Here is a 56332-nt window from a genome sequence, read left to right on the forward strand (position 1 = left end):
GCTTGGCCAGGCCTCATCGAAGCTTGCGCTGCCGCCATCGAAGCCATTAACCCCAGCAAGAAGACGCCGCCCGCGCTGAGCCGCTGCACCACCTCGCCGTCGACGCCGGCGTGGGCTCGCGGCAGCCGCAGCCCGGACATCGCGTCGGCCAGGCGTTCCACGGCCGCACACTGGGCGCGCAGCGCGGCCGGGTCCGAGGCCGGGTTGGCGATCTTGAGGACGTAGTCCCCCGTCCCCGTACGCACGCGGTAGTTGCGGTCCTGCTGACTGCCCAGGTCCTGGACGGTTCCCGTCACCCCGAACCGCTGCGCGAGCACCGCCGACACCTCGGCTTCGTCGAGAGGACCGATCGGCCGTACCAGCCAGTCGGCGGACGGAATGCCCATGGGGTCGCTCGCTTCTGTTCGGCACGCCGCACGCGCGCGGAGGCCCGGCGCAAGGGGTGCCGGAACGTTCCGGCAACCGTAGGTTCGCCCGCTGAGCTGTGTCAACGATGCCGTGGGCGATCCCACAGCCGCCACGTAGCCGCATCCATAGCCGCTCCGTAGCCGAGCCTGCGCACAACGGCCGGGATGCGTACCCCGGCCGATACCAGGACAATTCGGTCTCGAATAGTCACCCCCGGCCGGGGTTGCCCCGGACCCGCTGTCAGGAGCCGGCCAGCAGCACCTCCAATGCCAGCGCCGTAGTGGGGTGAAGACCGAGCAGCGCCGCCCCGGACGGGCCGGGGGCCGCCGTCCGCCACGTACCGTCACAGCCCAGCAGGCTCGCCACCGCGTCGCACGTCGCGGGGTGGGCGGCGAGCAGCACGACACCGGGGCCGTCGTCCGCGCCGCGCGCCGAGGTCTGGGTCTCCGGCACCGACTGCGCCCGCCACGGCGGCACCCACGCGTCCAGCGCCGCCAGCCGGCCGGGGAAGGTCCGTCCGGCCTCCCGGATCAGCAGCGGGGCCAGCTCGGTGCCGCTCGAGCGCAGGGTGGTGATCAGGGTGGGCAGCCACGGCAGGAGCACCGGGTCCGGCAGCCGTCCGAACGCGTTCGACACCGCTTCCACGACGAAGTCGGTGAGGGCCGGGACGGGCTCCAGGGCGTGTACGAAGCCGCTGAGGTAGCGCGGATAGGCGGGCACCACCAGAGGGTTGCCGAGCAGCTCGTCGCACCTTGTCCGAAGGTCCGCGCGGGAGAGGTTCCCGAGCTGTGTCTGCGCCGCCCACAGCAGCGCCGTCTTCGAGGGGTCCGCCGGATGCGACTGGCCGACGGCCAGTTCCAGTTGGGTACGGTCGCAGCCCAGCGACAGCGCCAGGTTCTCCATGCTGAACAGGAAGCCCAGCATCGCCGCCACGTGGCGGACGGTGGCGTCCTCGTCGGTGAACGCCGTGGGCAGCAGGGTGCAGTAGTGCGCGTACCCGGTCTTGACGAAGGACTCGATCCATGGGGGCAGCGTCGGCTCGCTGGTGCGGTAGTACGCCAGCAGCCGGCGCACCCGGCGCAGCACCTCAGGCGCGCCGTCGACGCTCCGTTCGGTCGCCAGTACCTCCAGGGCGCGGGTGCCCAGTTCGTCCGCTAGGCGGCGGCTGCGCAGGTACAGCGTCGCGTCCTCGACGGTCCCCAGAACGGTCGCCGTGGTGGCCTGCGGACCGTACGCCGTCCGGCGCAGACGCTGTTCAAGGACCTGTTCGATGCTGACGCCCTCGTAGCCGAGCTCGATGAGCGCACGCTGGTGGGTGCCCAGCGCCAGGTCCCACGACTCCTGGATCGACCGCTCCCCGAGCTTCCGCTCGCCCATGATCGGCCGCACGGCGCCCTGAGGCATCAGATGGCGGAGCATCCACAGCACGTCGGAGCAGCGATCCAGTTCCGGCTGGGCGGCAATGTTCAGCAACGCCCTCTGCACGCCGCGCTGTTGGAGCTTCAGGTTCAGCGGCGCGAGCCGGTCGTGCACGTCGCGCGCCAGCGGCGGCAGCGCGTCGTAGCCGACCTGGCCGACCCGGTCGCCGCCCATCATGATCTCCACGAGCCGGCGCACATCGCGCCGGCCCGGCACGGTGTCCTTCTCGATGCAGGTGACGGCCGCGTCCTGGAAGTCGTACGGCGTCGGCCTGGCCCGGTCGCGCATCCCGGCCAGCAGGATCGACGTCTCGAACACGGCGATGGCGTCGGCCGTGGAGGCGAGGTAGCCGTTGCGGCGCGCCGCCCGCACGATCTCCACGGACCAGCCGAGCAGTTCGTCCTCGTCCAGCCGGTCGAGGACGGGCGGTCGCCGCAGGAAACCGGTCAGCTTGTCCGCGGGCGGGAGCGCCGGTGCCGGAGCCGCCGCGGTCACGGTCTTCTTCGCCCTCGACTTCTTCGCGCCCGCCTGCCCCTCCAGGCGGTAGGGCTTCACACGTGTGCGGCTGACGTTCTTCGCCCAGACGGTCGCGGCGATCGACACCGAACCGGCGGCGAGGCCGAACTGCGCCTCGATCGCCGCGTGGCTGGACGGGATCAGGCCGTGCTGCCACTTGGTCGCGCTGCGCGGGGCGATCTCGAACGTGTCGGTGCCGTGGACGCCGAACTCCTCGACCCGGCTGGCCGCGTGGAAGGCTCCGCAGACATAGAGGCAGTCGTCGGGATCGGTGCCGGTCGCGGTCAGGTGCTCGCGCATCCTGGTCCACATGTAACGCTCGCGGTCCTCGTCCACCCGCACCCGGTGCGGGTCGCCGGGTGCGAGGCGTCGGAAGAGGCTGCCGATCAGGAGCATCACCTGGCGGTAGGTGTCGTGGTCGCTGTCGCCGAGCGGCAGTTCGACGTACTGGTGCCACCATTCCGACCAGTGCCGCACCCTGCCGTGCCGCAGCAGGTGTTCCTCCAGTTCGGCGAAGCGCGGGCGCAGGTCGCCGATCTCCACACCGACCGCATCGCCGTGCAGCGCGGCCTCCTCCTCGACGGGCGGGGCGTCGGGGTCGGCGGGCTCGCCGGCGTGCGTCCCGCGTGCGTCCCATTGGAAGACGTGATCCGAGGAACGGTCGACGAGGACCAGTTCGACGCCGGGCGTGTCCAGTGCGTAGGCGATCGCCTGGTACTCGGCGGAGGCCTCGGTGATCGGTGCGACCACCGACAGCGGTGACCACTCGGCCGGGAAGCCGTCGATCTCGGTCGCGAAGGCCTGGACCGCCACCGGGAGTCTGCAGTTGCGCAGTTCGGTCAGCAGCGGCGCCATGTCCTCGCACAGCTCCAGGTACACGACCTTCGGCTGTTTCTCCCGCAGGCGGCGTGCCATGGCCAGCGCCGAGGCGGGCGAGTGGTGGCAGACGGGGAAGATCTCCAGGGGCTCGCGCACCGCGCGGCCGACGTCCTCGACGATGCCGAGGAGGATGCCCTCCAGGGCGTCGGGCCCGTCGGCCAGCGTCGCGGCGGCCCCCTGCAACTGCGCGCGCAGCGCTTCGAAGGTGCCCTCGTGCGTGCTCTTGCGCGTGCCGCTCGTGGTCCCGTGCTGGGTGCTCTCGTGCGTGCCGCTCAAGGTCCCGTCCTGGGTGCTCTCGTGCATGCCGCTCAAGGTCCCGTCCTGGGTGCTCTCGTGCATGCCGCTCAAGGTCCCGTCCTGGGTGCTCTCGTGCGTGCCGCTCATGACAGGGTGGCGATCGCGTCGCGGCCGCCCTCCAGGAACTCCGGCCAGGATCCGCCCTCTTCCTTGCTGCGCGGCTCGACCACGCCGTGCAGGTACTTGTTGAGGATGGCCAGGTCCTCGGGCTCTCGCCGGGCCAGTGACCCGACGAGCGAGGAGGCCAGGGTGCGGGCGGTCAGTGCGCGTTCGCCGAAGAAATTGCTGTGCAGGATCGCGTCCTCGAGCACGCCGATCTGCTCGGCGGTGGACAGCGCGGACTCCAGCTTCTCGTCGTCGCTGCCGGCCGCGGCCGCGGAGGCGCGCAGATCGGCGAAGCTCTGCAGCAGCACGTCGAGCAGGGTCGGCGGTACGTCCAGCTCGATCTGGTGACGGCCCAGCAGTTCCTCGGTGCGGAAGCGGACGATCTCCGCCTCGCTCTTCTTGTTCGTCACCACGGGGATGCGTACGAAGTTGAAGCGGCGCTTGAGCGCCGAGGACAGGTCGTTGACCCCCCGGTCACGGCTGTTGGCGGTGGCGATGATCGAGAAGCCGGGCTGGGCGAAGACGATGTTGTCGCTGTCCAGTTCCGGGACCGAGATGTACTTCTCGGACAGGATCGAGATCAGCGCGTCCTGAACGTCGCTGGTGGAGCGGGTGAGTTCCTCGAAACGGCCGATCGCGCCGGTCTCCATCGCGGTCATGATCGGCGAGGGGATCATCGACTCCCGCGACTGCCCCTTGGCGATGACCATGGACACGTTCCAGGAGTACTTGATGTGGTCCTCGGTGGTGCCGGCCGTACCCTGCACCACCAGCGTGGAGTTGCGGGAGATCGCGGCGGACAGCAGCTCGGCCAGCCAGCTCTTGCCGGTGCCGGGGTCGCCGATGAGCAGCAGACCGCGGTCGGAGGCCAGCGTGACGATGGAGCGCTCGACGAAACTGCGGTCGCCGAACCACTTCTGCGAGATCTCCCGGTCCAGGCCGTCGGAACGCTCGGAGCCCAGGATGAACAGACGGACCATCTTCGGGGACAGCCGCCAGGAGAAGGGCTTGGGGTTGTCGTCGATGGACTCCAGCCAGTCCAGTTCCTCGGCGAACTTGATCTCGGCGGGGGCGCGCAACAAGTCGGACATCACAGGGCCTTTCTGAACGGAAGTCAAATGAGTGAGCAGTGTCTGAGCGGGCGAGACGCCTACGCCAGGAATGTCTTGAGCTCGTGGACCAGCTTGCGGATGTGGCCGGAGAGCACAGGCGTGCCGAGGTCCTTGAAGCGCTCGCGGAACCACGGGTTGACGCTGCCGCGGCCGGCGCTGGTCACCGAGCCGACCGGGATGAACTTGGCTCCCGAGCGGTGGATGGCGGCCATGCTGTCGAACAGCGGCTCGGACCGCCATTCGTAGAAGTCGGAGATCCACACCACGACGGTGTTGCGGGGCTCGGCGATCTTCGGCTGGGCCAGGGCCATGGCGACCGTGCCGTCGGTGCCGCCCCCGAGGTTGGTGCGCAGCAGGGTCTCGAAGGGGTCGTGCACCCATGGTGTGAGGTCGAGCGCCTGGGTGTCGTACGCGATCAGGTGCACGTCCACCTTCGGGAGCCCGGCGAATATGGATGCCAGGATGGTGCAGTTCACCATGGAGTCGACCATCGAGCCCGACTGGTCCACGACGACGATCAGCCGTTGGGGCGTCGTCTTGCGCGCGGTGTGCCGGTAGTAGAGGCGGTCGACGTACAGCCGCTCCTCCTCCGGGCTCCAGTTGGTGAGGTTCTTCCAGATCGTGCGGTCGAGGTCGAGGTTGCGGAACACCCGCTTGGGCGGGACGGAGCGGTCCAGCGCGCTCACGGTGGTCTTCTCCACCTGGGTGCGCAGCACTTGGGCGACCTCGTCGACGAATCGGCGGATCAGGGACTTGGCGTTGGCCAGGGCCACGCCCGAGAGGTTGTTCTTGTCCCGCAGCAGCTGCTCGATCAGCGACATGCTCGGGGTCAGCTGTGCGGCGAGCTTGGGGTCGGCCAGCACCTCGCGCAGGCGCATCCGCTTGACGAGGTCGGCCTCGATCGCGCCGAGTTCCGGGCCGATCGCCGGAATCAGCCGGCTGAGGTCGGGTGTCGTGCCCGAGCCGCCGGTGCCGGTCGGGCTGACCCCGGGTCCCGCGGCGCCTGCCCCGGCTCCCGCCCCTGCGCGGCCGCCGCGCAGTTCGCCCGGCTTGCAGCCGAGTGCGCGCTCCAGCCAGTCCGCGTCGGACTGCCAGCGCGCCAGCTGTCCGGCGGTGACCGTGCCGGAGCCGGCGGCGAAGACGTTGAGCAGCACCTTCGACACCAGTGCCGCGCGCCGTACTTCGGCGGCCCGGTCCCGGGCCTCGTCGTCAGCCTCGGGGACCATCAGGCCGTCGAACTCGGCGGCCAGTTCCGGATGGCGCTGCACGATCGAGTCGACGGAGGCTCCCGGGTCCAGCAGTGCGGACGGCAGACCGATGTCCTCGACGACGGCCAGGCTCGCCGACTCCAGCGTGGCCTGCTCCTCGGGGTCGAAGAGTCGGGCGAGGAGCCGCCAGTACAGGACCTGACGGCGGTTGTCGTGGGGGGGCCGCTTCGGGGTGGGATGAGGTCGTCGCGTCGGTCATTTCCGCAGCAGCCTTCCGGCGCGCTCCCGCAGCACGGCCACGGCGTCGGTGGCGGCCTTCTCGGCCTTGACGCCGACCTTGTCGGCCGTGCCCCCGGCCCATGCCCCGGCGTGGAGCGCGACGGGCTTCTTCCGTACGGTCGTCTCGACGGCCAGGGGCTGGACGCGATACGTCCCCGCGTCCCACCGGAGCAGCCCTATGCAGGCGTTCGACGTCGCGACGGCCTCGGGGGTGAGCGGGCCGGCGCCCGGAACGCGGTCGGTGTCGACGGCGAGAGCGTGTCCGGCGACCGTGAACGTCATCGTCTCCTCGTCCTTTCGGACGGCGTAGCCCTCCAGGAACACGGGGACGGTGATGCGCGTCGGGTGCCGGTCGAGCGGTGTGGTCACCGGGTCGGTGGCGGTGGGCAGGGCGACGCGGGCGGTGGTGAAGGCGTCGGCGGGCTCGCTCGGGCGGGCGTGCTCGTCGCTCCAGATCAAGTCGCCCGCGGCGGTGACCGGCATGTCGGTGAGCTCCATCGAGCGGCCCTCGCCGACGGCTGCAAGGAGCGACATGTGCGGGCGCAGCAGCTGCCAGAGGCCGGCTCCGACGACCGTGTCGGGCTTCGGCACCGACACGCTGGCGCGCACCAGGCCGGGCGCCGAGCCGTCGGCGGGTTCGAACACCGCGTGGACCTGGGCCTGTGCCGCGGTCGCGTGTTCCTGCAGGTCGATACCCAGGGGCAGCAGACGGCCGGTGGCGGTACCCTGCACGGGCGTTTCGGCGGCACCGGGCAGCGTCAGCAGCATCCCACGTGACCAGAGGTCGCCCCAACGGCGTGCCGGGATCTTCTCCAGGGCGGAGCCCGGGCAGGACGCGGCGAGTTCCGCGGCGAAACCGTCGATGAGCGTCGCCGGCCGGCGCAGGGACGGGTCCGGAAGCATCGCGGAGACGACCTGCGCCGCCCCGGAGACCACCTCGTGGTCGATGCCCTGCCATCCGGTACGTGCGAGATCGCAGAGCCAGGCGCGGGCGGCGGCGAGCAGGTTCACCGCCTGCTGCCCACCGGTCACCGGTACGGCCTCCTCGCCGCGGGGGCGACCGGTGGCCTCCATGACGCGGGTCATCAGTGCGTCGTGGACGGACCCGAGCAGTGCGGTACGGGCGGCGGCGAGGGCGACGAAGTGGTCTTCGCCCGCTGCTCCGGCCGCCGCCTTCGCCGCCGCCTCGGAGACCCGGACGGCCAGGGGTGTCCCCGCGACGGCGTGCGCGAGCTCGGTCAGACCGGCGGCCTGGGCGGGTTGCGGACGCAGCAGGCCCGCGACGAGAGCCTGGTCGAAGGCGTCGACGGCCGCCAGCGCTTCGTCGAGCCCGGCGATGGTGTCGGAGAGGAGGTCCGCGCGCATCACGCCACCGCCCTGGTCGGCGGGAACCACTGCATCTCCGGCAACGGCGCGGTGGTCGGGGCGAGTTCGAGGTAGGCCAGGTGGCGCAGGAACCGGCTGAAGACGGGCGCGGCGGACTTGGTGTCTCCCTGCGCCGGCCGTGTGTTGTCCATGACGTGGGCGATGGTCTGTCCGCTCGGCTCGCCGTCCGCGAGGTCGACCCTCAGATAGCGGGCGACGCGCTCGGCGCCGTACTGCAGTACCGCCTCGTTGATCAGGGCCCGGATGTGATTGCAGAACATGCCTCGCGCGCCGCCGCAGGGCCGGTTGTTGTTGGTGCTGCAGGCGAACGCGTAAGTGCCGGCCGCGACCGACGAGACGTAGACCCGCTCGATGTCCGAGCCGCTGGACACCACGCCCTGGAGGCGTCCGTCGGCCAGCTCGACGAAGGGCACCTTGGCGAGCTTCCGCGGCCGCGCGGGCGCTGTCACCCGTGCCGTGCTCGACCTCTCCCAATCCGACAACGCACCATCTCCTATGCATCAGAGGGGACTTCCGCGCCACTTCGGCGGGACACGACTGAACATAGCGGCGACCACTGACAACGCCGTTTCGAGGACGACCGCCGAGGTGGGCAAGGTCGGTGCGCGACGCCTGCTCATCGACGGGACCGCGACGTAAGGTGCCGGTCAAGGTGAAAAGCAGATGCCGCGTCACCGCGCGTGCACGCAGCATGCCGGCATGTCCACCGACGTCAGCGGCATGATCGAGTGTCGACCAGGTGCCCGCCTCTGGGGTCCCGACGACGAGGACTCCGCGTGGCACGCCGCCATCGACCTCTTCCTGCCCAACAACGGCAACGCCTACGGCGCCCTCGCCTGCCTCTTCGGTTACCGCAATTCCTTCGGCTTCCGCCCTCTGGCCGAAGGCCGCGGCTTTCCGAGCGACGCGTCCGAGGGGCTGAGGACCGAGTACGCCGCCTACGGTGGCTCAGCCGACGTACCTGGCACAACGCAGATCACCTGAGCGGCAACGAACCGGGGCTGCTGACGAGTCTTCTGGGCGGGTGGGGCGCCCGGGCCGCGCCGGCGCTGCCCGGCTGTACGAGGCGCTCACACACTTCCCGGGCCAGGTCGCCCCGGCCATCGCGGCCATCGCCGTTGACATCTCGCCCGGCGAACGCGCCGAGGCGGTCGCGGTGTTGCGGGCGGCGGCCGGGAAGGGCTCGCTCCAGACGTCGAAGGCCTCGTACGACCTCGTCGGCGAGCACGAGCCCGTGGTGCAGTGCCTCGACCTGGAGCTCCAAAGCGGTGGCCACCGACTCAGGGAGGCCGTGGGGACGGCCGGCGCGCTCGGTCGCCGGGCGGCGGCTCTGGCCCCGGCCCTGCGCGAGGCGCTCAGCGGCCCGGACGGCGAAACGGTCACGCCCGCGCTGGACGCGGACACTGTGCCAGCCGAGGCTCTGTGGCGTGTCACGCAGGACGCCGCCGCGGTGGTCGCTGCCCTGGACTCGGTCCTGGTCCGGGCCGGACAGAACTCCTGGTCCCAGTGGTCGGCGGTGCGGGCCGCTCGTACGACGGCCCTCCTCGGCCCGGCGGGGCGGCCGCTCACCTCCCGCCCGCAGACCCTTCTCGACGATCCCGTGCAGGCGCCGGCCTCGGTGCTGGCCCTCACGGCCGTGGCGGAACCCGCCTCGCTGGACCGCACGGCGCTCGCCGCGGCCGTCCTGCGGTCCGCCGAACAGGAATCCGACCCGGCAGGTGCCTGCGACGCCCTGGAGGCCCTCGGCGTCGCCGCCTTGACCGCCGACCACCTGCGCCGGCTGTCCGTCCTCGCCGACGGCGACGCGCGGATCATCCGCTCGGGAGTGGAAGACCGCATCATTCGCCAGAACGAAGCCTTCCCGAACCGCGCCCGGGCACTCGTCACCGCCTTCACGGCCTCCACAGCCCCCGCTGCCCCCTGACGGAAGCAGGCAGTGGCGCGATCCCGAGACCGTAGCGCCTGGCCAAGGGCCGCATCGAGACCGGCACGAGGAAGCGTCAAGACCGGTGGATCAAGTCATTTGGGCTCGTCACAGTGCCGTAGCTGACGGCTCGCCGCGTTTCGAACGCGGCGGGTTCGTCCACGTTCGGCCAGCAGCCCGAGGGCCTCCGGTGAGGCCACGATCTGCATGGTGGCGGCCATGCGCTGAAACCAGTCGGATGCGCTGGTGAGGTCCTCGGCGGCCCACGGCTTGCCCAGGGCGATGGTTCTGAGCAGGGTCCACTCGCGCAGACGGCGGGCAAGGAAGTCGCGATCCGCGACCACCTCGGTCATCGTCCGGGCCCAGGCCGTGAACGGAGGGTCGGTCAGCAGGTCGGCAGCCCGGCGATCCAGATGGCGGCCCACTGCGCTGTCCGCCATCGTCACGTCCTGGTCGCGCAGGACGGCGGCCACCAGGTCGGCCTCGTCCGCCTCGGCGATGGCCTCCAGGGCCTGCCGGTAGCAGGCGAAGCGCCAGTGCTCGGCGGGCTCCTCGTCGGTATGGAGGCCGGTCATGCCGCGATTCCTTCCGGCCGCTCGACGAGCTGGCCGCGCTCAAAGCGCGCACCGGCCCGGACCAGGGAAACCAGGCGGGGTGTGTTCACCGCGTCCCAGCGGATCCGCGCGGATCGGCAAGTAGCCGTCAAAGCCGGACCAGGGGCCCGGAACGCGCGCTCCGGGCCCCTGGTGTACGTCCTGCCTTCAGGGTCAGGCGGGCGTGATGTTCTCCGCCTGCGGGCCCTTCTGGCCCTGGGTGACGTCGAAGGTGACCGCCTGGCCTTCCTGGAGCTCGCGGAAACCGCTGGCGTTGATGTTGGAGTAGTGCGCGAACACGTCCGGTCCGCCACCGTCCTGAGAGATGAAGCCGAAGCCCTTTTCTGCGTTGAACCACTTGACGGTTCCGCTGGCCATGCTGGTGCCTTCCAGTCGATATCGGGTTCCGCACCGCGCGGACCCGGAGGTGGTCGTCCTGGTCCGGCACTGCACAGCAAAGCGCCCGCGCCGGAGCGCGGGCAGGTACTGCGAACCACGACATCTGACAGCGACGCTACACGGCGAAACTGCCCACCGCCAGAGAGCAACAGCCATGATCCGCACAGGTCGGGCGGGCCCCTGCCGCGGACCCCCGCCACCGGCCCGCGCAGGCTACGAGGCGAGTGGCTGACGCAGGTCCAGAAAGCAGCGGCTGCCATACGCCCTGCCGACCCGCATCCCGGCCCTACCCGATCCGGCACCCCCGACCCGGCACTACGCCCCGAACGCCGCAGGGACACCGAAGCCTGTCTCAACCTGACCGCTCCCCGACTCGACGATCTGCGGTCCCTTCACGAAGCAGGGCACCCCGCGCAGCTACCCCCTTCCGGGGAGTGGCTGCGCGTGCGTTGCGATGCGTCCGCTAGCAGGACTCATCGAACTTGACTGCGGTAAACGCGACCGGCTGCCCCCTGAGCGCGGTACCGGCAGACGGCGACTGCGTGCACACCTTCCAGTTGCTCTCGATCAGCACCAGCCGATCCGAAGCAGACGCGTCCTTCACCGTGATCGACGTGCTCGGGTCGAGAGCGGCCCGCGCCGCCTTCACCGACTTCCCCTCGAAGTCCGGCATCGTTCCACCGGCTGCAGACGGGGCCGACTCATCCTTCGCCGGGCACTTCTCCGCGAGCTTCACCGCCCCGAAGTTGATCGTCGTGTCCGTAGCCTGCGATGTGCCGGCCTTCACGTTCTGGGAGCAGACTTTCCAGTCGCGGTCGAGGATCTGCATGCGGTCCCGGCCGAGCGAGTCGTGCGACTTCAGCGAGTAGAAGCCCTGCTCCTGCGCTGTGTCCTGCGCGGACTGGAGGCCCATGCCAACGAAGTTGGGCACCGCCTTGTGCCCGGCCGCGGCGGCCTTGTCGTCCTTCGACGCTGCCGTGGTGACGCCCGGCGCCGGGGTGCCGGTGGTCTTGCTGCCGTCGGTCGGCTGGCAGGCGACGACACCGCCGACCGCAGCGGCGAGCAGGATGGCGCTGATGATGCGGGTACGCACAGATTCCCCCAGGGTTGAGCTAGCCGGGACACCGTAGGGCAGACAGGGCGGAAGAGGGAAAGGGATTGCGAAGCTATGACACGGCCACGCCCCACCCTCGTGGAGGGCGGGGCGCTCTGCTGTTCTTACTGCTGCACGCGGGCAGCGTCAGCGAGGCCGCTCGTTCGTCAAATCCCCGAGCTCCGAGGGCGGATCACGGCAGATCTTGATCCACTTCTGAATCGAGGCTCAGCAGATCTCGCTCGCCAGCAGCCCCATCGTGAACATGTCGTACCACTTGCCGTCGCGGCGGAAGACCTGGCGAAGACGGCCCTCCTCAACGAAGCCGACCTTCTCGTAGACCCTGCGCGCGGCGTGGTTCTCGGTAACCACGGTCAGCGTCACCTTGTGCAGGCGCATGTCCTCGAAGCCGTAGCGACAGATCGTCCGCACCGCATCGGTGGCGTATCCGCGGCCCCAATACGCCTTCTCACCCAGGTAGATATCGAGTTTCGCGATGCCCTTCTCCGGTTCCGCGTCATGCAACATGACCAGGCCGACGAGCTGACCGTCGGCAAGCGCCTCAATGCCGAGGAGCAAGTCGCCATAGGTGTTGCGGGGGCGCTCCTCCAGCCACTTGCGGACGCGCTCCACCGGCTGGGCATATGTGTCGTCCATCCACCGCATGACCAGGGGGTCGTGGTTCCAGCGCCACAGTGCCTCGGCGTCCGCGGGACCCATCGCCCGCAGCTTCACCAGCTCTCCAAGCGCCACGCTCACCGACCCCTTGTACGTCTCGTGATCATCTTACGAATCACGAAGTGGTACCACGGTCGGGACCGCACGCTCAATCGGATTCTGCGGTGCCGAAACCGGAGCCAGGACATGCTCGGGCGGAAGCGGCAGAAGCCTCCAGAAGCCGAAAGGGACCTCGGTGCCGTCCGTTGCGGCATCGAAGAGCCGGCCCGTCATCGGCATCAGCGGCAGTCCATGGCCGAGAAAGGCCATCCGAGCGGCAGGCGAGCCCCCGTAGGGCGCCGCGGAGCACCTCGTCTTCGGCGATGACTGCGTGCCGTTCATAACCCGTACCAACGCCCCTCCACCGATCGAAGGCCCCGTCTTGTCGCACTCGCTGACGTCACTCGGTGGGGCAGGTGGACGGAAGCCGGGCGCATCCTGACGCCATCGGTGGAGCCACGGAAGGCTCACCGGATGGACTATGCGTTCGGCGCTCCGCCCGCTCACCGGGAACTTCTTGACTTCGCTGTGCGCCTGATCAGCCGTGCCGGGCAGGTGTCGGTGAAGGGCTTCTTCGGTGACTGGCACAGCCGCCGTAAGGAGGACGGCAGTGAGGTCACCGAAGTCGATGAAGCGGTTGAGGAGCTGATCGGAGCCGAGTTGGGCCGCCGCGTCCCGGAGGACGGGGTCTTCGGCGAGGAGGGAGGTGCGACCAGCGGGACATCCGGACGCCGATGGGTCGTCGACCCCATCAACGGCACCACGTCCTTCACCCGCCGGTGGCCGCTGTTCTCGAACGATCTCGCTCAGGTCCAGACGGGGCAGCAGTCCAGTCGCTCCTTCGCCGGTCGAGCCGCCTGAGCTCCCTTCGCGATCTCCTCGGCCCGGTACCACAACTTGGCGCACTGCCTGGTGAAGGCTGCTGCCCGATCGTCCTGGCCAGGGCCCTCAGGTCATGGGCGGATGCGGTCAAGGTGGCCCTGGATGACAGGGCCGACCGCGTACGTGGGGCCGTGCTCCTGAGAATGAACCGGGCTCAGTACCGGTTGAGGACACGCTTCGCTGATCCGCCGTCCACATCCCCTGATTCTTGATCTCCCGGACACCCCCCAGCCACGCGCACGCGCCCTCGCCCGGATACCAGGCTCCCGAACGGCGTCCCGAGCGGCGTCGCGCCCGATACGATCACTGATCGTGTCGTATCAGGTGATCGGGCTCGGGAGTAGTGGTGGATGAGGTGATCCGGCAGCAGAAGCTTGACGTGGAGGTCGGGCAGCCGGACCGGGGGCGGGACACAGCGGACGGGCGATCTCGGCGGACGGGCGACGAGCACTCACACCCCGTGCAACGACCGCCGACGCCACTCGCCACAAAAGCATCCCTGACTACCAACTATCCGGATCGGATGCCCTCTAAGGGCCACCGGGTATCCCGTGACGTCCTCGATGTCCGCCGGGCGTCGAGAGTTTCAAGGCCATTCCCGAGGCGCCGGACCGTCGAGAGCAGGATCGACTGGCCTTCGCACCACTGGTGACCGGCGAAACCCACCCGCACCGCTCCGCTAGCATGCTCGAACTCACGACGAGTGCCCTGATCGCCCGCCCTTCGGCGGAAAAACATGCTGTCCGGCACAAAGAGTGACCCATATAACCAACATCTAACAAATCGGCCAAACCATTGATACCTAGAGCGTCGCGGGCGTTTTCGCGAATACGCTGCAGAATTACGTTCGCCGCATGGCGTCAACCGCGGGCGATTCTGTGGGCCACGGCGAGTGTGGCGGCCCTCGGATTCCTCGTCGCGTTGGAGATCGCCGCGCGCCATTATGGCCTGCCGGGGCCGATCACCAATCAGGCGCAAGAGGTGATATTCGCCCCTAAATCGGGTTTCCTGTTGTACGCCGGTATGGCGTTGATGATGGTGGTGCTCACCTGGCGGCAACGGTTCATCGCGGCTGGTGCCGCGATCGGCATCGACGTCGTCATCTTCCTGGTGCGGTGGGCAGTAGACGCCAAGGTGACCGAAGGCCACCCCTTCGGCAACGGCGCATTGTGGGTGATTTTGGGCTATGCGGTCATCGCCATCACGCGTCGCACCGGCCAGGAGCGTGTCCTGCTGCTGAAGGGTGTCGGGCTGGGCCTGCTACTGGTTGCCGGCCGCAAGACTGGCGATACTTGGCTGCTCATCACCTCTAAGACCCGGCCGGCCGTGCTCGACCAGTACGTGGCAACCGCCGATCACGCGCTGGGCAACCCGTCGTGGGTGGTAGGTCGGATTGTCACGGCCACCGGCCCGATCGGCGCACATGTTCTCGACTACGTCTACGTTCAGCTTGCGATAGCCGCGGTCATCGTCGCGCTGTACCAGCTGCGTAACGTGGCGGTCGAGCGCCGCTTCCCTGGCCATCATCTGGTGCGTACGTTCCTGGTCATCGGCCTCGTCGGTCCGGCGATCTACATGATCTTCCCGGTGGTCGGACCGATCTTTGCCTACGGCGCCGACGGCGGCCACTGGGCGACGGCCGACCTGTGGCCGAACACGCCGCCGCCGATCGGCACCCCGCACCAGATGCCATTCGACGAGATCACCCCACGCAACTGCATGCCCAGCCTGCACACAGCGTGGGCTACCGCAATTTTCATTCACTCCCGCAAGGGCCCACGGATTCTGCGATTTGCAGGCGCGTTCTGGCTGATTGCCACGCTCGGCGCAACGCTGGGCTTCGGATACCACTACGGCGCGGATCTCGTTGCCGGCGTGGTGTTTGCGTTCACGATCGAGGCAGCGCTGCGCTCGCTCGAACGTGGCTGGGACCGGTCAGGAATCCGGCTGGTCACCTACAGTGCAACGGTCTTCGCCGCGCTCTTGGTTTCATATCGCTATCTGCCGATAAAGATGGCCGAACATCCGTGGGTGTTTGGACCACTTCTCATTCTGGCGATGGCCTCAGTGGTCCAATGCTACGTGCAGACCATCAAGCTGTGGGAACCGAAGGCCGCACCGGCGCAGCAACCGGAACCGCAACCCGAACTACTGGAGTTGAACCCGTAATGCCGGTCAGGGAGCCCTGCTGAGCCCTGCTGGCTGACCTGCGATCCGGAGCATTCCACCCTGGCGGCGACGAGGCCACGAAGTGCTGCACGACGACGAACGGCAGCGATTGAGTCTCGTCGAAGGAGACGACCGGCGGCTTCTCGTCATCCGGGGCATATACGACCACGCTCAACACTGCTGGCCCCGGAGCCAGGGGAGAAGGCACAGACACGGTCCCTGGCCGGGAAGTCGACAGGGACCGAGCGCCACTTGACGCCGTTGTCCACGACGTAGCACACGGCGTCGAGCAGCTGCCGGTGCCAGAGGCTCCCCGCCCCGCCCGATTAGCCAGAAGTCTCCACCTGGCGACTCGCTGCGTGTCACAGTTGATCCTTCCGAACATGCACGTAAGTGCGCTCACCGTAAGCATCCGTGATGTCGATGGTGATGCTCTCCCACTCTTCGCCAGACTCCTCGGGTACCTCCCCTGCCCGATATTCGGCCGCCATCAGCACTTTCTCAGTCACCCGGACGCCTGTTAGGCGCTCAGTCAGCGCGAACACTGCTGCCTTACCATCGACATCAGGAGCTTCTTCATCCGTGAGGTCGAAACCGACCTCCCGCATCACAGCGTTGAGCTCGTCTGGGGTGCTGCCGCTTCTGACCGTGGGCCATTCGAACGTGGTGCGCAACTCACCGTTCTCGTGCCAGTGGAAGAAGTGCATGGGCTTCCCCCCGTTACTCGAATGAGAGACAGCACGGCTCCCGGCGGAGAGGGTTTCCATGAAGCCAGGCGATCCCAGATCTCCGCCGAGCGCCAGGGCGAGGGTCCAATCCCCTTGCTCACTCTGAACAGTGCACGCTCCCGCGAGGACGCACTCGTCCCGGTCATCGGATTCGTCGATGAGCTCCTGGTGTTGCTCGATCAGCTCGCCGAGGCCTACACACACACCCCGCGGCTCGGCCCCCGCCAAGGTGAGCAGCTCCGCGGGAGAGACGCCCCGCACCAGAGCCAGGGTGTACCCGATCTCCAGCGCGTACCTGAACGGTGATGATGAGGATCGTATCCAGCCGTAGTCGGCTGCGGTGGCTGAAGTCACGCAGTGCATCTTGCCAGCGGCCACTGACACAGGGAGGCGCTGCTCCTGGCCGCTGCGCCGGCAGCGCGCTCATCGCTGCCGGCCGGTGACAGGAAGGTGCCCCGGAAGTCCTGGTAGCGCTGGACGCCGGATACGACGCACCTCGCATTGCCCATCTGCTGGACGGACTGCCGATGCAGATCCTCGATCGGCTCCGATCCGACCGCGTGATGCGACGGCCGACACCACCGCGGGTCTACACCCCCTAGGGCGGCTGATCACCCAGGCAGGGCGGCGAGTTCGCCTGCGGGGACCCGAGCACCTGGGACACCGAAGTCGAAGGCGCCGTCGTCCGCCTGGTCGTGGAAAGGCTGCCCAGCGGCGGGGTCGACAAGCCGGTATGGCTGTGGTGGTCAGGCACCGGCGCCACCAAGGCGGACGTCGACCGCTGCCGGCAGTCCTTCCTCCGCCGCGTCGACATCGAGCACACCGCCCCGAGACCGGACATGACATGACATGAGCAAAGTCCTTGCCACCGGCTTGGCGGTCAGCCGTCCCGCCCACCACGAGGTCGGTCGAAGAGCGAGGATTGCGAAAGCGTTCGTGGAACGGTCACGGTGACCGTTCCACGAACGGAAGTCATGGAGCGGGTGAGACACCTGAGCAAGAGGTGACGGTCACCGTGGTGACCTCGGCCGGCGGCTCATGGGGTCTGCTCGTCTTCGATGAACGCGGTGATCAGGCTGTGGGGTGCGTTGTCGCCGAAGAGGAACTCGTGGAGTCGGGTGCCGTCGGTGGCGGCTTCGGTGCCGCGGGGGAACATGGCCTGCTCGTACTCGGAGAGGGCGACTTCGATGTCGTCGGGGTGGGCGGCGATGGCTTTGCCGAGTTCGGCGCCGTCGTACATGGCCAGGTTGGCGCCTTCGCCGTTCGGAGCCGAGAGGTGGGCGGCGTCGCCGAGCAGGGTCACCCCCGGCACGCGGTCCCACCGGTGCCCGATGGGCAGGGCATAGAGGGAGCGCAGGATCGGCGCGGTGTCACTGGCGGTGATCAGCGCGGTGAGCTCCGGTGCCCAGCCGCTGAATTCCTTCGCGATCCGGGCGGTGGCCGCGGGGGCATCGGTGAAATCGATGGCGGCGAACCAGTCCTGCGGTTCGGTGAGCGCGACGTAGGTGTGGAGGGTCCCGCCGCTCTCCCGGTGAGCCTGGATCCCCTTCCCCGGCGCGAGCGCGAAGAGCGACCCGCCGCCGACGGCCTTCGCGGCGGCAGGGTGCCGGGTGTCGCTGTCGAACAGGTAGGTCTCGATGAACGACCTGCCGGTGTACTCGGGTGTGGCGTCGCAGAGCAGCGGCCGGATTCGTGACCAGGCGCCGTCCGCGCCGACCAGAAGGCTCGTGACAACGGTGGCGCCGTCGGCGAAGGTCACCTCGTGGCAGCCCTCGCCGAGGGAACGAACGCCGCTGACCTTGTGGCCCCACCGGACGGTGCCGACCGGGAGCGAGTCGAGCAGGATCCGTCGCAGCTCACCGCGCAGCACCTCGGGGCGTCCACCCGTGCCGTCGTCGGCTTTGTCGAACAGGACGGTCCCGTCCCGGTCGAGGATCCGTATCGCCTCGCGGCCCTCCAGGATGAGGCTACGGAACTCGTCGGTCAGGCCCGCCGCCTGCAAAGCCAGTTGGCCGTTGTAGTCGTGGATGTCGAGCATCCCGCCCTGCGTACGCGCCGTCGGTGAGGCCTCCGCCTCATAGACCGTGGCCGAGACGCCGTGGACGTGGAGGACGCGGGCGAGGGTCAGTCCTCCGAGCCCAGCGCCGATGATCGTGACGTCAGTGGTCATGGTGATTCCTTGCCTGTCGCATGCCTGCCGGATGGGCACCCGGCAGGATCTCTGGAAAGGTTCCAGACCCCGCCGACAAACCGCTGACATCGGACCGACAACCCCCGATATGCGACCGACACCGCGGCTCAGCCACCCTTCTGCACCGCGTACGTGGACTGTGGACCGGCCCCCACCGCGATCTCCCGCACGGGACCTTCACCGCCCCGCGCGCCGCCGGTGTCCGACAGGCCCTGCCGACGTCCCGGCCGGGGACACGGTCGAACAGCGAGTCGACGCGGACGGGGAGCCCGCAAGGATCGATCCGGCGAACAGCACGGACGACGACGCGGAGGCGACACGGAGGCGACACGGAGACTTGAACACATGCCGCCCCCTCACGGGCAGGCAACGGCCGAGCAGATGTCGCCCGGCAGGTGACACCAGCGCCCCGGGCGGGGCCGCGCGAAGAAGCACGCAGGTGACACCAGCGCCCCGGGCGGGGCCGCGCGAAGAAGCACGACAGGATGCCGGATGCACGACCGGGCGTTCAAGGGCGGTCGGTCAGTCCTCCGCACGAGGGGTGCGAAGCGGCCTACGCATCGGCCGGGTGGGCCCCAACTCGTTGAGATCCGGCGGCCGCAGGAGTGCGGCAAGGTCTGCTCGTTCGATGGGCAGGAGCCGCGGGGAGTCATCCGCCGGGGGCATGCTGCTGGTGGTGCTCGGGCCGGTGCCGAGTCGGCGTCGTTCGGTGCTCATGACGGGAGTCTGGACTCTGCTCCGGGGCAGTCCGTGGGCACCCCCCTGTCTGCTCCAGCCGTTTGATCACGGGTGTGGACGTCAACGTGCCACATGGGTGCTTGCAGTGCGACGCCGACCGCCGCTCTCGAGCAACGGGGGGCTGCCGGCGGCAAGAGCCGACTTGAGAGAATCAGGACGTGACCGCTCCGAAAGAGATCTCCCGCGATTCCCTGCTCCGCCAGGGCTTCGTCCTGGAATACACCACGCTGGCCTGGAACTCCATCGGCATCGTGGTGCTTGCCGTCGCGGCGGTCTCCGCCCGCTCGGTGGCTCTGGCCGGGTTCGGACTGGACTCCCTGATCGAGATCGGCGCCTCGACAGTAGTGATCTGGGAGCTGTCGGGCACCGGTGAAGCACGTCAGCATCGCGCGCTACGGCTGATCGGCGTCGGATTCGGGGCGCTCGCGGTCTACCTGCTGGTGCAGTCCACTTGGGTGCTGGCCGCCGGCTACCACCCGCGCCATTCGCCGCTGGGCATCGGATGGACCGCGGTCACCGCCGTCGTGATGTTCGCCCTCGCCGCGGGCAAGGCCCGCACCGGCACCGCCCTGGACAACCCGGTACTCAAGACCGAGGGCCGCGTCACGCTGATCGATGGTCTGCTGGCCGCCGCGGTCCTGCTCGGCCTGGCCCTGAACACCGCCGTCGGCTGGTGGTGGGCCGACCCGGCGGCCGGCTACGTGCTGGTCTACTACGCAGTCCGCGAGGTCCGCGAGATCTTCACCGGCAGCCACTGAACGGACAGCCACACCGGGTCCTTCCTCGCTGGGTGGTGATCCGGCGTACGAGCGGTTCCCGGCCCTGATGGCGGCGAAAGCGAGGAGCGTTCGGCCGTGCGTCATGGTCAGATACCGTGCGCGACCATGGGTGAACTGATATTGATCAGACACGGTCAGACCGAATGGAGCCTGTCGGGCCAGCACGCCGGCCGTACAGACGTTCCGCTGACTGACGCGGGTGAGGTCACGGCGAAGGCGCTCGCTCCGAGGCTGGCCCGGCGCCCTCTGGTTGCCGTGTTCAGCAGCCCGCTGAGCCGCGCCATGCGGACGGCCGAGCTGGCGGGCCTGACTGGCGTCAGGCCCGATCCGGACCTGATGGAGTGGGACTACGGCGGCTATGAGGGCCTGACCGCGGCGCAGATCCGGGAGATGCGGCCGGGTTGGGACTTGTGGCGGGACGGCGTCATTCCCGGCGATGCCGACCATCCTGGCGAGCAGATCCAGCAGGTGGCCGCGCGTACGGACGCGGTGCTGGACCGGATCCGGCCGCTGTTGGGCGACGGCGATGTCGCCGTCGTCGCGCACGGTCATCTGGCGCGCGTGCTCACCGTGCGCTGGCTCGGCCTCGACGCGTCCGCCAGCCGCCTGCTCGGCCATCCACATCCAGGCACGCTCAGCTTCCTGGCCACCGAGGACGAGCAGCCGTTCATCGCCGCCTGGAACATCCCGTAACGGCAGCCCGCTGCCTCACGCCTGCCGTAAGAGGCGCCGGAAGCAAACGAGCGCCGCGGCGATCCCGGCGAAGGCCAGGAAAAGTGCACTCGGACGGCGAACTCACCTCGGAGCAGCCGGCAGCCGGTGCGCGTGCGGTAGGGGCGTGGCAGTCCCCGCGTTGTGTGCCGCATCCGTACGCGTCCGCCGACCGTAGACGTCGATGCCGGCGGCCTGTCTTCCCTGCCGGGGCGGCGGTCCGCCGGCCTCACACGGCTACACGCCGGTTCCGAGGCACTGCTGCCGGTCCTCTGCCAGACGTGCCCGGCCGTAAGAGACTCGAAGCCGCACGGAGGAATTCTCCAGTCGACACTCACCCGACATACCCAATTCATCATCTTATGCACACATTCCGCAACAGCCTTGGGGTGTGCCGGACATCCACAAAGACCTCAAACACACGAAGGACCACGAATGGGCCCCCACCATGAGCGGCGGCAAGGCCCGCGTCGGCATCACCGACCACGCCCAAAGGGGGCTCGGCGACCTCGTCCATGTGGAACAACCCGACATCGGCGCGGAGTTCGAGGCATACGAGCCGTTCGCTTCCACGGAATCGGTGAACGCTGTCACCGAGCCCCACATTCCGGCCGCCGGCCAGGTGACCGCACGCAACGACCGGCTGAACGACGAGCCCTAGCTGGTCAACACAGACCCGTACGGCGACGGATGGCTGATCGAGATCAGCCTCAAGGACCCGAGCTCCGACGGCCTCCTGAGCGCGAAGAAGTACGACCCCTACCTCAACTCCGAGGATTGGCCCTCCCACGTGTGGCGGGGGCCCAGCCAGACCCCGCCACATTCCTCACAGCCATGGGCAGTGGCCGGACGGCGAGGACGGGCCACTGCGGTCGGATTCCGGCCATAACCCTGTCGCCTGGCCGAATCCAGTGCCATGCTGTGACGGCGGTGATCCTCTCGCCCTCAGGCGGAGGCCCCCGCCCTTGGGCCCGTCCGTGTGCTGTCACCTTGGCGGGCCGCGCCGTCCCTCCCGGCCTCCCCACGGGAGGGCCGACGGCTGCGCGGACATGTCTGTGCGGCACGGACTACGGCCAGTAGGACGGGCGGACGGACGGGCAGGCGGACCCGAAAACGGTTGGTGCGTGACCGCTGCCCTCGACGCCCCTCCAGTACCCCTACCAGCGCCGACCGGTCCGGGAACCAGCGCCAGCATGACGCAGGTCGCCGCCTCACCCTTCTCTGCAGCCCTCAGGCCACAAACAGGCAACCCTGCCCTCGACAGGACCGCCACCAGGTCCACCTACGAAGTCCCGCCTACCGTCCAGGCGAAGGACGACGAGCTGTTCGAGTCTTCCCAAGCGGTGCACGCCCAGAATGGCTCCACGAGTCAATCACCAGCAGGCAAGGACGCGGGCTTGCGCAGCAGCCACTGTCCCAGCGTCCGACGTGGGGACCGCACCACGACGCGGCCGAAGCTCTTCTTGCCGACCAGCTCCACTCGCAGCGCGATCTGCGCACCAGGGGCCGGAGCCTGACGGATCTTGACCCTGCTGTGTTCCAGGGTCAGGGCATCGGCATCGACCACGATGCCCGGCTTGGTGATCAGCGTCAGGGTCTTGCCTTGCATGTCTACGTCGATCCGCAAGGTGTCCTGCGTAATCACCGCCTGAGTGAAGTCGAGTGTCACCTCGCACCACTCCACTGCAAGCTCCAGCCTCCGCGGCACCACCCAGCGCCCCACACGTTCGACCGCACTGAACCTCCGGTCGATCCGGAGCACATCCTTGACCTCTGCTACAGCCGCGCCGGTCGAGGTCGACAGGGGCGGCAGGTCAGCGGTGAGCGGCGTCAGTTCGCTGACAGTGCGCGCCGACAGAGCAGCCTCCAGACGCTCGTCCAACTCGGCCGCGGTCAGCAGGCCGTCCCCCGCCGCGACACGCAGCACGTCCACCACCCGGTCCCGGTCCGCATGAGAGGCCCGTAACTCGGGCGACGAGCCGGGGCCGGAGTGCTTCCCGGTGGGCGAGATCTCCTGCGACATGCTTCCGTCCTGGTCCTGTCGAAGGTCTTCGCGTGATGCAACTAGCGGCACGACGAGAGGACTAACGCTATATCGCGACATGAGTCCCGGCCAACCCCTGTCAAGAAGGAGAAGCGATCGTCAGCGTAGATCCGCATGCCCCAACAACAACAGCGCCGCCTCGGCGGCGCCCGCCGTTGATATGTCCCTGCTGTTCCCGGTCGGCCTGGCACTGGAGGAGCCTGGCACTGGAGGACTACGCCCAACGGCCTGATCAGGCGCCACCGTAGCTCCTGCGGCGGACCCCCTCGATCGTCATCGTGGGCGACGACGTCGATCCCGCCCGCCGCCTAGCGTGCTGCACATGATCGGGATCGTCCGGCGACAGGCTGGCGTTCCGCTCACCTCCTCCTTCGCACCGATCCAGGGTTTGTCATGCCCAAAACAATATCCGCCGCGGTCGGTCCGGCAGCCCTCACCCTTCTCCTTGGCCTGTGGGGGATCAGACGCGAGAACAGCATGTGGCGCGACGAGGCGGCGACGTGGCAGGTGGCCCACAGGACCGTTCCCGAGATCTGGCACCTGCTGGACCGGATCGATGTCGTCCACGGCCTCTACTACCTGTTCATGCACGGCGTTTTCGCCGTCTTCGGAGACAGTCTCCTCGCCCTGCGACTGCCCTCCGTTCTGGCCATGGCCGGCGCCGCCGCCCTGGTCACCCTCCTGGGTACCCGACTGGCCGACCGGTGCACGGGGCTGGCCGCGGGCCTGGCTTTCACCCCGATCCCCGCGGTCCAGCAGTATGCGCAGGAGGGACGTCCGTATTCTCTGGTCGCGGCCTGTGTGGCACTGGCCTGCTGGCTGCTGGTCGCGGCGGTCGACAGCCCGGACGCCGGCCACTGGGTCGCGTACAGCATGGCTGTGCTGACGGGTGCACTGCTCAACTGGTTCTCGCTCCTGGCGCTGTTCACACACGCAGTGACGATTGCCCTCGCACGCCTGCCCCGCGGGACCGTCCTGCGATGGGCAGTCGCCTCGTCTGCCGCCGTGATCGGCACGATGCCCCTCGTCTCGGCCAGCAAGGCACAGTCGGCACAGGTCGCCTGGATCCCCCCGCTCAACCGGAGCACACTGCTCGGCCTCCTACTGACACTGCTCGCGGGCGCGCTCTGCGCATGGCTCGCGCGCACGAGGGGGGACCACCGCACGCCTCGCGGCACCCGGCTCCCGCTCACCACGGTTGCCCTGCCACTGCTGGTCCTTCCTCCACTCTTACTGCTCGCTGTCTCTCTGGCCCATCCCGTCTACCTGACCCGCTACGTCCTGTTCAGCCACCTCGGGCTCGCCCTCCTCATCGGCGCGGCGTGCCGCGCACTCGCGTTCCGAGTCCGCACGCCACCTCGCCGACTGATCGTCGTGGTGATGGCTCTCGCCTTTCTCGGGCTGCTTCCCGTCGAGTTGTCACTGCGCAGTGCGGCCGGTCGAGCAGACGACGTGCTGTCCACGGCCGAGAACGTCGCTGCGGTCCGTGAGGCTGGGGACGTGGTGCTGTACATCCCCGCGGCACGCCGTGACACCTCCCTTGTCTCGCCCGCCGAATTCACCGGCATCAGAGATCTGGCGCTGGTCCGCGGCCCGCTGGAATCCGGCACCTTGAACGGTGTGGAGGGCACCCCGGAACAGATAGCGCACGCCATGCTGGCCGTACATCGCATCGTCGTCGTCAGCGACGAGAGCGCGCCATCCGCCATGACAGATCGCGACCGGGCCAAACAACGTGTCCTGCAGGCACGCTTCGTCCGCTGCTCCGAAACCAGCGAACGCGGCCGCCGCGTCACGGTGTACCAGCGCCGCCCCAGTCGGCGCGATGAACTGGGGCCGCCCGGCACGTCGAGGTTCTCGTGCCTGAGGGGAGACGGCCGGGTGATGTCTTCGTCCCGGAACTCGTGAGCCTCAGACAGGAGTTGGTTGGGCGACGACGACGGCGTCGACGTGCCGCGTCGGGGTCGAACCCGCAGCCATGCGTCGGGCACACCGGATTGGCGAACGGCTTCCCGGTCAGGCTGCTGCCAGAATCCGCGAACCCGTGCGCTTCCGCGTTCGATCTGCTGCGGCCGTCCGGGACCGACACGACCGCTTGGCCGCACCGGTCGCCGGCGCTCCCAGTTCGCTGCTCTGGTGAAGGCGAAGGAGACCGCACCGGCCTGAGCTCCCGCCGCCCGTGGGGGTGATGACAGCCGTATCGCGGTCGTCTTTTTGCGAGCTCGTGCCAATTGGTACGAGCTCCAAGGGCGATGACCCCGTCCAGCCCCTCGTCGTCATTGCCGGTGATCGTGACGCGACTGCCGGCGCGGAAAGACCTGACATCCCATTCCGACTGGGGCCAGGTGGTGTTCGCCGCCCGGTGTTCCTCCCGGTCGGGCAGGGGCATCTTCTTGACCTTGTCCCGGCAGGCGCGACGCGCGGCCTCGTCGGCCGGTTCGACGCGTACATGCGCCCACGGGGCCCCGTGCTCGGCCGGGCGTGAGGCTCCGGCACTGGTCAGCGTGACCGGGTAGGTGCCGGGCCGGGCGTCGCAGGCGATGGTGACGGCGGCCGTCGGCCGGGGGCCGTCATCCGCATCCGCCCCGCCTTCAGCAATACCGGGGAGGTAATGGTGTCGCCGTTCACGGCCTGTCCGCTCGCTGCGGTGACGGCCAGCGTGTCGCCGGGATGCACGGACCGGACACTGCCGAACGGCGGCGGTGCCGGTCCGGCGGCGGAGGCGGGTCCGGCGGCGGAGGCGGGTCCGGCGGCCAGGAGGAGCGGCAGTGCCACCACTGCCGCGATGCCGAATCGGTCCAAGGCCTCGCCTGTCTGTGTTGTGACGCCGCGTCAAGCTGCAGATGACGCTAAGCTGCTCACCGCCATGTCGAACACATGTCCTATTATACGAGATCGGTATTGCCCGCCGTTCGGCTTTCTCCAAGACGGAAAGACACCTCGTTGAGTTCCAGTTCCAGATGGATTCCGGCCCTAGCGCTCGGCCTGTGCGCGGGCATACTCGGTACGGGCCAGGCGCTTGCCGCTACCGGTAAACCGGTGCCGCCGGTCCCCGGTGCAGCGGTGGCCCGTCCGACGGGGCCCGAGGCGGCGGCAGTGTCGCCTGCCCCCTCGGCGACGCCGACTCCCGCCCAGCCCAGCCGCCCGTCTGTCTCCCCGACCTCCTCCGGCGGCCCAAGCCTGAGCGAGGAGGAGAAGTACTGGACTGCCGGCCGCATGGACAACGCGGTCCCGCTAGACAGCCCACCCGGCCGGGCTCCCGCAGCGTCGGCGCCCCACATCGGCGCGCGCAGCACGCCACCGACCGGCACGCCCCATCCCGAGCACTTCGGCGGCCACCCGATGGTGGGCACGTTCTTCTACGACGGCAAGCCCTTGGGCGGCAAGAGCACGTACTGCACGGGCAGCGTGGTGCACACGGCCGCCCATGACATCGTGCTGACCGCCGGGCACTGCGGCCGCGGTCTGGAGAGGGCCACCCACCGCATCTTCGTGCCGCAGTACCGCGACGGGCTGTCCGCCGCGAACCAGCCGCGCGGCGTCTTCCCGGTGTCACAGACGTACATCGATCCGCGCTACGCGGCGAACACCAAGAAGCCCACCTCCGACCTCGACCTGGCCTTCGCGCAGGTCGATCGCAACAGCCGCGGCAAAGTGGAGGACGTGACGGGCGCTCTGACGTTCACGCCCACCACCAACTACACCCACAACGTCACGGTCATCGGGTACCCCAGCTCCGAACGCGTCAATTCGAAGCACCAGGCGATCCGATGCCACGTCACCACCTCGCGCCTGCCCGGTTACCGGCAGGTGCGCATGACCTGCACCGGCTTCTACGGAGGGGTCTCCGGCGGCCCGTGGATCGAGAACTACAACCGCACCACCGGCACCGGCAAGGTCATCGGCAACACCGGCGGGTACAACGGAGGTGGCAACGACACCAACGACGACTGGGTGACGTACGCGCCCATCTATGGCAAGGACGCCCAGAGCCTGTTCAACGACGCCGCCGCCCATCGCACGGTGGGCGCGAGACCGCCCTACCAGCCGTCGACCGGCAGCCCGGTCCTGCCCGGCTCGGCGGGCACCTGGCAGCACGCGAGGCTCCTGGCCTCCGGGAACATCCGCCACAGCGGGTACTTCGACCCCACGCGGCAACTGCTGGCCTCCAACAGCAGCTGGGCACACGCGCAAACCATCACGGCAGGCGACTACACCGGAAACGGGTCCACCGACGACCTCGTCATCCGCAGGTCCGACGACAAGACCACCATGTACACCGACAACGGCACCACGACCACGCACCACCATGGGGAGACGGCGCCTGAGGCACCCGCGATCAGCAGCCCCACGCACCCCACACCTGAGGCACCCGCCACGAACAGCTCCAGCCATCCGTTCGCGCGGAGCCGGTACAGCAGGCTCGGGGGCTTCGTCCTCATGCTCACTCCGTCAGTGCGGGACCGGTGTGTCCGGCCGAGCCTCGGCGCAGCGCACTCGGTCCGGGCCCGACACCCACGACCCTACGGAGCCTGAGAGACCAGGGGCATCAGGGGAACTACGTAGCAGGACACCTAAGACCTGTCTGCGACTCCGGCGGACAACCGGGACCCGAGCCATTTGCCGACGCCGCGTCTCTCCCCCTCGTCCTGCACGGGACTTCGTCCTACACCGCCGAAGGCCCTCGGTCCCGGCACCAGTAGCGGGCTGCCGGGGCCGAGCTTCATCCGTGCCGAGTCACTTCACGAAGCGGTACTTCAGGTGGGTGGCGAGGGGCGTGTCGACCACCCTGACCGGCTCGAGGTTCCGCCGCCCGGCGCCCAGTCCCCCGAAGAGCCGCAGTCCCTCTCCGAGCAGCGCGGGCACCACGTGCAGCTGCAGCTCGTCGACGAGTCCCTCCCTGAGGTACTGCTGCACCGTTCTCGCCCCGCCCGCGATGTCGACGTTCTTGTCCCCGGCCGCGGCCTTCGCCTGGTCGAGGGCGCTGTGGATGCCGTCGGTGACAAAGGTGAAGGTGGTGCCGCCCTCCTTGACCAGCGCCGGCCGGGGACGGTGGGTGAGCACGAACACCGGAGCCCTGAACGGCGGGTTGTCACCCCAGAACTCCTCCCCCGTGTCGTACATCATCCGCCCCATGACCACCGCTCCGGTGGCATCGAACCACTCCTGCATCAGCACCGAGTCGCGGTTCTCCTCCCCGCCGGTCATGCCCTGACGCTCCCGCCAGCTCGCCAGGTTGTGGATCCACTCGAAGAGCGGCTCGGCACCGTCGCCTCCCGGGTTGTCGATGGCGACATTGGTGCCGGCGATGCAGCCGTCGAGGGAGATGGCCATATCCGCGGTTACGGTCACGATGGGGTTGCTCCTGACGTCCTGGGATTACTTCCTTTGCTCTCACGTCGATCGGGAGCCCTCCTATTCGACACTCCCTGCGACACCCGACAGCCCCACCCGTCAGAGGGTGCCTACCCGGCGGTTGAACGCCAGGTCGGATTCCCGCCAGCTTCCGGCACTGGTACCGGCAATGCTCGACGTCATGAACCGACTTGAAGGAAACGCGGCCTTGATCACGGGCGGAAGCCGGGGTATCGGTGCCGCTGTGGCGTTACGACTGGCCGAAGAAGGCGCCGACCTCGTCCTGACCTATGAGAACAGCGCGGAACGCGCCGACGAGGTCGTGGAGCAGATCAAGGCCAGGGGGCGCCGGGCCCTTGCCATCCAAGCCGACAGCGCGGTCCCTGAGGCACTCACCGCCGCGGTGGACGAGGCCGCCGCGATGCTCGGCAGACTCGACATCCTGGTCAATAACGCCGGCGTCTTCCTCGTCGGCCCACTTGAAGACCTGGGGTCGGAAGAGATCGACCGCACTCTGGCGGTGAACGTCCGGGCACCGTTCGCAGCGTCCCAGGCGGCAGTGCGTCATATGGATCAGGGCGGCCGCATCATCAGCATCGGCAGCAATGTCGCCGAGCGTGCGGTCTTCCCCGGACTGGCGTTGTACTCGATGAGCAAGACGGCTCTGGCCGGGATGACGAAGGGCCTGGCCCGAGAACTCGGCCCGCGTGGAATCACCGTCAATCTGGTGCACCCCGGCCCGACCGACACGGACGCCAACCCCGCCGACGGGCCGAACGCCGAGATGATCGCCGGCTTCACCGCTGTCGGCCGCTATGCGGAACCGGCCGAGATCGCGGCCACCGTCGCCCACCTGGCAAGTGCGGACGGCGCGTACATCACCGGAGCCTCGATCCACGTCGACGGCGGCTTCACCGCCTGACACGCGAGCTCGACGTCGCAACCGAGCTGAGGGCCCAGCCCACAAGAGGGACGGCCGCCGCGTGGTCATCGGGGCTTGTGGGCTCCTGGAGATCCTGCGGTGGCCGCGGGCCATGGCGCAGACCCTTTCCACTGGCCTGCCGCCTCATCACCCACCGACAACTCGGCTCATTGCGTCAGCCGTTGTAAGGGCTCACAGAGGAACAACATGCGAGCGAGTGACGCGCTGACCTGCGAGGTCAAGTCTCAAAACCCACAAGTTGATTCCCTCCGAGCCCTGCGCTGCCAGGGTTCCGTTACGTACCCTTCTGCCCATTGGTCCTCATCGATCACCGCCTCTTCGATATAGAAGCAGTCGGGCTCGTCGGCAAAACCGGGAAGACTCCGGGCCCGTTCGATGCGTTTCTGCGCGACCTCGCGGCTTGAACAGGTGCCGAGGTGTTTGACATCGTTTCACCGGCTTCTTCGTCGGACCAGAAGTCATCGGGATCTGTGAAATGCCGAATCGCTCCGACTTCTTCGACCTGGTGGTGTACGTGCCACAGCAGGTAAACCTTGGCAGGTCCGCTCATGCTGTTTCGCCTTCCCTTTTTCCTTCGATGAAGCGGGCCCGGGCCCCACGACCGTCTGTGCGCGGTGAACGCGCGCCGATCGCGGAACCCGGGTCGGCGGGCAGCCTGCCTGACAGGCCGGCCGGTGCAGCTGGTCGCGGGGCAGATACTTCCTCTCCTCGCCATGGATCGAGCCGGGACCCTCAGTTGACGCCCGTCGGGCACCACGGGACGCCGGTGGGCGCTACCGGGCATCCCGTGTCGTATTCACGCGTCGAGTGTCTTCTTCAGCGCGGCCAGACCCTCGGCATAGATGCCGTGGAACAGGGCGACCGCTTCTTCATCGCTTGTCCCTGCCGGTGTGAAGGTGCCGGACCACTCCACACGGGCCTGCCCGCCGGGCACCTCGTGCACGGTGAGGGTGGAGCGGTAGCCGGTGACAGGGAACGGGGCCTGGAGGATGGAGTAGCTGTACGTGCGCGCCTGGTTGTCGAACGCTTCGAGGCGTTCGACGATGACGCCGCCTTCCTCGTTCGTGAGGCTACGCACGCGACCGCCCTCGCTGACCGTGCTCTTGGGAATGTAGGGCAGCCAGTCAGGCAGGGAGTCGAACCCGCCGATGAGCTGCCAGACGCGCGCGGCGGGCGCGGGGATGTCGATGGTCGCGGCCGTAGTCGCCATGGTCGTCTCCTGAACAGGTGAGGTAGAGGTCAGGCGCTGGGTACGGGGGCGTCCTGAGCGATCAGCCCCTCCGTGCGCAGAGCCGTCCAGAAAGCCGGCGGGACCTTCTCGCCGAGTGCGGCGACGTCCTCTGCGATGCGGCTCGGCCGGGAGGCGCCGGGGATGGCCGCGACGACCGCGGGATGAGCAAGGGAGAACTGCAGCGCTGCCGCTTTGATGCCGACGCCATGCTGCCCTGCGAGTGCCTTGATGCGCTCCACCTTGGTGATGACAGGGGCGGGGGCCTTCTGGTACTCGAAGTGCCGCCCGCCGGCCAGGACGCCGGAGCTGTACGGTCCGCCGACGACGATGTCGACGTTCTGGGCTTTCGCCGCCGGCAGCAGCCGCTGCAGGGCCCGCTCGTGGTCAAGCAGCGTGTAGCGGCCGGCGAGAAGGAACGCATCCGGCTTCGGCTCGTCGAGGTCCAGCGTCAGCTCCAGGGGCTCGACCCGGTTGACCCCGAGGCCCCAGGCCCGGATGACACCTTCGTCGCGCAGCTTCTGCAGCACCCGGAACGCGCCGGTACGGGCGGTCTCGTATGCGGCGAGCCACTCGTCGCCGTAGAAGTCCTGCGCGACGTCGTGCACCCACACGATGTCGAGGCGGTCCGTCTTCAGCCGCTTGAGGCTGTCGTCGATGGAGCGCAGCGTGGCGTCGGCCGAGTAGTCGTTGACGATCTTGTTGGGGCGCCCATGTTCGAATAGTCCGCCCTTCTCGCCCAGGTCGCGGGCGGAGGGGTCCTCGATCTCGTCGAGGATGACGCGGCCGACCTTCGTGCTCAGGACGAACTCGTCGCGGGGGCGGTCGGCCAGGGCTTCACCGAGCCGGATCTCGGACAGGCCCGCTCCGTAGAAGGGCGCGGTGTCGAAGTAGCGGATGCCGTTGCCCCAGGCGGCGTCCACGGTGGCAGCGGCCTCCTCGTCGGGTATGGCCCGGAACATGTTGCCCAGCGGTGCGGTGCCGAAGCCCAGGCGGCCGGGCAGGAAGGACTTGATGGACATGGTGCGGATCCTTGCTGTGCGAGTGGCGACGGATGTGCTTTCTGCGCCGTTTGCGCGGTCCGTCGGTCTGGCACGTTCGAGGCTAGGATCTAGACTTGAGACTGTCCAAGACTTACTTGGACACACTTGAGTCCCTAGAGGTCTGACATGCTTGACCTGCGGCAACTCCGCTACTTCGTCGCCGTCGCCGAGACCGAACACGTCGGCCGGGCCGCCGAGCGGCTGCACATCTCCCAGTCACCGCTCAGCCGGCAGATCGCACAACTCGAGCAGAACCTGGGCCTTGCCCTGTTCGAACGCGGCCAGCAGAGAATCCGGCTCACCCGGGACGGCCAGGTCTTCCTGGCCGAAGCCCGCGCGCTACTGCGGCATGCGGATCGTCTGGAGAACCTGGGCCGTCGGCTGGGCCGCGGAGAAGAGGGCGGACTGTGCATCGGCTACGTCGCAGACGCCATGCACACCGGCATCCTGCCCGGGGCACTGCGCGCTCTGCACAACGAACGCCCCGGCATCCACATCGCCCTGTACAACCTTCCGCCGACCGAGCAGTTCGAAGGTCTGCGGCAGCGCAGCCTCGACATCGCGCTCGTCCATGAACCTCCGACCGCGGATGACCCCGACCTGCTGGCCGCACCTCTGCTCGAGGACCCGCTGCTACTCGCCCTGCCCGCAGGACATCCGCTCGCCAGCCAGGAGAAAGTGACTCCCGGAGACCTCGACGGTCAGCCGTGGATCGCAGTCGGGAATGCCCAGGACCCCGCCTGGCGCGACACGTTCGTCGCCGCCTGCACGGCAGCCGGCTTCACGCCCGACATCCGCCTCGACGCCGCCGAGCCGCTGACCGCGCTCGGCCTGGTCGCCTCCGGGCTCGGACTCGCATTCGTGCAAAAGAGCATGGTGCGCGCCACTACTGAGGATGTCGCGGTGCGCGAGCTTCCCTGGCACGACACATGCATCCAGCTGTGGGCCGCATGGCACCGAGTCGACCTGCGGCCCCTCGTGGCATCGTTCCGCGCCACAGTCCTGCGCACGGGCAGCACCGCGTAGGGCCTGTCCGACAGGTCCACATAATGGGCAGCGGGGTGCGCAGATGCTCGCGTCCATCGTTGATACCGGGCAGCGGCCTGGGCGCCCGGCGAGTCCGCATGCCTGCGGCGCCTGTCATGGACTCGGCTTCTCTGCTTCACCATCTGCGCGATGATCTCAACGCCTTCCGCGCATGCCTCGACGGCGACCTGTCCGTACCGAAGAGCACTGCGGCGAGTGGACGCTGCATGACCTGGCAGGGTGCCTGGGCAGTTCGAAGGTGCGGGTGGCAGCCGCCGAGACCGAACAGCACCGTGACCACAAACCCCAGTCGGCTCCGCGCGATCCGGCGGTGCTGAGGCGGTAAGGGGTGGCGGAGGTCTTCGACACGATGGCGCCAAGGCAGACGGCACGCGGCCGAGCACATCCGCCCCAGCACACGCTGCGGCCAGAGGCCACGGACACCGGTGCCTCAAGGACCCACGGTCCCAAAACTCCCGTAGCCACGTTGTCCGTGCCTACGGAGCGGCTCTCGCTCCTGTTGTGGGGCCGGACGTCCAGCACAAGCGAGGCATTCTGCTGGACCGGCGACCGGCGGGCTGGCCGGACCTCCCTTGGTTCCTACGGCGCTGCACCTTCTGGTCGAAGCCGACGGGCCGACCGCCCTCGCTGCCACGGCGCCGACGTTTGGCCTTCTGGTGACCGGCTCGCTATCAGCACCCCCGGCGCACTCGGCCGCGCGACTGGGTTCGCTGAGACCCAAGCCCGAACGATTCGGTTCGTCAAACGACGCTGACCCGCAGGTTTCCCGATCCGAGGGTGCGCGTGTCCCCTGTCGGTGTCGTCGGATTCCCTGGATCGCGGATTCAGATACTGCCGGGGCGGACCAGGCCGGTCCGCTTGACGGTGGTCAGGATGGGGGTGACCTCGATGCCGGTGATGTGCTCGAGAGTGCCGATCGAGACGGTGAGGAAGGTGTAGAGAGCGTTGAGATCGGCTGCGGCGGCGGCCACCAGGAGGTTGCTTGACCCGGTGGTGGCAGCGGTGAAGCGGACCTGGGGGTGACGGCCGAGTTCCTGTCCGGCCTGTTCGAGGCCGCCGGGTGCGACGGTGATCCACAGCAGTGCTTCCGCTTGAACGCCGAGCAGGGCAAGGTCGATCTCGGTTGCGAGCCTGAGGACTTGGCACCGGCTCCCCCAATGGGGAGGGCCTGACCTCCTGGCAGTCGTACGCCGCTGGATCGAACTCCCAGGTCCTGCACTTCGGCTGACGCGAGCGCAGAGCGGCCACAGCACGCCCACGGCTCCGGACCGACCCGACGCGCATGTTGCGACCTTCACCGGTTCGATCAGCACCGTTCGATCATGCGGTATCCCGCTGCACACTCGCACCCGCGTACCCGCGTACCCGGCTGTGCACGCTGTACCGGGCCGCGCAGGGTCCATAGCCACAAAGCTGTTGAGTGACCCACACCACGACAGTGTGGGACCTGCGGGAGGCACTTCGGGCCGCGAGGCTCCGAAGCGCCTGTACGTGGAGGTCGGAACAGTACATTCCATGTCAGCAGTCCCGCCCTCGGGGCCGTGGGGGCGCGCCCGTGGCCGAGCCTGCGGTCCGTCCGGCCGCAGTCAAGGCCCGTGAAGTGAGCGACAGGAATCTCACCGCCCGCCACCGTCACCTTTGAAGGAGTCCCGCCGATGAAAACCGTCACCCACTGGATCGGTGGCAAGCCCTTCGGAGGCGCTTCAGGCGCCTCCGGCGCCTGGGGCCCCGTGACCGACCCCGCGACAGGAGAGGTCACCACGCAGGTCGCGATGGCCGGCGCCGACGAGGTCGACGCCGCGGTCGCCGCGGCGAAGGAGGCCTACGCCACCTGGCGCACGTCCTCGCTCGCGCAGCGGATCGCGATCCTCTTCCGCTACCGCGCGCTGCTGGACGCGCGCCGCGACGACATCGCCGCGCTGATCACCGCTGAACAGGGCAAGGTCCACTCGGACGCGCTGGGCGAGGTGGCCCGGGGCCTGGAAATCGTCGAACTGGCCTGCGGGCTCGGCATGGCGCTCAAGGGTGACACGTCCACCGAGGTGTCGAGCCACATCGACGTGGCGTCGATACGCCAGCCGCTCGGCGTGGTCGTCGGAATCTCGCCGTTCAACTTCCCCGCGATGATCGGCATGTGGATGTTCCCCATGGCGATCGCCTGCGGGAACACCTTCGTCCTCAAGCCGAGCGAGAAGGCCCCGTCCGCGTCCATGCTCCTCGCCGAACTCGCGGCCGAGGCCGGCGTGCCCGACGGTGTGCTCAACATCCTGCACGGCGACAAGGTCGCGGTGGACGCGCTGCTCGACCACCCGGACGTGGCGGCCGTGTCGTTCGTCGGCTCCACGCCGGTCGCCCGCCACGTCCACAGCAGGGCGGCCGCCGGCGGCAAGCGCGTCCAGGCCCTCGGCGGCGCGAAGAACCACATGCTGGTGCTGCCCGACGCAGACCTCGACGCTGCGGCCAACGCCGCCGTGTCCGCCGCCTACGGGTCCGCGGGCGAGCGCTGCATGGCCATCTCCGTGGTGGTCGCGGTCGGCTCGGCGGGCGACGCGCTGGTGTCCCGGATCGCCGAGCGCGCCGCGAAGGTCAGGATCGGCCCGGGCAACGACCCGACGTCCGAGATGGGCCCGCTCATCACCAAGGCGCACCGCGACAAAGTCGCGGACTATGTCGCGGGCGCGGCGGCTCAGGGAGCCGAAGTGGTGCTCGACGGCAGGGACTTCACCGTCGAGGGCCTCGAGAACGGCCACTGGATGGGCATCTCGCTTCTCGACAAGGTCAGCACGGACTCGGACGCCTACCGGAACGAGATCTTCGGGCCGGTCCTGTGCGTGCTCCGCGCGGAGACCTACGAGGAGGCCATGCACATCATCAACGGCTCCCCGTACGGAAACGGCACCGCGATCTTCACCCGCGACGGCGGCGCGGCCCGCCGGTTCCAGTTGGAGGTGGAGGCGGGCATGGTCGGCGTGAACGTGCCGATCCCGGTGCCGGTGGGCTACCACTCCTTCGGTGGCTGGAAGGACTCGGCGTTCGGCGACCACCGCATGTACGGCAGCGAAGCCGTGCACTTCTACACGCGCGGCAAGGTCATCACGAGCCGCTGGCCGGACCCGGCCGAGACGGTGGCCGGCCCGGACCTGGGTTTCCCCGCATCCCTCTGACCGCCACAGGCCCGCACACGCGGCCGCGTCGGCGCAGTTCGGAACCTCCGGGATCGCAGAGGTACGGGAGCTTGCGCCCGCGCTGCGAGGACATCGTCCAAGGCTCGGCGCCGGATTGTGTGCTGCCGTACTTCCATTCAGCAGGTGATGCCCGATGACGCCGGCTCGAAGCGGTGGGACTCACTGACGCACTCCCTGGGCCCGGACACCCGTACGGCGCCGAACGGGCCCAATGGTACGGAGCGGTGCGGGCGTGCGGCGATCCCGGACGTGCGGATCCGAACGGCTTCGGAGCGGGGAGACGCCAACGGCCTTTCCCCGTCCGTCACTTGACCTGAAACGTCACGCCCAACCGTTTAGATGGTGACGCAGATGTTGTCCTCGATGGTGCGGCCGTCCCGGTCCAGGCCGCCGCAGACGAGACGGTTGGACTGCTCGTAGCCCACCGTCCACTTGTGGGATGCGGCGCTGACTCGAGGGGAGCGGAATTCGCCCCAGTAGGCACGCAGAGTCCCAGGCAGGCCGTCCTTGGTGTAGACGGTGATGTCCTGGACGAACTTGTTCTGATGTGCAGTCATGACGCAGACGTACTTGCCGCAGTGGGAATCGACTCCGCGAGTCGCCGCGCCGGCCGGCACTGCGGCTGCAAGGGGAGCGACGGAAAGCGCCGCTGCGAGGATGAGGCCGAAGCGAGTGATCTTCATGCCCGGCCCAACGCCCGAAGCGGCCGACAGACACGCAAATATCACCCTCCGGCTCGCTGTGGCACCGCCTGCTGCGGCCGCTCCCACACCCGGCCACCGCATTCCCGCGCGTCGGATCCACCCCGGCCGGTGCGGGCGACAACTTGCAGGGCAGTGCCAGATCCGTCCCTTGAAGCCTCAGTAAGGTCCGGCAGGAGCGGCCTGCGCATGACACGCTCCGGAGACACCCACCCATAGAGCCCTCTGTCCTCGGCACTCGTCTTCTCATCCCTCCAGGTCAGCCGCCAACTCCGTCCTCCAGTGGGCGGACATCCGCCGACTCAGGATCGTCGCGGCAGCCGTCGGCGCCCCCGCATGGACGAACTCGCGCAGTGCGCGGGCCGCCTCCACGCGCAGGACCCACGCGCTGAAATCGGACTGCGTCACGGGGCCGTTGTCGTCGCGCCAGGCGCGCTGCCCGCTGACCATCTGCCGGGCCGCCCATGCCTCGGCGGTGAGTGTGCGGATACGCGCGTCCAGGGGGCTGTCCGGGGTGAGGTCGACCGTCTCGCCGCGGGCGGTGCGGGCCAGCGCGTCGCTCACCTCGTCGTACATGTCGAACCGGGTCTCCGCCGCCAGTCGCCCCAACTGAGCGACCATCGCCGTACGCAGTCGGGCAGGCGGTGTCCGTTCGATCAGTGCGGCCAGGTCGAAGTTCCGGACCTGGCCGACGTACCGGTTCGCGGCCCGGTCGACGTCCTCCAGCACGGGCAGGAGCAGTGCGCTCGTCAGTTCCGCGTCGGTGTCGTCGTCCGGCCGGTACGTGATGCCGAACTCCCCCTCCAGTTCGGCCAGGAAGCGGGCGTACGCGGCCCTCGACCCGGGCCAGGAGTCACCGCCGCCCTCGCGCGGCGACAGGACATGACGCACGCCCTCCGGCCCCGGTACGCCGTCCTCGGCGACCGTGACCTGGACCTCGGGCCCCCGTCTGGTCAGGGCGACCGCGCGTGTGCCCGAGGACACCCTGCGCAGCACCTCCGGGCGGGTGAACTGGGCGGCACCACCCTCCTGGGTCGCGTAGGCCCATCCGCCGACGCTGCCCGCGCGGACCATCGGACGGTACGCCGCCCACGGCAAGTCCGCCGATTTCTGGGCCCGGGCGCGTGTGCGCGGGTGGACGGTGTCGGGGATCGCGCCCAACCTGCGCAGTAGTTCGGCCGGGGTGAGGTGCTCCGCGAAGACGACGTCGGGCTGGGTCGGCGGGGGCGGTGGAGGGGTCCTGTGCCGGACCATGGCCAGGTACACGCCGTCCGACTGGCCCACCGGAACGAAGAGCGGCTCCGAGGGAACCGGTGGCTCCGGATCCGGTTCGGCGGACTCGGCGGCCAGCGCGAGCGGGGAGACCGGGTCGGGGACTGCGGTCGTCTCGTCCTCCCACAGCAGGGCACCCTCGTACGCCAGCGGTGTCCGGCCGTCGAACGGGCGGCCCCTTTCCAGGGCGTCCGCGAGGTCGGCCAGTGCGTGGCGCAGGGACGCCCACCCCGTGAAGGTGGGAATGTCCTCGTCGAAGTAATGGCCGAGGCGGCCCCAGTTGCGGCCGGGGTGGCAGGAGAGGAACAGGCCGTCGGAGGACTGCCAGCCGATGCCAAGGGTGATGAGCAGCCAGTCGTGATGCCAGTACGTGGCGAGTCCGTCGTCGTCCTCGTCATCCTCGCCGAGGACGTCGTCGTCCGGGACGTCCGCGCTGATACCGCGCAGGAACGAGGTGCTCTTGACGATGTCCGCGGCGCAGGACGGCGGACCGTAGTACGCCAACACGGGTGCCCCCGGCTGGAGTTCCACTCCGTCGTGGCAGCTCAGCGAGGCCACCAGGTCGGAGTGGAAGCGGACCCCGAGCGCGCGCTCGGCTGCCCTGATGGCCGACGGCGACGCCGGCGGGCGCAGCAGGGCATGGCTGACGGGCGCGTGCCGCAGCAGCCACGCGTCGATACGGCCCCACGAGTCCTCAACGGCGGGAATGCTCATGATCGGACCATACGCGCCGCCACTGACAACGGGCCTGGGCAAGGCGCAGGCGGCCTTCCAACGGGGCGTGTCTGCCCTCGCGCAGCGGTGAGAACGCCGCGCCTCATATGATCAGTTGGTGACTGCCTCCGTCGTACTTCAGGTGGCCGCGACGCCGGCCTCTCCCGCTCTCGTTCTTCGCCCTTGGTGCATGCAGGACGTTGCCGCTCTGGTCGAGGCGTGCCGGGATCCCGGATTGCGCCGCTGGACGAGCCATGTCGTGGACAACGATGCTGACGGGGCACGGTGGGTCCAGGCCCAGCAGCGGAGCTGGACAGCGGAAGAGCGGTTCAGCTTCGCCGTCCTTGAGGCACAATCCGGTCCAGTTCGCGAACAGTTGCTGGGCAACGTCGTCCTCAAAGAAGTCGCCCCCGGCAAACCGGCGGCCGAGGTGGGCTACTGGACCGCGGCGCACGCTCGCGGGCGGGGAGTGGCCCCCCGCGCTCTGGAGGCTCTCACGAGCTGGGCCTTCGGCACCTTCGAAGCCGACGGGCTGGAGCGTCTCGAACTCCTGCACCAGGAAGACAACCCGGCGTCGTGCCGGGTTGCGCAGAAGAGCCGGTACGACTTCGACAGCGTCCTGCCCGCGGCGCCACCCTCCTTCCCTCGCGATGGCCACCTGCACATACGGCGCACGGATGCCTGAGGTCGACAGGGATCGGTGCTGGTGCCGGACAGCGGGCCGGCCCGTGCGTGTGCGCAGGGCCGGCTCGTGGCATCAGTGCCGCGTCACTTTGCCTGCTGGTTGATCACTTCGCCTGGGCGAGCCGGACCGCGTCGGGACCGGCCGGGATCACAGCCGGCCTGTCGTGTCGTGCACGGCTCGCCACACCGTCTCGGCGACTTCGCTCTTCATGGTGAACAGGTCCTGGCCCGCGAAGTCGTCCATGGCCTACTTCGCGAACGGTGCGCAGGGCGCCTGGACCAGCTTGTCCAACGACCCGCCGTTCGCCGGCGCTGATGGACTCCCGGCTGCGTGGCGACGGTTGTTCTTTCCGAACTGGCCTTCGCTACTGCCATGGCGCAGGTGGCGGGCGAGGAACTGAAAAGGGCCTTGCTTGGTGCCCAGAGCCGGGGCCTCAGGTCTGCCTCACTCGTGGGCCAGTCTGTTTTGTCTCATGATCTCGGCCCCACGAAGACGTACCGCAATTCAGCGCCGACGGCCGCTTCGCGGTCTTCACGGCGTACAACTCCAGCCTGGTGCACGGCGACACCGACGGCTTCGGTGACGTCTTGAAGCTCTCCGATCACATCTGCTCCGTGATGCGGTCAAGGATGTGGCCCTGGCCAGGGTGCTCGGCAACGGCGCCACGGCCGGAACGCGGGGCGCCACCCCGGCCGGCGTCATCGTCATCCTGGCCGTGCTGCTCGACAGCGCTTGCGCCGGCCGGTACCGCTGCCGTGGGGATGGCGTTGTCGACGAGGACGGCTGCGATGGCGGCGGCGGTGGCGAGGGTCTCGGTGTTGAGGACTCGGCTGCGGGCCGAGGCGCCATCCAGCAGCAGCGCCAGTTGCTCGCCGAGCTGTTCGGGGTTGGTGGCGCCGGCCTCGCGGGCGGTATCGGCGAGCCGGGCGGCAAAGGCTTTCTTGTAGTCGCGAGCCTGCAAGCGTGCCGGGTGGCCCGGGTCGGGGATTTCGACGGCCGCCGCGATGAACGGGCACAGGGGCGCGTGCACGTCGAACGCGGCGAGGAGGCGTTCGCGAGGTGTGAGGTCGGTGCGGTCGAACACTTCGGGCAGGATGTCGGGATCGAATCGGCGTAGGCATTCGGCGATCAGCTCGTCCTTGCCGGCGAAGTGCTGGTAAAGCGTGCGCTTGGACACCTCGGCCACCGCGCAGAGCTGGTCCATGCCGGTGCCGTTGATGCCCTGATCGCGGAACAGTTGTTGTGAAGCGCTGAGGATGCGCTCTCGTGCGCCCCTGCCGCGGCGCAGGCCTCGCGGCCCCTTCTCCAACTCCGTCACACGCCCAGTGTAGCCCAGGTGGGTACCGCTCGGTGTGCATAGCTTGCGCCCGATGCGGCCGACCGGTACGTTAAGCATCCAGATCGGTGTACATAACATCGCCATGGCAATCAGATGGAGTGGTCGTGGGAAAGCTCGATGGCAAGGTTGCGGTGATCACAGGCGCGACAAGTGGTATGGCGCTGGCTGGTGCCAAGTTGTTCGTCGACGAAGGAGCTCACGTCTTCATTTCGGGCCGGCGGAAGGACGCGCTGGACGAAGCCGTCAAGCTGATCGGCCGGAACGTGACCGGCCTGCAGGCCGATTCGGCCGACCTCGACGATCTGGACCGTTTGTTCGAGACGGTCAAGCAGGAAAAGGGCACGGTCGACGTGTTGTGGGCAAGTGCCGGGATGGGCGAGCAGGGCAGGCTCGGCGAGATCACCGAGGAGCAGTTCGATGCCGCCTTCTCGCTGAACGCGCGCGGCACGCTGTTCACGGTTCAGAAGGCGCTGCCGCTGTTCAACGATGGAGGCTCGATCTTCATGACCGGGTCGAACGCTTCGCTCCGGGGCTACCCCGATTGGAGTGTGTACGCAGCGAGCAAGGCCGTGCTGCCCGCCTACGCACGGGTGTGGGTGTCCGAGCTGAGGGACAGGAAGATCCGGGTGAACGTACTGACCCCCGGCCAGGTCGCCACGCCGATTCTGGAGGAGGTGATGGACGCGGAGATGAAGGCGCAGTTCGAGTCCGTGATCCCGCGGCGAGAGATGGGCCGCCCTGAGGAGATCGCGTCGGTCGCGTTGTTCCTCGCCTCGGACGACTCGAGCTACGTCAATGGCATGGAGCTGGTTGTCGACGGCGGCACCACAGTGATCTGAGCGCGGCGCCGGTGGTCGTCAGCGTCGCGCCGCGCGCAGGCCGAACGTCGGCACGGCGGTCTGGCGCGGCGCGGCGACGCGCCGGCGGGTACCCGAACTGGAGCAGGTAGGTGTCGGGCGCCCAGCCGGGCGCGGAGGTCGGGGCCGACTTCGCGTCGCTGTGGTCCTTGCAGTACGACATGGCGTGTCGAAGACCGTGAAGAGATTGCCGTTGACGGTGCAGGATCTGACCACCCAGGCGTCCAACGAGTTCATCACCTCCTACCTGCAGGCGCAGCCCAGGCTCGCAGCGATCCAGGCCGGCTTCGGAGACCGGGCGCTGGGCGCCGCCAACGCGGTACGACAAGCGCATTCGAAGGCGATCGTCGTGAGCGCGAACGGTGACCCGACGGAGTACCAGGAGATGGCCAAGTCGGGAACGCCTCTGAAGATGATCGTCGCTGACGGGCACGAGTTCGTAGCGCGGGCTGCGCTGCATGAAGGCATCTGCCCGGACTGCTCCGCCCGGCTGGACCCGCGAGCGGTACCACCCGGCACCGGCTGGTGCGAGCGGTGCTCGGCATTCTGGTCGCTCAGCCCAAAGTCACAGATGAAATGGAGACCCGGCGAACGGTAAGCCCAGAGTGGCCTGTCCTGCTCGCTGCTCAGATCAAGGCTCACGACCGGGCCGTTGCCGAAAGTGCTCGGCTGGCTGCTGAGCTTCGAGCTGCGACGGCAACAGCTCTCAGATCGGTCGTCGCAGAGTCGAATCGGCAGCTCGACGCAATGGGCGAATCGAAGACTCAGGCAGGTCAGGCGTACCGCGATGGCTTCGGGGCGGCCATGGCCTTCGTTGCGGTAAGAGTGTCAACAACGTCATGAACTACAACACCTAGGCGTGGGGCGAACCTTCGACGCACCGGCCTCTCACGCCGGCAAGGCCCTCACGACCAACTAATCCAGACACCACGAAGGAGCACACGTCATGACCACCATCAGCATAATCGGCTCGGGCAACATGGCCACCGCCATCGGCACCCGGGCGGCGAAGCACGGCCACACCATCGAGCTCATGAGCCGCAACACCGCCAAGGCTCAGGCACTTGCCGACCAGATCGGCAACGGAGCCACCGTGGGCACGTTCGGGGCAAGGCCGGCGGGTGACATCGTCATCGTCGCCGTCCTGTACACCGGCGTGGTTGAAGTGGTCGCGCACTACGGCGATGCGCTGTCCGGCAAGATCCTCGTCGACATCACCAATCCGTTCAACGCCGACGTCACCGGACTCGTGACTACCGCGGGCGACTCGGTGTCCCAGCAGATTGCCGCCGCCGCCCCCGAGGGCACACACGTCGTGAAGGCATTCAATTCGATCTTGCGCGGCGTCCTTGCTGAAGACAAGCCCTTGGACGTGTTTTTCGCCGGCGACAGCGCCGAGGCGAAGGCACGCGTCGCGACGTTTCTGGAGAGCTTGGACATGCGGCCCCTCGACGCAGGAGGGCTCGAAATGGCTTACGTCCTTGAATGGGCCGGCATCCTCCTGGTGGGCCTGGCACGCAACGGCGCCGGCTTCGAGATCGCCTTGGGCGCCGAAGTCCTCTGAAGATTCTCTCCAGGAGAGAACATGGCCACGATGGTATTCATCAACCGGCTCCAGCGGGCGGACGGTAAGCGCGACGCTCTGATCGGCCTCCTACGCGAGTTCGCCGACTCGATCAACGCCGACCCGGAATGCCTTCCTTGAGGGGCATCAAACTCTGGCCAGCGGAACGACCACTTCGCGAACACGGCTTCGGCTTCGGCTTCAGTTTCGGTCAGCCTGGTCATGATTTCTCCTGATTAATCGATGAGGTTCTGTATCGATTGCCTGACCTTGCCACGGGTTTGCGCAGGCGCCGGTACCAGGCAGGTGGTGCGCTGGTGTGTCAGTTGTCAGGGCTGAAGTCGCCGCCGATCGCGGCTGCGATCTTGTCGGCTCCCGTCAGTGCGGTGAGCGTGGTCACCGGGGTGCTGCTGTCGGTGGTGGTGCCGTTGCCGAGCTGGCCGGAACCGTTGGAGCCCCAGGAGCGGACCGTGTTGTCGCCGAGCAGAACAAGGGTGTGTTCCCGGCCTCCGTTCACCAGCTGAACACCGGTCAGGCCCGGCACGGGCACAGGGGTGTTCCGCTGGTCGGTGGCGCCGTCACCGAGCTGGCCCGAGGTGTTCTGGCCCCAGGTATGGAGGGTGCTGTCGGTGCCGGTGACGGCCACGCTGTGGTTGCAGCCGGCCGCGATCCACGAGACCTCGCCGGACCAGGCGTCCTGGGTCTTGACAGGGGTGTAGCGGTTGGTGGAGCTGTCGTCGCCGAGCTGGCCGGTGGCGTTGTGGCCCCAGGCCATCACGACGCCGCCGTTGCCTGGGCCGCCGACCAGGGCGAGGTTGTGGTCGGCTCCGGCGGCGATCAGGGTGACGCCGGTCAGATCGCTCACCTGAGCGGCGACGTTCCTGCTGGCGGTGGTGCCGTCGCCGAGCTGGCCGTTGTCGTTGTGGCCCCAGGCCCAGACGGTGCCGTCTTCGCGGAGTGCCAGGCTGTGGTTCAGGCCGGCGGCGATCGCGATCACCTTGTTGAGTCCTTCGACTCGGACCGGGACACTGCTGTCCGCGTTGGTGCCGTTGCCGAGCTGTCCGTAGTTGTCGCGTCCCCAGGCGACGACGGTGTGGTCGGACAGCAGGGCCAGGCTGTGCGTCCCGCCTGCGGCGATGTCGGTGGCGTCGGCGAGGTTGACGACCTGGCCGGGCGCGTTGTGGCTGAACACGGTGCCGTCGCCGAGCCGGCCCGAGCCGTTGGCACCCCAGGACTGCACCGTGCGGTCGGTCAGCAGCGCCAGCCCGTGACCGGTGGCCGAGCCCCTGCAGCCTGCGGCGATCTTCACCACTTCGGCGCTGGTCAGCCCGAGCACGGTGGTGGCGGTGGTGCGGAAGTCGGTTCAGGTTCCGTCACCGAGCTGCCCGGCGCGGTTGTTGCCCCATGCCTTCAGCCGCTTCTCAGCCATGTGATGCCATCCTTCGAATCGAGGAGAGAGGAGCGGGCTGGAGGCCGGCGACGCGGACACGACCGATCTCCGGTTCGTCTCGAGCTCGACTCGCAAATTCACTGCTTGCAATCAACTGATCACTACGGGGAGTTGCCTTGTGGACGGCAACTCCCGTCGCTCGGCACATTCACGAAGTACGTGGGCCCGCCGGTACGGATCAGCACGACACGGCACTGCGGCGATCCGCCCGACAGTGCCCAGCGGTTCTCCAGATGGTGCAGTTGAGGTTGAAGATCCGTCACGCGGACACGATCGAGGCGGCCGTGGTCGGGTGCACCGGCACCGCCCGGCATTTGAAGGCCCTCCCCGTACGGCTGTCCGACGGACGCGTCGCGCTGTCCCAGCGCCTGACCACGGTGCTCGCGGCCGCCGTCTCCACGCGCCTGGTCCCCCAGCCCGGGCGCGTCCGTGAAGGCCGGCGACTCCTACACGCCCGCCGGTGGCGACGTCGTGGTGGAGGTTATGGCGGGCACGACCCGGCACGCAGTCGTCACTGTGGTCCGACTCCGCTGAAGGCGTCAGGTAGTAGCCGGTGGTCCGTTGCTTGCCCTGTTGAGTCAGGGACGTCGCGTGGAAGTAGCCGACATAGATCGAATATCGAAGCCCGGGCCGCCGCCGGTCGTGCAACTGCGCGGTTGGCTCCGTCCGCGCGACCTGGTGGACAGAGCCGGCTGCCGCGACCGCGTGCCAGCGCGGTCGCTCAACAACGAACCTTCCCGCGCCCTTGCGGGCAGTTCAGCGCGGCTGACCCGGTCGTCGGTGCCGTCCTTCGGGCGGAGACACTCGGAACATCGCCCGCCGTAGCCGACCGGGTAGCAGGGCCCGGCCCGCCATGACCAGCCCGACGCCCAGCATGGCACCCCCGCCGGCGACGCAGCCGGAAGACAGCCAGCCGATCTTCTGCCCACCGGCCCAGCCCCCACGCTCGCGGCACCAAGGAATCCCAGCATGCACACGACACTGATCAGGGCATGCCACCAAAGAGAAAGCACCGGCTCACCCCTGAACGTACCGCGAACGGGACCTCTTCGCAGCGGCCCCTGCCTGTTCACGACGCGCTGCCCAGCGTCGACGCAACCAGTCACCGGTCTCCCCGATTCCGACCAGGAACGCGGAGGATGCGGCGCATGCGGTGAAAGAAGCCGCCTGGTCAACGGCCTGCCCAAGGAGCCACAAAGCAAGGGCGACCTGGGTCACTCGCATTCGCTGTGGTCGAACCAGCTAGCATGCCGACCAGCGCACCGACCGGAACTGAGCCGCTGCGTCACAGTGGGCAAATCCGAGACAGCCCGGCCGAATTCTGGTGGTCCAGCGATCAGTTTCGAGGGGGGTCCTACCTTCGGTGCGCCTTTCGGTCCCCCACCGGAGGCAAACCCTCCAGCCCACGGCCCGGCACCAACTCGTCCAGCGGGCACTGGAGCAGGCGGGGAGGCGGCCAGGCGGCGTCCCAGCGCCAGGCCGCCCACCGGTCGGCATCCGCGAACGGCCCCGCCCGGTCCTCCAGCAGGACGAGTACCTGGGTGCGGGCGAGCTCCACCGCCTGGTGCACGGTGTCGGAAACGATGCCCAGGCGACGCGCGTGGGCGTACTCGTCCACGTCTTTCCACTCGATCGTGGTCAGGTCGGGGTCGATGACGAGGTCCACGGCCAGGTCGAAGGTGTCGAACCCGTCCGGGGTGCGGGCTGTGGGGTGTTCGAAGTGCACGTACCAGTTCCGCAGCCGACGCCCCTGCCTGTCGGGGACATAGAAGGCGTTGACACTGAACCAGGCGGCGGGCGGCTTCCACAGCAGCAACTCCGTGTCCTGCCACAGCCCCGGGACGAGCTCCCACTCCCCCGTCGCCATCGCGTCGAACGCCTCCATGCGCACCGAACGGTCGCCGTCGCTACGGGCCTTTGCGTACAGAGACGGCCACAGCGCCTGGGCACCCGGGCGGCACGCGGCTATCAGCGCCACGTCGGTGTCCTCGATGACCCGCAGCGCCTGCGCGCTCCACACCCGGCCGCGGTAGACGTCCCGACGCACGACCGTCTCCCCGACACCGAACACCCGCACCTGGACACCTCGTTCCCCCACCCCGACATCCCGCGCCGGCCAGGCTCACAGAAAGTCATGCCCAGCTGCACCCCGATTTAGCGTCCTCACGGTTCGGGGTAGCGCTCGCGCCTGCGGGACGGATCACCGACACCGATCTCATACCGGGGTGCGATCCTCCTGGGTGGCCGGGCTGGCTCGAGTGGGCCGCCGATCGGTGGCCGTCTTTCACGTGACTCTCCGGCCCAACCCTGATGCGGCCCCGCCCGGGAGCGTGGTCGTCCGGCCACTCGCATGCTGAGATCGCCGAGCCCTCGTGCGGGCGTCCGGCAGTCGGTGGGTCGGCGCGCGAGCCGGCCACCGGTCAACGATGGCGCGCCCTGATCACCGCCAAGGCGGAGGGATGGGTCAACAGGCCCGGGATACGAGCGCCTTGTACTCCATGTCGGACAGGTCTGTGGCCTGCACGAAGACCTGGACACCGTCGAGCAGGTTCCGCAGTGTGCTGTAGCCGGAGGAGTGCGCGTTCCTCTCCTCGGCCCTCGCCCCCGCCGGGCACCAGGAGATCAGCACGATCTTCTCCTGACGGGTCCCGTCCGCTGTCGCGAAGAGCAGGTCGTGGACAACGTACCGGGGCTCGTCGGCCGGCAGGGCCTTCAGCAGTTCGTCGTGTGTCAGGTTCCCCTTGGAGTCGGGAATGACGGTCTCCAGGCTGTCGCTGAGCCGGAAGATCACTGTGTTGATGTCCCGCCTGCTTTTCAGCTCCTGGAAGGCGCCGACACAGCTGTCGTCCACTGGGATACCACCGGTCACGACGAGTCCTTCTGGTCATTGGGAGAGCAGGCCGATCGGCTCAACGAACCGGCTCCCCGTGAGGTTCTGGGCCGCTGGCCCTGAGCACCTGTTCTGGCTGACCACGGCGTACTGGTCGGGCGGTCACGGCGCGGAGACGGAGGACGGCTTCGGCGCCGTGAAGACCCCAGCGGGTGCCGGTGACATGGCCGCCTTCGCGGCGGTGATCCAGACGCCCGGCGTCAGCCGCTGCTTCGGCCGTACGCCCCTGGGCCGCCCGGCGCATACCGCGCCGGGCGGCGACTGAGCGAGGACCCGGCCCTCGGTCTCAGCCCTTGCCGAAGTGCGCCGCCGGAAAGGCGCCCGCCGCCCTGAGGGCTCGCGTGAAGCCGCCGGCCAGCTCGGCTAGGCGCGCGGTGGCGGCAGGGCCGAGGTGGGCGTACGGGGGTACCGGCGGTGGAGCCGGCCCACACCGGCAGACGCGCACCGCTGGACCGACCAGGCGGTCCACAAAGAACACCGCGACCTGCTCGACGCTGTCATGGCCCGCGACAGTGAGCGGGCCGACGCCGTCCTGCGCCGTCTGATCGGCTCCACGTCAGACATGGTCCTGGACACCGAGCCGCACGCGTGATTCCCGGCTGAGGATCGTGACGAGGTGGAGTGCGCCCTGGTGGGCGATCCTCTTTCCCGGACTCCAGCAACGTGCCGATGAGCAGCCGAACCGCGGGCCGCGGCAACCGTAACGTCCGCGACCTGCGAGGTACTCGCCTGGAACGATCTGGCGGCAGCCCTGATGGAGGACTCCCGGCCTGGTCGGCCTTCCACTTCCGGGACACCCTCCCCCTCAGCGACGTCATCGACGCGGGTTTGGCCGGGCTTCGTGCCGGTCCCCGGGTGAAGCTCCTGATCGATCAGACCTCCTGACGCACGCATCACCGGCGTCACCCGGTATCGCCCTGTGCAATGTCGCTGGTCCTCGATCACCAGCCCCTTCGCCGCAAGAAGCGGCGCGAGATTGCAGATGTCGACGGCCGTCCTGCCCGCCCGATACGCGGCGATGCACCCCGCCTCGGCGTCGACCCGCTCCTGTGAGAGGCGACCGCCTCGGCGGCGTCCTCACGGCGGACGACGACCACACCGTCGGCGTCGGCCCGCATCACATCGCCGGGGCGGACGAGCACTCCCCCGGCCGTGACTGGTTCGCACATCAGTCCGACGGTCTCCGATCGGGGCCGTCGGTGACGTCGGTGACGTCGGTGACGTCGGTGGTCCAGGTGGTGGGGAACGGGGGGACGGGTACGTGCAGGCGCAACGGCGAGATCCGCGAAAAGGGGTGGTCGGTTCGGTCGCCGTCGCCGGCCGGCAGGCAGGCAGGCGGTCATCTGTCCGATGCCCTCGCCCGGTGGCTGGCCGCTCCTCGGTCAACAGCCGCTCCCAGCGCTCGTCGAAGAACTTCGAGTGCTCCTCCACCCCGGCGCCGAGACCGGGGTGCATGTTCTGCATCGACCCGGCCCACAGGCCCACCAGCATGCCTCGCCAGTCGCTGAAGTAGCGCCAGGCCAGTGCCGAGGGGCCGAGCGGTTCGGACGCCGACCGGCCTCTGTCCATGGAGCGTCATCCAACCAGCTCGGCCGACTGGACGAAGGGCGGCTCCGTCAGCGCCGGTTTCGCCGCGCCGAGTGCGGCCAGGAACGTACAGCCTGCACCGCGCACAGGACCGCCATGGGGAGTTCCACGCCGAGGGCCATGGCGGCGGCCGTGGCGAGTTCGGTACCGGGCGCCGCGGTCGTCACGTCGAACCAGGCGTCGGCGACCAGGAGTACGGCGGTCGCGGTGGCCGTGAGGCAGCCGCGCGGGTCCCGGCGGAGCATGAGGAGGCCGGTGGCGGCCAGACCCAGTGCCTCGAGTACGTCGAGTCCTATCCATGTGGCGGACTCGGCGGCGGGCAGAGAGTTCGCCAGCACCAGAAGCCAGGGCAGCATCGCGACACCTGCGCAGAGGAGCACGACGGCGAGCGGCCGCGTGCCGTCGGGATCCGGCACCTGCCTGTCCTGGGCGGCGTCGCTGTGGGCGGTGGCCATCTTCGCCGGCTCCCTTCGTGGCTGGACGGATCATGAATCCCTCCGCTTCGATCCCCGCGCTTCGATCCCCGCGCTTCGATCCCCGCGCTTCGATCCCCGCGCTTCGATCTCCCGCTTCCTCAATGGCCACGGTAGAAGCCCGTGGGCGCGAAGCCGTCGTACCCAGGGAGTCATTCCGGGGAGTCCATGTGCCACCGCGGTACTACAGCGCCCCGCGGAGGTCTGCTCCCGGTGGGAAGTCCAAAGGAGGGTCGCGGCGATGTCACACCGGGGTCCTCATGAGCCCTCTTGGATGCAGACGCTCGGCAAAGACGCGGCAGACGCACACGGGAGGCCCTGATGAAAGACGTGACCGATCCGGTGTCCGGGGAGCGGGAGAAGGTCCGTTTCAGCAGTGGCGGCAGCGAGTGTGCCGCCTGGCACTATCCGGGGACCGACGGCTCCTGTGTGATCATGGCGGGCGGGTTCGCCGTGACGAAGGAACCGGGCACCGACCTGTTCGCGCGACGGTTCCAGGACGCCGGGTTCGGCGTGCTGGCCTTCGACTGTCGCGGATTCGGCGAGAGCGGTGGGCGACCGCGCCAAGTCGCCTCCGTCAGCGGGCAGTTGACGGACTGGCAAGCCGCCGTCGCGTTCGCCGCGACCCTGCCGGGAGTCGACCGGAGCAGGCTGGCGCTCTGGGGGTTCTCCGCATCCGCCGGTCACCTCCTGCGGGTCGCGGCGCGCACCCCGCACCTCGCCGCGGTGATCGCCCAGACGCCGAACGTCGGGGGTCCGGCCGCCGCACGCCTGGCGGCGCGCCACCAGAAGCCACTCGCCCTGCTGCGCCTGTTCGGCAGGGGTGTCCTCGACGCGGCCGGCGGCCTCCTCGGCCGTCCGCCCCTGCTGGTGCCGCTCGGCGGCGAGCCCGGCACCGTCGCCGTCCTCACCACCCCGGACACGGCCGACGTCCCGCGCGCGCTCAATCCCGGCAACCGGTATCCGGACTGGCGGCAGGAGGTCGCGGCCCGCTCGGCGCTCGGCCTCGGGTTCTACCGTCCCGGCCGTGACGCCCCGCGCGTACGGTGTCCGCTGCTCGTCGTCGTATGCGAGCAGGACCAGTCCGCTTCGCCCACGGCGGCCGTGCACGCGACGCGGCGGGCGCCCCGCGCGGAGCTGGTCCGGCTGCCCGGCGGGCACTACGCGCCGTTCCTGGACGCGCACGAACGGGCCGTCGACGTCGAGTTGTCGTTCCTGCGCCGACATGTGCTCGATTCCCCGGTGGCCTCCGTCGCCTCCGTGGAGCGCCGATGACGACGGGAGAGATCGAGCTGTCGGCGGGGACGGTCGCGTACCGGGACACCGGTGGCGACGGTCCGGTGCTGGTGCTGCTGCACGGGCTGATGATGGACTCCTCGCTGTGGGACGAGACGATCTCCGAGCTCGCCGCCGACCATCGGTGCGTGGCGCCGACCCTGCCGCTCGGGGCGCATCGGCACGGAATGCGGGCCGACGCCGACCTGTCGCTGCCGGGGGTGGCCCGGCTGGTCGCGGAGTTCCTCGTCCGCCTCGATCTGCGGGACGTCGTCCTGGTCGGCAATGACACCGGCGGTGCGCTCGTCCAGCTCATGATGGGCGACGGTGCGGCACGGGTGGCGGGGGTGGTGCTCGTGTCGTGCGACGCCTTCGACAACTTCCCGCCCGGGCTGACGGGCCGGACGCTCGTCCTCAGCGGCAGGCTCCCGCCTCGGCTGTTCGGGATGTTCATGCAACAGATGCGGCTGCGGCCGCTGCGCCGCATGCCGGTCGCCTTCGGGTGGCTGACCCTCCGGGGAGACGCCGCCACCGCGCGGTGGATCAGGCCGGTCCTCGAACGGCCGGAGATCCGCCGCGACGCCGTGCGCACGCTGCGCGCGGCGGCGGCGGACACCGGTCTGCTGCTCGCCGCGGCCGAACGGCTGCCGGGCTTCGACCGCCCCGCCCTCGTCGTCTGGGCGCGCGGCGACCGCGTGATGCCGCCCGAGCACGGCCGGCGCCTCGCCGCGCTGCTGCCGCAGGGACGGCTGGTCGAGATCGACGACAGCTACACCCTGGTACCCCTGGACCGGCCGACGGAACTCGCCCGGGGAATAAGGGAGTTCACCCGGTCGGTCGCGGCCATCTGACGTTCCTGGCGCGCTCGGCAGCCGTGCGGCCGTACGGGGTCACAGCGTCGTACGGGATTCGAGGTCGGCGCGGGTGTCGTTGCCGTAGACACCCGTCTCGTCGCCCCGGATCCCGTACCAGAGCTGGAAGCGCGCGACCGCGGCCGTGAGCGTGGCGTCGTAGGTGCCGTTCGTGGAGCCGTGGTCGTAGACGTTCGGGATCCGGAGCAGCCGTTGCTGCAGGTCCTTGACCGCGGGGCCGCTGTCCCCCTCGCGGAGGGTGCCCGCTCCGTCCGGGTCGGCGCTCGCGGACGGGACCTGGGCGGCGGCCGTCGTGGGTGTGCCGGTCGGGGCCCGCCCGGCCTGTGCTCCGGCCTCCTGCTCACCGCCGGGCAGCAGGAGCGCGAGGGCGAAGCCGACGAGGGCAGCCCCCGTGACCCCGATGACGACGGCCGCGCGGCGCTGCCCGGTGCCCCACCTGGCCGTCCGCTCGCCCGCGGGCCCGCGCCCGTGGCGGACGCCGGGAGTGACGGAGGGCCCGCGTGCCGCTACCGGTCTCGCGCCCCGGGTGTAGTCCTCGCCCACCAGGACGGGTGGCAGTACCTCGGTCGCGTCCTCGGCCACCGGCGGCATGACAGCGCCCGTCGTGGCCGGTACGGCGATGACCTCGTAGTTCTCGTCCGGGTCGGGCCCGTTCTGCTCCTCGCGCACCTCCTTCAGAAGCTGCGCGAGTGCCTCCGTCCGGCGGCGCCGCTGAACATAGGTGGGTTCGATCGCCCGTCGCCCCCCGGGCTGCCCTGGTTCGGGCGGTGTCGGCACACTGCTCTCCTTCCGTGCACGCGGTTTCACGCCATCCCGTGGAGTGATACGCGGCCACCGGCCCCGGGGTTCAACGGCGCCCCAGGCCCCCGAGCCCACGTGGTCGTACAACGTGAAGAATGGGCAAATAGCGGGTAGGACCACCTCGGGGAGCGGAGAGGGTCGCCGTGGCTGCGAGCGAGGAACGAGACGTGTCGGCCGCCCGCCGGCGTTTCAACATGGCGGACGCCGCACCGCTGCTGCTTGACGCCCGGATGAAGGTGACCAGCTGGACCGCGGACGCCGAGCGGCTGCTGGGGTACGCGCCCTCCGAGGTGCTGGGCCGCCGCGCCGCCGACCTGCTGCTTCCGGAGGACGCGGCGCGGATCCCCGACCTTGTGGCGCGGTGCCGCGAGGGCAACGGCTGGGCGGGACTGCTGTCCGCGCTGCACCGGGACGGGCACGCGGTCCGGGTGATGGTCCGGGTCGTCCCGATACGGGAGAGCGGCGGGCCGACGCGCTGGGTGGTGCTGCTCGCCGATCTGGCCGGTGGCCCCGGCTGGGACATGAGCCGGTCGGTGCTGGAGCGGATGAACGCCCGCTCGCCGGTGGGCATCGCCATCGTGGACACGGACCTGCGCTATGTGTGGTCGAACGCCGCGCTGGAGCAGTTCGGCGGGGGCCCGCCGCACCGGCGGCTGGGGCGCAGGCTCGCCGACATCCAGCCGGGCCTGGACGCCGAGGCGCTAGAGGCGCAGATGCGCCAGGTGCTGGAGAGCGGTCGGCCGGTCGTCGGGTACGAGCACGTGGGCCACATACGGTCCGCGCCGCATCGCGAGACCGCGCACTCCTTGTCGTTCATCCGGCTGGAGGACGACCACGGGCATCCGATCGGGGTGTACTACACCGTCGTCGATGTCACCGATCACTACCGTGCCCGACGGCGGCTGGCGCTGCTCGACCGGGCCGGGGAGCACATCGGGCGCAGTCTGGACGTCCTGCACACCGCGCAGGAGCTGGCCGATGTCGCCGTACCGGGGCTGGCCGACTTCGTCACCGTGGACCTGCTGGAGTCCGTGCTCAGGGGAGCTGAGCCGGTGCCCGGCCGGCTGAGCGACACGGACGTGGTGTCGCTGCGGCGTGCCGGACAGCAGTCGGTCCGGGCCGGCGTCCCCGAAACCGCCATCGAGGTGGGTGAGGCCGCGACCTACCAGACGACCTCTCCCCCGGTGCGCGCGCTGGCCGAGGGCCGGTCCTGGTGCGAGGCGCGGCTGGATCCGCTGGCCAGGAAGTGGAGCACGAGCGCCCGCGAGGGCCCGGCCGCCTCCTTCCTCGACCTCGGGCTGCACAGCGCGATGATCGTCCCCGTCCGGGCCCGTGGCGTCACGCTGGGTATCACCACGTTCTTCCGGCGCGAGCGCGAGGACCCCTTCGACGAGGACGATCTGAGCCTGGCGGAGGAGTTCGTCGGCAGGGCGGCCCTGTGCCTCGACAACGCCCGTCGTTACACCCGTGAACGCGACGCGGCGCTCGTCCTCCAGCGCAATCTGCTCCCGCACCGCTTCCCCGAGCAGAACGCGGTGGAGGTCTCGGCCTGCTACCGGCCCGCGGACGAGCTGACGGGCCTCGCCGGGGACTGGTTCGACGTCATTCCGCTGTCCGGGGCCCGGGTGGCGCTGGTCGTGGGCGAGGTGACCGGTCACGGCATCGACGGCGCCGCCGCCATGGGGCGGCTGCGGGCCGCCGTACAGACCCTCGCCGATCTGGACCTGTCGCCCGAGGAGGTGCTCGCGCACCTGGACGACCTGGTCAGCCGGGCCGCCCGGGAGGAGGGCAGCGGCGCGGACACCCTCACCAGCGGGATGCAGGCCGTCGGAGCCAGCTGTCTGTACGTGGTGTACGACCCGGTGAGCGGGCGGTGCGCGATGGCGGGCGCGGGGCATCCCGCACCCGCGGTCATCGCTCCCGACGGCACCGTCACGTTCGCCGACCTTCCTCGTGGTCCCGCGCTGGGTGTCGCCGGACTGCCCTTCGAATCAGTGGAGTTCACCCTGGAGGAAAACAGTGTGCTCGCCCTGCACACCGACGGGCTGATCGCCACGCCCCGCACGGGACAGGATCCGGATGCGGGCCGGGAGCGGCTGCGGGGCGCGTTGGCCTCGCACCGTCAGCCGTTGGACGGCGTGTGCCGCACGATCGTGGACGACCTCGTGCCGTCACGGCCGTACGACGACGTGGCGCTGCTGATGGCGCGCACCCGCCGGCTCGGCGCCGACCAGGTCGCGACCTGGGACCTGTCCACCGACCCGGCCATGGTCGCCGAGGCCAGGAAGGTGGCGACGCAGCAGCTGAGCGCGTGGGGCCTGGACGAGCTGGCCTTCACCACCGAGCTGGTCGTGAGCGAGCTCGTCACCAACGCGATCCGGTACGCCTCGGGGCCGATCCGGCTGCGTCTGATCAGCGAGCGGGCACTGATCTGCGAGGTTTCCGACGGCGCCGCGACCGCCCCGCATCTGCGGCACCCGAAGACCACCGACGAGGGTGGCCGCGGGCTGTTCCTGATCTCCCAGTTCACCCGGCGCTGGGGCACCCGCTACACCCCCGAGGGGAAGATCATCTGGGCCGAGCAGTCGCTGACCACCCAGCCCGCGATGTAACGGACGGACGCACGGCCGCGGGGTTCAGCAGTCGCGGAACTCGGGTGACTGGTTGAGGATCTGCGAGCGCTGCGAGGTGAACCGGGCGTGGGTGGCGCCTCCGCTGTCCTCGGGGCGGAAGACGGCGACGCGGTGGCAGTTCATGAAGGCGAGGGTGACGCCGAAGTGCCGTTCCAGGCTGCCGCGGATCGCGTCGCTGGCGAGCGCCCGCAGCAGCTGGCCGCGTTCCTTCTCGGAGGGTGGCGGCGTGTGGTTGTCGGCGAACTCCGCCGTCCCGTCGCGGAGTTGATGAGCCAGGTCGGCGATGAGGTCGTACGCGTACGGCAGGGACGTACGGACGGTGTCCACGAAGTCCGCTTCGCGGATCGGACCGCGTTCGGCTTCGGCGAGCAGCTTCGGGGAGACGTCGAGTGACATGAGAGTGGCAGTCCTGTCGCTAGGTGGTTCGGTGGTGTGCCGGTCGCACTCGGGCCGTGCGCGGGGAGGGTCAGCCGGCGGACGGTACGAGAGCGGTGGGACCGTGCCGGAAGTCGGGGTCGATCTGTGCGGAGAGGTCGGTGCCGGTGGCCCGGTCGGCCCAGGCCGCGGCGTTGCGGAGGTGGAGGGCGACGGCGTGTTCCTGGAAGGCCGTCCAGTCCTTGGTACGGGCGTCCAGGGCCGTCCGCATGTGACCCAGCGCGTGGATGTTGTGCGGTTCGAGGTCGCCGTGGGGTCGGCCCTGCTCCTGGGAGCGCACCCAGGAGGAGTGCCGGACGTACGTCAAAAGGTCGTCGCCGACGTGTTCCTTGAGGAAGAGCAGGTCGTCCTCGCCGGTGACCTTGTTCCCGATCACCGCGATCGGGATGCCGAACTCCTGGGCGTGGTCGCGGTACTGGCGGTAGACGGAGACACCATTGCGGGTGGGCTCGGCGACCAGGAAGGTCATGTCGAAGCGGGTGAACAGTCCGGAGGCGAAGGCGTCGGCGCCGGCAGTCATGTCGACGACGACGTACTCGCCCGGCCCGTCGACGAGATGGTTGAGGTACAGCTCCACCGCTCCGAGTTTGGAGTGGTAGCAGGCCACGCCGAGATCGCTCTCGTCGAACTCGCCGGTGACCATCAGCGGTACGCCGCCGACCCGTTGGAGGTGCGGGGTGTGCACCGGGTCGTCGCCGAGGAGGCGCAGCAGGCGGGAGCCGCGGCCCGGCGGGGTGGTCTTGATCATGGTCTCGGGCGAGGTGATGCGCGGGTTGCTGCCGCGCAGGTGGGCCTTGATCTCACCGAGCCGCGCACTGAGGGGCGGGGCGGCGAAGGTTTCGTCGTCGCCGAGGCCGAGGGCGCGTGCCAGGTGCTGGTTGATGTCGCCGTCGATGGCGACGACAGGCGCGCCGGAGTGCGCCAGCCGGCGGGAGAAGAGGGCCGACAGCGTGGTCTTGCCGCTGCCGCCCTTTCCGACGAAGGCCGCGCGCATGTCAGCCCTCCGGGCGCAGCAGGCCACGCTCGTACGCCTTGGCCAGTCGCTGCGGTACGAGGTGGGAGGCGCCGTCGACGGTGATCGGGGCGAGTTGCGCCGTGGAGGCCTTCCACTTGGCGCGACGGTGGCGGGTGTTGCTGCGGGACATCTTGCGTTTGGGCACGGCCATGTCGGTCTCCCAGGTAGGCGGACATGGCTCACGCTATCTGAAAATGGATCCCATTTCCAAGCTGGCGCGCGAGATGTGCGCGAGATGCGCACGGAACATGCACGGGGCACGAAAGGCGCGCCGACAGCCTTGCGACCAAGCGAAGTTGACAGATTGTTGACCAATTCCAAGGCGAGTGGTGACCGACGCCGCCACTATGGTCGGCCGCATGTCCTCACACCCCCCACGGACTCCGGCCCT

The 56332-nt window shown here is 69.1% G+C and carries 52 protein-coding genes and 5 pseudogenes (1 of these 57 cut by a window edge); 25 read left to right on the top strand and 32 right to left on the bottom strand.

From position 1 onward, the window contains the following. From ABZ656_RS10745 to ABZ656_RS10770, 6 genes are all read right to left on the bottom strand, one after another. On the bottom strand, positions 1-386 hold a 386-nt coding region (locus ABZ656_RS10745), incomplete at its 3' end, for a phosphotransferase (RefSeq protein WP_360266516.1). A gap of 262 nt (positions 387-648) precedes the next feature. Beyond that, positions 649-3606, bottom strand: a complete 2958-nt coding sequence (locus ABZ656_RS10750) for a hypothetical protein (RefSeq protein WP_360266519.1) — start codon at positions 3604-3606, stop codon at positions 649-651. After that, entirely contained in the window at positions 3603-4715 is a 1113-nt protein-coding gene (locus ABZ656_RS10755; RefSeq protein ID WP_360266522.1) for an AAA family ATPase, read from the bottom strand. Before ABZ656_RS10755 ends, ABZ656_RS10750 begins: the two co-directional genes overlap by 4 nt. Before the next feature lie 59 nt (positions 4716-4774). Continuing rightward, entirely contained in the window at positions 4775-6004 is a 1230-nt protein-coding gene (locus ABZ656_RS10760; protein WP_360266525.1) for a VWA domain-containing protein, read from the bottom strand. A 195-nt stretch (positions 6005-6199) separates the two neighbouring features. Next, positions 6200-7618, bottom strand: a complete 1419-nt coding sequence (locus tag ABZ656_RS10765) for a hypothetical protein (RefSeq protein ID WP_101402818.1) — start codon at positions 7616-7618, stop codon at positions 6200-6202. Then, entirely contained in the window at positions 7588-8058 is a 471-nt protein-coding gene (locus ABZ656_RS10770) for a hypothetical protein (protein WP_360266528.1), read from the bottom strand. The genes ABZ656_RS10765 and ABZ656_RS10770 overlap by 31 nt, the downstream gene beginning before the upstream one ends. A 250-nt stretch (positions 8059-8308) precedes the next feature. Between ABZ656_RS10770 and ABZ656_RS10775 the strand changes: the two genes are divergently transcribed. Next, positions 8309-8593, top strand: coding sequence for a hypothetical protein (locus tag ABZ656_RS10775; protein ID WP_360266531.1), 285 nt, complete (start codon positions 8309-8311; stop codon positions 8591-8593). 40 nt (positions 8594-8633) lie between these two features. Next, the gene (locus ABZ656_RS10780) at positions 8634-9533 is read left to right on the top strand and encodes a hypothetical protein (protein WP_101402816.1); all 900 of its coding nucleotides are present in this window, start codon (positions 8634-8636) and stop codon (positions 9531-9533) included. 95 nt (positions 9534-9628) lie between these two features. Here ABZ656_RS10780 and ABZ656_RS10785 read toward each other — a convergent pair whose 3' ends face one another. The 4 genes from ABZ656_RS10785 to ABZ656_RS10800 form a co-directional block, all read right to left on the bottom strand. Beyond that, entirely contained in the window at positions 9629-10108 is a 480-nt protein-coding gene (locus tag ABZ656_RS10785) for a hypothetical protein (RefSeq protein WP_360266534.1), read from the bottom strand. A 192-nt stretch (positions 10109-10300) separates the two neighbouring features. After that, positions 10301-10504 (bottom strand): cold-shock protein, encoded by a 204-nt coding sequence (locus ABZ656_RS10790; RefSeq protein WP_060899524.1) that lies wholly within the window; start codon positions 10502-10504, stop codon positions 10301-10303. Positions 10505-10988: 484 nt separating this feature from the next. After that, positions 10989-11618, bottom strand: a complete 630-nt coding sequence (locus ABZ656_RS10795; RefSeq protein ID WP_360266539.1) for a hypothetical protein — start codon at positions 11616-11618, stop codon at positions 10989-10991. A gap of 228 nt (positions 11619-11846) precedes the next feature. Then, complete coding sequence (locus ABZ656_RS10800; protein WP_360266542.1) at positions 11847-12377, bottom strand: GNAT family protein; 531 nt, start codon at positions 12375-12377, stop codon at positions 11847-11849. Positions 12378-12809: 432 nt separating this feature from the next. Between ABZ656_RS10800 and ABZ656_RS10805 the strand changes: the two genes are divergently transcribed. Continuing rightward, positions 12810-13196 carry an inositol monophosphatase family protein gene (locus ABZ656_RS10805; protein ID WP_360266545.1) on the top strand — a complete coding sequence of 129 codons (387 nt, stop codon included), beginning with the start codon at positions 12810-12812 and terminating at the stop codon, positions 13194-13196. A gap of 915 nt (positions 13197-14111) precedes the next feature. Continuing rightward, a complete protein-coding gene (locus ABZ656_RS10810; RefSeq protein WP_360266548.1) occupies positions 14112-15386 on the top strand; it encodes a phosphatase PAP2 family protein in 1275 nt (424 codons plus the stop codon). A gap of 362 nt (positions 15387-15748) precedes the next feature. Here the strand turns inward: ABZ656_RS10810 and ABZ656_RS10815 are convergent, their stop codons facing one another. Next, positions 15749-16477, bottom strand: a complete 729-nt coding sequence (locus tag ABZ656_RS10815; RefSeq protein WP_360266551.1) for a DUF6461 domain-containing protein — start codon at positions 16475-16477, stop codon at positions 15749-15751. A gap of 59 nt (positions 16478-16536) precedes the next feature. Here ABZ656_RS10815 and ABZ656_RS10820 point away from each other — a divergent pair. Next, a pseudogene (locus tag ABZ656_RS10820) lies at positions 16537-16938 on the top strand (transposase); the annotation flags it as partial. 212 nt (positions 16939-17150) lie between these two features. Here the strand turns inward: ABZ656_RS10820 and ABZ656_RS10825 are convergent. Both ABZ656_RS10825 and ABZ656_RS10830 read right to left on the bottom strand, forming a co-directional pair. Continuing rightward, the gene (locus ABZ656_RS10825) at positions 17151-18284 is read right to left on the bottom strand and encodes an NAD(P)/FAD-dependent oxidoreductase (RefSeq protein WP_101402811.1); all 1134 of its coding nucleotides are present in this window, start codon (positions 18282-18284) and stop codon (positions 17151-17153) included. Positions 18285-18827: 543 nt separating this feature from the next. Continuing rightward, positions 18828-19022 carry a hypothetical protein gene (locus ABZ656_RS10830; protein WP_129592201.1) on the bottom strand — a complete coding sequence of 65 codons (195 nt, stop codon included), beginning with the start codon at positions 19020-19022 and terminating at the stop codon, positions 18828-18830. 179 nt (positions 19023-19201) lie between these two features. On the opposite strand from ABZ656_RS10830, the gene ABZ656_RS10835 reads away from it, so the two are divergent. The 3 genes and pseudogenes from ABZ656_RS10835 to gcvH all read left to right on the top strand — a co-directional run bounded on the left by ABZ656_RS10835 (position 19202) and on the right by gcvH (position 21422). Next, positions 19202-19801 carry a cation transporter gene (locus tag ABZ656_RS10835; protein ID WP_101402810.1) on the top strand — a complete coding sequence of 200 codons (600 nt, stop codon included), beginning with the start codon at positions 19202-19204 and terminating at the stop codon, positions 19799-19801. A 126-nt stretch (positions 19802-19927) separates the two neighbouring features. After that, complete coding sequence (locus tag ABZ656_RS10840) at positions 19928-20515, top strand: histidine phosphatase family protein (protein WP_101402809.1); 588 nt, start codon at positions 19928-19930, stop codon at positions 20513-20515. Between the two features lie 409 nt (positions 20516-20924). Continuing rightward, positions 20925-21422 (top strand): annotated as a pseudogene (gene gcvH / locus ABZ656_RS10845) (glycine cleavage system protein GcvH). Between the two features lie 480 nt (positions 21423-21902). Here gcvH and ABZ656_RS10850 read toward each other — a convergent pair. Continuing rightward, the gene (locus ABZ656_RS10850; protein ID WP_360266556.1) at positions 21903-22556 is read right to left on the bottom strand and encodes a DUF1707 domain-containing protein; all 654 of its coding nucleotides are present in this window, start codon (positions 22554-22556) and stop codon (positions 21903-21905) included. A gap of 414 nt (positions 22557-22970) precedes the next feature. Between ABZ656_RS10850 and ABZ656_RS10855 the strand changes: the two genes are divergently transcribed. Then, positions 22971-24485: a glycosyltransferase family 39 protein gene (locus ABZ656_RS10855; protein ID WP_360266559.1), complete on the top strand. Its 1515-nt coding sequence runs from the start codon at positions 22971-22973 to the stop codon at positions 24483-24485. Positions 24486-25673: 1188 nt separating this feature from the next. Further along, positions 25674-27113, top strand: a complete 1440-nt coding sequence (locus ABZ656_RS10860) for a trypsin-like serine protease (protein WP_360266562.1) — start codon at positions 25674-25676, stop codon at positions 27111-27113. 201 nt (positions 27114-27314) lie between these two features. Here the strand turns inward: ABZ656_RS10860 and ABZ656_RS10865 are convergent, their stop codons facing one another. After that, positions 27315-27929 carry a dihydrofolate reductase family protein gene (locus ABZ656_RS10865; RefSeq protein WP_360266565.1) on the bottom strand — a complete coding sequence of 205 codons (615 nt, stop codon included), beginning with the start codon at positions 27927-27929 and terminating at the stop codon, positions 27315-27317. A gap of 184 nt (positions 27930-28113) precedes the next feature. Between ABZ656_RS10865 and ABZ656_RS10870 the strand changes: the two genes are divergently transcribed. After that, entirely contained in the window at positions 28114-28854 is a 741-nt protein-coding gene (locus ABZ656_RS10870; protein ID WP_218978138.1) for a 3-oxoacyl-ACP reductase family protein, read from the top strand. An 817-nt stretch (positions 28855-29671) separates the two neighbouring features. On the opposite strand, the gene ABZ656_RS10875 is transcribed toward ABZ656_RS10870, so the two are convergent. Together ABZ656_RS10875 and ABZ656_RS10880 are read right to left on the bottom strand one after the other, a co-directional pair. Further along, entirely contained in the window at positions 29672-30085 is a 414-nt protein-coding gene (locus tag ABZ656_RS10875; protein ID WP_101402803.1) for an SRPBCC family protein, read from the bottom strand. 29 nt (positions 30086-30114) lie between these two features. Beyond that, entirely contained in the window at positions 30115-31125 is a 1011-nt protein-coding gene (locus ABZ656_RS10880; protein ID WP_101402802.1) for an aldo/keto reductase, read from the bottom strand. A gap of 147 nt (positions 31126-31272) precedes the next feature. Here ABZ656_RS10880 and ABZ656_RS10885 point away from each other — a divergent pair, with 147 nt between their 5' ends. Further along, positions 31273-32172, top strand: coding sequence for a LysR substrate-binding domain-containing protein (locus tag ABZ656_RS10885; RefSeq protein WP_101402801.1), 900 nt, complete (start codon positions 31273-31275; stop codon positions 32170-32172). A 370-nt stretch (positions 32173-32542) separates the two neighbouring features. Next, positions 32543-32947 (top strand): hypothetical protein, encoded by a 405-nt coding sequence (locus tag ABZ656_RS10890; RefSeq protein ID WP_360266643.1) that lies wholly within the window; start codon positions 32543-32545, stop codon positions 32945-32947. 70 nt (positions 32948-33017) lie between these two features. Here ABZ656_RS10890 and ABZ656_RS10895 read toward each other — a convergent pair whose 3' ends face one another. After that, positions 33018-33710 (bottom strand): Lrp/AsnC ligand binding domain-containing protein, encoded by a 693-nt coding sequence (locus tag ABZ656_RS10895; protein WP_360266570.1) that lies wholly within the window; start codon positions 33708-33710, stop codon positions 33018-33020. Between the two features lie 138 nt (positions 33711-33848). On the opposite strand from ABZ656_RS10895, the gene ABZ656_RS10900 reads away from it, so the two are divergent. Then, a complete protein-coding gene (locus ABZ656_RS10900) occupies positions 33849-35357 on the top strand; it encodes a CoA-acylating methylmalonate-semialdehyde dehydrogenase (RefSeq protein WP_101402799.1) in 1509 nt (502 codons plus the stop codon). A gap of 356 nt (positions 35358-35713) precedes the next feature. Here ABZ656_RS10900 and ABZ656_RS10905 read toward each other — a convergent pair whose 3' ends face one another. Both ABZ656_RS10905 and ABZ656_RS10910 read right to left on the bottom strand, forming a co-directional pair. Then, complete coding sequence (locus ABZ656_RS10905; protein WP_360266573.1) at positions 35714-35935, bottom strand: hypothetical protein; 222 nt, start codon at positions 35933-35935, stop codon at positions 35714-35716. 390 nt (positions 35936-36325) lie between these two features. Next, a complete protein-coding gene (locus ABZ656_RS10910) occupies positions 36326-38065 on the bottom strand; it encodes a hypothetical protein (protein ID WP_360266576.1) in 1740 nt (579 codons plus the stop codon). Positions 38066-38207: 142 nt separating this feature from the next. Here ABZ656_RS10910 and ABZ656_RS10915 point away from each other — a divergent pair, with 142 nt between their 5' ends. Then, positions 38208-38750: a GNAT family N-acetyltransferase gene (locus ABZ656_RS10915; RefSeq protein ID WP_360266646.1), complete on the top strand. Its 543-nt coding sequence runs from the start codon at positions 38208-38210 to the stop codon at positions 38748-38750. 601 nt (positions 38751-39351) lie between these two features. Here ABZ656_RS10915 and ABZ656_RS10920 read toward each other — a convergent pair. Continuing rightward, positions 39352-40068: a helix-turn-helix domain-containing protein gene (locus ABZ656_RS10920; RefSeq protein WP_360266579.1), complete on the bottom strand. Its 717-nt coding sequence runs from the start codon at positions 40066-40068 to the stop codon at positions 39352-39354. A gap of 125 nt (positions 40069-40193) precedes the next feature. Here ABZ656_RS10920 and ABZ656_RS10925 point away from each other — a divergent pair, with 125 nt between their 5' ends. The 3 genes from ABZ656_RS10925 to ABZ656_RS10935 all read left to right on the top strand — a co-directional run bounded on the left by ABZ656_RS10925 (position 40194) and on the right by ABZ656_RS10935 (position 42510). Continuing rightward, entirely contained in the window at positions 40194-40928 is a 735-nt protein-coding gene (locus tag ABZ656_RS10925; protein WP_360266582.1) for an SDR family oxidoreductase, read from the top strand. Positions 40929-41112: 184 nt separating this feature from the next. Next, positions 41113-41544, top strand: a complete 432-nt coding sequence (locus ABZ656_RS10930) for a hypothetical protein (RefSeq protein WP_360266585.1) — start codon at positions 41113-41115, stop codon at positions 41542-41544. Positions 41545-41892: 348 nt separating this feature from the next. Beyond that, positions 41893-42510: an NAD(P)-binding domain-containing protein gene (locus ABZ656_RS10935; RefSeq protein ID WP_360266588.1), complete on the top strand. Its 618-nt coding sequence runs from the start codon at positions 41893-41895 to the stop codon at positions 42508-42510. A 322-nt stretch (positions 42511-42832) separates the two neighbouring features. Here the strand turns inward: ABZ656_RS10935 and ABZ656_RS10940 are convergent, their stop codons facing one another. From ABZ656_RS10940 to ABZ656_RS10955, 4 genes are all read right to left on the bottom strand, one after another. After that, a complete protein-coding gene (locus ABZ656_RS10940) occupies positions 42833-43846 on the bottom strand; it encodes a hypothetical protein (RefSeq protein WP_360266591.1) in 1014 nt (337 codons plus the stop codon). A 215-nt stretch (positions 43847-44061) separates the two neighbouring features. After that, entirely contained in the window at positions 44062-44223 is a 162-nt protein-coding gene (locus ABZ656_RS10945) for a hypothetical protein (protein WP_360266594.1), read from the bottom strand. Positions 44224-45314: 1091 nt separating this feature from the next. Next, entirely contained in the window at positions 45315-46058 is a 744-nt protein-coding gene (locus ABZ656_RS10950; RefSeq protein ID WP_360266597.1) for a DUF402 domain-containing protein, read from the bottom strand. Positions 46059-46424: 366 nt separating this feature from the next. After that, complete coding sequence (locus ABZ656_RS10955) at positions 46425-46829, bottom strand: actin depolymerization factor/cofilin-like domain-containing protein (RefSeq protein ID WP_360266600.1); 405 nt, start codon at positions 46827-46829, stop codon at positions 46425-46427. A 58-nt stretch (positions 46830-46887) separates the two neighbouring features. Here ABZ656_RS10955 and ABZ656_RS10960 point away from each other — a divergent pair, with 58 nt between their 5' ends. The 3 genes and pseudogenes from ABZ656_RS10960 to ABZ656_RS10970 all read left to right on the top strand — a co-directional run. Then, the gene (locus ABZ656_RS10960; RefSeq protein ID WP_360266603.1) at positions 46888-47115 is read left to right on the top strand and encodes a hypothetical protein; all 228 of its coding nucleotides are present in this window, start codon (positions 46888-46890) and stop codon (positions 47113-47115) included. Positions 47116-47241: 126 nt separating this feature from the next. Continuing rightward, the gene (locus tag ABZ656_RS10965; protein WP_129592197.1) at positions 47242-47442 is read left to right on the top strand and encodes an FCD domain-containing protein; all 201 of its coding nucleotides are present in this window, start codon (positions 47242-47244) and stop codon (positions 47440-47442) included. A gap of 90 nt (positions 47443-47532) precedes the next feature. After that, a pseudogene (locus ABZ656_RS10970) lies at positions 47533-47613 on the top strand (transcriptional regulator); the annotation flags it as partial. Positions 47614-47783: 170 nt separating this feature from the next. On the opposite strand, the pseudogene ABZ656_RS10975 reads toward ABZ656_RS10970, so the two are convergent. From ABZ656_RS10975 to ABZ656_RS10985, 3 genes and pseudogenes are all read right to left on the bottom strand, one after another. Beyond that, a pseudogene (locus ABZ656_RS10975) lies at positions 47784-48034 on the bottom strand (S-adenosylmethionine--2-demethylmenaquinone methyltransferase); the annotation flags it as partial. Positions 48035-48236: 202 nt separating this feature from the next. Beyond that, positions 48237-48419: pseudogene (locus ABZ656_RS10980) on the bottom strand (oxygenase MpaB family protein); the annotation flags it as partial. Positions 48420-48466: 47 nt separating this feature from the next. Then, positions 48467-48892, bottom strand: coding sequence for a hypothetical protein (locus ABZ656_RS10985; RefSeq protein WP_360266606.1), 426 nt, complete (start codon positions 48890-48892; stop codon positions 48467-48469). Between the two features lie 339 nt (positions 48893-49231). On the opposite strand from ABZ656_RS10985, the gene ABZ656_RS10990 reads away from it, so the two are divergent. Further along, a complete protein-coding gene (locus ABZ656_RS10990) occupies positions 49232-50185 on the top strand; it encodes an alpha/beta fold hydrolase (RefSeq protein WP_101402786.1) in 954 nt (317 codons plus the stop codon). Further along, positions 50182-51036 carry an alpha/beta hydrolase gene (locus ABZ656_RS10995; protein ID WP_101402785.1) on the top strand — a complete coding sequence of 285 codons (855 nt, stop codon included), beginning with the start codon at positions 50182-50184 and terminating at the stop codon, positions 51034-51036. The genes ABZ656_RS10990 and ABZ656_RS10995 overlap by 4 nt, the downstream gene beginning before the upstream one ends. Positions 51037-51075: 39 nt before the next feature. Here ABZ656_RS10995 and ABZ656_RS11000 read toward each other — a convergent pair whose 3' ends face one another. After that, positions 51076-51834 carry a peptidoglycan-binding protein gene (locus ABZ656_RS11000; protein ID WP_101402784.1) on the bottom strand — a complete coding sequence of 253 codons (759 nt, stop codon included), beginning with the start codon at positions 51832-51834 and terminating at the stop codon, positions 51076-51078. Positions 51835-52052: 218 nt separating this feature from the next. Between ABZ656_RS11000 and ABZ656_RS11005 the strand changes: the two genes are divergently transcribed. Then, positions 52053-54470, top strand: coding sequence for a SpoIIE family protein phosphatase (locus tag ABZ656_RS11005; protein WP_101404017.1), 2418 nt, complete (start codon positions 52053-52055; stop codon positions 54468-54470). 24 nt (positions 54471-54494) lie between these two features. Here the strand turns inward: ABZ656_RS11005 and ABZ656_RS11010 are convergent, their stop codons facing one another. From ABZ656_RS11010 to rpmF, 3 genes are all read right to left on the bottom strand, one after another. After that, entirely contained in the window at positions 54495-54887 is a 393-nt protein-coding gene (locus tag ABZ656_RS11010) for an SCO5389 family protein (RefSeq protein ID WP_360266611.1), read from the bottom strand. A gap of 70 nt (positions 54888-54957) precedes the next feature. Beyond that, the gene (locus tag ABZ656_RS11015) at positions 54958-55920 is read right to left on the bottom strand and encodes an ATP-binding protein (protein ID WP_101402782.1); all 963 of its coding nucleotides are present in this window, start codon (positions 55918-55920) and stop codon (positions 54958-54960) included. Position 55921: 1 nt separating this feature from the next. Next, entirely contained in the window at positions 55922-56092 is a 171-nt protein-coding gene (rpmF, locus tag ABZ656_RS11020; protein ID WP_101402781.1) for a 50S ribosomal protein L32, read from the bottom strand. 208 nt (positions 56093-56300) lie between these two features. Between rpmF and ABZ656_RS11025 the strand changes: the two genes are divergently transcribed. Further along, on the top strand, positions 56301-56332 hold the 5' portion of the coding sequence (locus tag ABZ656_RS11025; protein ID WP_360266615.1) for a DUF6445 family protein. Its footprint extends 649 nt past the window's final position; only the first 32 of its 681 coding nucleotides appear in the window; it begins with the start codon at positions 56301-56303; the stop codon falls past the right edge of the window.

The organism is Streptomyces sp. NPDC007095 (assembly GCF_040634475.1).
Classification (GTDB): Bacteria; Actinomycetota; Actinomycetes; order Streptomycetales; family Streptomycetaceae; genus Streptomyces.

Coding starts and splice junctions, on each gene's coding strand:
- ABZ656_RS11015 (WP_101402782.1), bottom strand. CDS start 55,920: ATGCGCGCGGCCTTCGTCGGAAAGGGCGGCAGCGGCAAGACCACGCTG.
- ABZ656_RS11010 (WP_360266611.1), bottom strand. CDS start 54,887: ATGTCACTCGACGTCTCCCCGAAGCTGCTCGCCGAAGCCGAACGCGGT.
- ABZ656_RS10875 (WP_101402803.1), bottom strand. CDS start 30,085: ATGGCGACTACGGCCGCGACCATCGACATCCCCGCGCCCGCCGCGCGC.
- ABZ656_RS10775 (WP_360266531.1), top strand. CDS start 8,309: ATGTCCACCGACGTCAGCGGCATGATCGAGTGTCGACCAGGTGCCCGC.
- ABZ656_RS10885 (WP_101402801.1), top strand. CDS start 31,273: ATGCTTGACCTGCGGCAACTCCGCTACTTCGTCGCCGTCGCCGAGACC.
- ABZ656_RS10900 (WP_101402799.1), top strand. CDS start 33,849: ATGAAAACCGTCACCCACTGGATCGGTGGCAAGCCCTTCGGAGGCGCT.
- ABZ656_RS10850 (WP_360266556.1), bottom strand. CDS start 22,556: ATGTCGCAGGAGATCTCGCCCACCGGGAAGCACTCCGGCCCCGGCTCG.
- ABZ656_RS10910 (WP_360266576.1), bottom strand. CDS start 38,065: ATGAGCATTCCCGCCGTTGAGGACTCGTGGGGCCGTATCGACGCGTGG.
- ABZ656_RS10805 (WP_360266545.1), top strand. CDS start 12,810: ATGGACTATGCGTTCGGCGCTCCGCCCGCTCACCGGGAACTTCTTGAC.
- ABZ656_RS10815 (WP_360266551.1), bottom strand. CDS start 16,477: ATGCACTGCGTGACTTCAGCCACCGCAGCCGACTACGGCTGGATACGA.
- ABZ656_RS10825 (WP_101402811.1), bottom strand. CDS start 18,284: ATGACCACTGACGTCACGATCATCGGCGCTGGGCTCGGAGGACTGACC.
- ABZ656_RS10995 (WP_101402785.1), top strand. CDS start 50,182: ATGACGACGGGAGAGATCGAGCTGTCGGCGGGGACGGTCGCGTACCGG.
- ABZ656_RS10840 (WP_101402809.1), top strand. CDS start 19,928: ATGGGTGAACTGATATTGATCAGACACGGTCAGACCGAATGGAGCCTG.
- ABZ656_RS10750 (WP_360266519.1), bottom strand. CDS start 3,606: ATGAGCGGCACGCACGAGAGCACCCAGGACGGGACCTTGAGCGGCATG.
- ABZ656_RS10785 (WP_360266534.1), bottom strand. CDS start 10,108: ATGACCGGCCTCCATACCGACGAGGAGCCCGCCGAGCACTGGCGCTTC.
- ABZ656_RS10880 (WP_101402802.1), bottom strand. CDS start 31,125: ATGTCCATCAAGTCCTTCCTGCCCGGCCGCCTGGGCTTCGGCACCGCA.
- ABZ656_RS11005 (WP_101404017.1), top strand. CDS start 52,053: ATGGCGGACGCCGCACCGCTGCTGCTTGACGCCCGGATGAAGGTGACC.
- ABZ656_RS10755 (WP_360266522.1), bottom strand. CDS start 4,715: ATGTCCGACTTGTTGCGCGCCCCCGCCGAGATCAAGTTCGCCGAGGAA.
- ABZ656_RS10830 (WP_129592201.1), bottom strand. CDS start 19,022: ATGAGCACCGAACGACGCCGACTCGGCACCGGCCCGAGCACCACCAGC.
- ABZ656_RS10935 (WP_360266588.1), top strand. CDS start 41,893: ATGACCACCATCAGCATAATCGGCTCGGGCAACATGGCCACCGCCATC.
- ABZ656_RS10985 (WP_360266606.1), bottom strand. CDS start 48,892: ATGGCCACCGCCCACAGCGACGCCGCCCAGGACAGGCAGGTGCCGGAT.
- ABZ656_RS10990 (WP_101402786.1), top strand. CDS start 49,232: ATGAAAGACGTGACCGATCCGGTGTCCGGGGAGCGGGAGAAGGTCCGT.
- ABZ656_RS10870 (WP_218978138.1), top strand. CDS start 28,114: ATGAACCGACTTGAAGGAAACGCGGCCTTGATCACGGGCGGAAGCCGG.
- rpmF (WP_101402781.1), bottom strand. CDS start 56,092: ATGGCCGTGCCCAAACGCAAGATGTCCCGCAGCAACACCCGCCACCGT.
- ABZ656_RS10895 (WP_360266570.1), bottom strand. CDS start 33,710: ATGGAATGTACTGTTCCGACCTCCACGTACAGGCGCTTCGGAGCCTCG.
- ABZ656_RS10855 (WP_360266559.1), top strand. CDS start 22,971: ATGCCCAAAACAATATCCGCCGCGGTCGGTCCGGCAGCCCTCACCCTT.
- ABZ656_RS10790 (WP_060899524.1), bottom strand. CDS start 10,504: ATGGCCAGCGGAACCGTCAAGTGGTTCAACGCAGAAAAGGGCTTCGGC.
- ABZ656_RS10890 (WP_360266643.1), top strand. CDS start 32,543: ATGGCGCCAAGGCAGACGGCACGCGGCCGAGCACATCCGCCCCAGCAC.
- ABZ656_RS10905 (WP_360266573.1), bottom strand. CDS start 35,935: ATGACTGCACATCAGAACAAGTTCGTCCAGGACATCACCGTCTACACC.